The 53,401-nt window shown below is 70.5% G+C and carries 44 protein-coding genes; 18 read left to right on the plus strand and 26 right to left on the minus strand.

The annotated features are described in order from the left end of the window. Positions 1–202: 202 nt before the first annotated feature. Positions 203–1,561 carry an RNA-guided endonuclease IscB gene (gene iscB / locus ABZU75_RS20375; protein WP_355556229.1) on the plus strand — a complete coding sequence of 453 codons (1,359 nt, stop codon included), beginning with the start codon at positions 203–205 and terminating at the stop codon, positions 1,559–1,561. A gap of 85 nt (positions 1,562–1,646) precedes the next feature. Here the strand turns inward: iscB and ABZU75_RS20380 are convergent, their stop codons facing one another. After that, positions 1,647–2,393 carry an SDR family oxidoreductase gene (locus ABZU75_RS20380; RefSeq protein ID WP_355556232.1) on the minus strand — a complete coding sequence of 249 codons (747 nt, stop codon included), beginning with the start codon at positions 2,391–2,393 and terminating at the stop codon, positions 1,647–1,649. Positions 2,394–2,478: 85 nt separating this feature from the next. Between ABZU75_RS20380 and ABZU75_RS20385 the strand changes: the two genes are divergently transcribed. From ABZU75_RS20385 to ABZU75_RS20395, 3 genes are all read left to right on the plus strand, one after another. After that, positions 2,479–3,312 carry an SDR family NAD(P)-dependent oxidoreductase gene (locus ABZU75_RS20385; RefSeq protein ID WP_355556235.1) on the plus strand — a complete coding sequence of 278 codons (834 nt, stop codon included), beginning with the start codon at positions 2,479–2,481 and terminating at the stop codon, positions 3,310–3,312. A 57-nt stretch (positions 3,313–3,369) separates the two neighbouring features. After that, entirely contained in the window at positions 3,370–4,920 is a 1,551-nt protein-coding gene (guaA, locus tag ABZU75_RS20390; protein ID WP_355556238.1) for a glutamine-hydrolyzing GMP synthase, read from the plus strand. Positions 4,921–4,989: 69 nt separating this feature from the next. Then, a complete protein-coding gene (locus tag ABZU75_RS20395; protein ID WP_355556241.1) occupies positions 4,990–6,330 on the plus strand; it encodes an acyltransferase in 1,341 nt (446 codons plus the stop codon). Here the strand turns inward: ABZU75_RS20395 and ABZU75_RS20400 are convergent. Further along, the gene (locus ABZU75_RS20400) at positions 6,234–7,052 is read right to left on the minus strand and encodes a polysaccharide deacetylase family protein (RefSeq protein ID WP_355556244.1); all 819 of its coding nucleotides are present in this window, start codon (positions 7,050–7,052) and stop codon (positions 6,234–6,236) included. The two genes, ABZU75_RS20395 and ABZU75_RS20400, sit on opposite strands and share 97 nt — an antisense overlap. Before the next feature lie 265 nt (positions 7,053–7,317). Between ABZU75_RS20400 and ABZU75_RS20405 the strand changes: the two genes are divergently transcribed. After that, positions 7,318–8,820, plus strand: a complete 1,503-nt coding sequence (locus ABZU75_RS20405; protein ID WP_355556247.1) for a hypothetical protein — start codon at positions 7,318–7,320, stop codon at positions 8,818–8,820. 9 nt (positions 8,821–8,829) lie between these two features. Here ABZU75_RS20405 and ABZU75_RS20410 read toward each other — a convergent pair whose 3' ends face one another. The 3 genes from ABZU75_RS20410 to ABZU75_RS20420 all read right to left on the minus strand — a co-directional run bounded on the left by ABZU75_RS20410 (position 8,830) and on the right by ABZU75_RS20420 (position 14,436). After that, entirely contained in the window at positions 8,830–9,957 is a 1,128-nt protein-coding gene (locus tag ABZU75_RS20410) for a glycosyltransferase (protein WP_355556249.1), read from the minus strand. Next, positions 9,954–12,806, minus strand: a complete 2,853-nt coding sequence (locus ABZU75_RS20415) for a bifunctional glycosyltransferase family 2 protein/CDP-glycerol:glycerophosphate glycerophosphotransferase (RefSeq protein ID WP_355556252.1) — start codon at positions 12,804–12,806, stop codon at positions 9,954–9,956. Before ABZU75_RS20415 ends, ABZU75_RS20410 begins: the two co-directional genes overlap by 4 nt. Positions 12,807–12,957: 151 nt before the next feature. Then, positions 12,958–14,436 carry an NAD(P)/FAD-dependent oxidoreductase gene (locus ABZU75_RS20420; RefSeq protein ID WP_350911511.1) on the minus strand — a complete coding sequence of 493 codons (1,479 nt, stop codon included), beginning with the start codon at positions 14,434–14,436 and terminating at the stop codon, positions 12,958–12,960. 458 nt (positions 14,437–14,894) lie between these two features. Here ABZU75_RS20420 and ABZU75_RS20425 point away from each other — a divergent pair, with 458 nt between their 5' ends. The 4 genes from ABZU75_RS20425 to ABZU75_RS20440 all read left to right on the plus strand — a co-directional run bounded on the left by ABZU75_RS20425 (position 14,895) and on the right by ABZU75_RS20440 (position 21,550). Continuing rightward, positions 14,895–18,305 (plus strand): bifunctional glycosyltransferase family 2 protein/CDP-glycerol:glycerophosphate glycerophosphotransferase, encoded by a 3,411-nt coding sequence (locus ABZU75_RS20425; RefSeq protein ID WP_355556256.1) that lies wholly within the window; start codon positions 14,895–14,897, stop codon positions 18,303–18,305. Between the two features lie 204 nt (positions 18,306–18,509). Then, the gene (locus tag ABZU75_RS20430) at positions 18,510–19,469 is read left to right on the plus strand and encodes a CDP-alcohol phosphatidyltransferase family protein (RefSeq protein ID WP_355556259.1); all 960 of its coding nucleotides are present in this window, start codon (positions 18,510–18,512) and stop codon (positions 19,467–19,469) included. A 25-nt stretch (positions 19,470–19,494) separates the two neighbouring features. Then, positions 19,495–20,505: a sulfotransferase gene (locus tag ABZU75_RS20435; RefSeq protein WP_030912683.1), complete on the plus strand. Its 1,011-nt coding sequence runs from the start codon at positions 19,495–19,497 to the stop codon at positions 20,503–20,505. A 1-nt stretch (position 20,506) separates the two neighbouring features. Further along, positions 20,507–21,550, plus strand: a complete 1,044-nt coding sequence (locus ABZU75_RS20440; RefSeq protein WP_355556262.1) for a sulfotransferase — start codon at positions 20,507–20,509, stop codon at positions 21,548–21,550. Here the strand turns inward: ABZU75_RS20440 and ABZU75_RS20445 are convergent. The 3 genes from ABZU75_RS20445 to ABZU75_RS20455 form a co-directional block, all read right to left on the minus strand. Beyond that, on the minus strand, positions 21,540–22,697 hold the full coding sequence (locus ABZU75_RS20445; protein ID WP_355556265.1) for a glycosyltransferase: 1,158 nt from the start codon (positions 22,695–22,697) through the stop codon (positions 21,540–21,542). The genes ABZU75_RS20440 and ABZU75_RS20445 overlap by 11 nt on opposite strands. Further along, on the minus strand, positions 22,694–25,516 hold the full coding sequence (locus tag ABZU75_RS20450; RefSeq protein WP_355556268.1) for a CDP-glycerol glycerophosphotransferase family protein: 2,823 nt from the start codon (positions 25,514–25,516) through the stop codon (positions 22,694–22,696). Before ABZU75_RS20450 ends, ABZU75_RS20445 begins: the two co-directional genes overlap by 4 nt. A 71-nt stretch (positions 25,517–25,587) precedes the next feature. Further along, positions 25,588–25,812 carry a hypothetical protein gene (locus tag ABZU75_RS20455; RefSeq protein ID WP_355556271.1) on the minus strand — a complete coding sequence of 75 codons (225 nt, stop codon included), beginning with the start codon at positions 25,810–25,812 and terminating at the stop codon, positions 25,588–25,590. Between ABZU75_RS20455 and ABZU75_RS20460 the strand changes: the two genes are divergently transcribed. Beyond that, on the plus strand, positions 25,811–26,350 hold the full coding sequence (locus tag ABZU75_RS20460) for a dihydrofolate reductase family protein (RefSeq protein WP_355556274.1): 540 nt from the start codon (positions 25,811–25,813) through the stop codon (positions 26,348–26,350). The genes ABZU75_RS20455 and ABZU75_RS20460 overlap by 2 nt on opposite strands. 109 nt (positions 26,351–26,459) lie before the next feature. Here ABZU75_RS20460 and aroQ read toward each other — a convergent pair whose 3' ends face one another. The 4 genes from aroQ to ABZU75_RS20480 form a co-directional block, all read right to left on the minus strand. Next, positions 26,460–26,921 carry a type II 3-dehydroquinate dehydratase gene (gene aroQ / locus ABZU75_RS20465; protein WP_355556277.1) on the minus strand — a complete coding sequence of 154 codons (462 nt, stop codon included), beginning with the start codon at positions 26,919–26,921 and terminating at the stop codon, positions 26,460–26,462. 113 nt (positions 26,922–27,034) lie between these two features. Beyond that, positions 27,035–27,796 (minus strand): hypothetical protein, encoded by a 762-nt coding sequence (locus tag ABZU75_RS20470; RefSeq protein ID WP_355556280.1) that lies wholly within the window; start codon positions 27,794–27,796, stop codon positions 27,035–27,037. Further along, positions 27,793–28,170: a PadR family transcriptional regulator gene (locus ABZU75_RS20475; protein ID WP_355556283.1), complete on the minus strand. Its 378-nt coding sequence runs from the start codon at positions 28,168–28,170 to the stop codon at positions 27,793–27,795. The genes ABZU75_RS20470 and ABZU75_RS20475 overlap by 4 nt, the downstream gene beginning before the upstream one ends. A gap of 14 nt (positions 28,171–28,184) precedes the next feature. Beyond that, positions 28,185–28,904: a type II CAAX endopeptidase family protein gene (locus ABZU75_RS20480; protein WP_355556286.1), complete on the minus strand. Its 720-nt coding sequence runs from the start codon at positions 28,902–28,904 to the stop codon at positions 28,185–28,187. Between the two features lie 542 nt (positions 28,905–29,446). Between ABZU75_RS20480 and ABZU75_RS20485 the strand changes: the two genes are divergently transcribed. Beyond that, positions 29,447–30,301 (plus strand): LLM class flavin-dependent oxidoreductase, encoded by an 855-nt coding sequence (locus tag ABZU75_RS20485; protein ID WP_355556289.1) that lies wholly within the window; start codon positions 29,447–29,449, stop codon positions 30,299–30,301. 91 nt (positions 30,302–30,392) lie between these two features. Then, the gene (locus ABZU75_RS20490; RefSeq protein WP_355556292.1) at positions 30,393–32,846 is read left to right on the plus strand and encodes an FdhF/YdeP family oxidoreductase; all 2,454 of its coding nucleotides are present in this window, start codon (positions 30,393–30,395) and stop codon (positions 32,844–32,846) included. Positions 32,847–32,987: 141 nt separating this feature from the next. Here ABZU75_RS20490 and ABZU75_RS20495 read toward each other — a convergent pair whose 3' ends face one another. The 11 genes from ABZU75_RS20495 to ABZU75_RS20545 all read right to left on the minus strand — a co-directional run bounded on the left by ABZU75_RS20495 (position 32,988) and on the right by ABZU75_RS20545 (position 43,257). Further along, the gene (locus ABZU75_RS20495) at positions 32,988–33,110 is read right to left on the minus strand and encodes a hypothetical protein (protein WP_355556295.1); all 123 of its coding nucleotides are present in this window, start codon (positions 33,108–33,110) and stop codon (positions 32,988–32,990) included. A 302-nt stretch (positions 33,111–33,412) separates the two neighbouring features. Beyond that, entirely contained in the window at positions 33,413–34,279 is an 867-nt protein-coding gene (locus tag ABZU75_RS20500; protein WP_355556298.1) for an SRPBCC domain-containing protein, read from the minus strand. 319 nt (positions 34,280–34,598) lie between these two features. Continuing rightward, positions 34,599–35,480: a xanthine dehydrogenase family protein subunit M gene (locus ABZU75_RS20505; RefSeq protein WP_355556301.1), complete on the minus strand. Its 882-nt coding sequence runs from the start codon at positions 35,478–35,480 to the stop codon at positions 34,599–34,601. Further along, positions 35,477–37,891, minus strand: a complete 2,415-nt coding sequence (locus tag ABZU75_RS20510) for a xanthine dehydrogenase family protein molybdopterin-binding subunit (RefSeq protein WP_355556304.1) — start codon at positions 37,889–37,891, stop codon at positions 35,477–35,479. The genes ABZU75_RS20505 and ABZU75_RS20510 overlap by 4 nt, the downstream gene beginning before the upstream one ends. Continuing rightward, on the minus strand, positions 37,888–38,388 hold the full coding sequence (locus ABZU75_RS20515; protein WP_355556307.1) for a (2Fe-2S)-binding protein: 501 nt from the start codon (positions 38,386–38,388) through the stop codon (positions 37,888–37,890). The genes ABZU75_RS20510 and ABZU75_RS20515 overlap by 4 nt, the downstream gene beginning before the upstream one ends. A 93-nt stretch (positions 38,389–38,481) precedes the next feature. Then, positions 38,482–38,904: a nuclear transport factor 2 family protein gene (locus ABZU75_RS20520; protein ID WP_355556310.1), complete on the minus strand. Its 423-nt coding sequence runs from the start codon at positions 38,902–38,904 to the stop codon at positions 38,482–38,484. A gap of 152 nt (positions 38,905–39,056) precedes the next feature. Next, entirely contained in the window at positions 39,057–39,968 is a 912-nt protein-coding gene (locus ABZU75_RS20525; protein ID WP_355556313.1) for a pyridoxamine 5'-phosphate oxidase family protein, read from the minus strand. Between the two features lie 6 nt (positions 39,969–39,974). Continuing rightward, the gene (locus ABZU75_RS20530) at positions 39,975–40,418 is read right to left on the minus strand and encodes a VOC family protein (RefSeq protein WP_355556316.1); all 444 of its coding nucleotides are present in this window, start codon (positions 40,416–40,418) and stop codon (positions 39,975–39,977) included. 312 nt (positions 40,419–40,730) lie between these two features. Next, a complete protein-coding gene (locus ABZU75_RS20535) occupies positions 40,731–41,306 on the minus strand; it encodes an ABATE domain-containing protein (protein WP_355556319.1) in 576 nt (191 codons plus the stop codon). Between the two features lie 60 nt (positions 41,307–41,366). Beyond that, the gene (locus ABZU75_RS20540; RefSeq protein WP_355556321.1) at positions 41,367–41,585 is read right to left on the minus strand and encodes a hypothetical protein; all 219 of its coding nucleotides are present in this window, start codon (positions 41,583–41,585) and stop codon (positions 41,367–41,369) included. Then, positions 41,575–43,257 (minus strand): PspC domain-containing protein, encoded by a 1,683-nt coding sequence (locus tag ABZU75_RS20545; protein ID WP_355556324.1) that lies wholly within the window; start codon positions 43,255–43,257, stop codon positions 41,575–41,577. Before ABZU75_RS20545 ends, ABZU75_RS20540 begins: the two co-directional genes overlap by 11 nt. A 142-nt stretch (positions 43,258–43,399) precedes the next feature. Between ABZU75_RS20545 and ABZU75_RS20550 the strand changes: the two genes are divergently transcribed. From ABZU75_RS20550 to ABZU75_RS20570, 5 genes are all read left to right on the plus strand, one after another. After that, positions 43,400–44,614, plus strand: a complete 1,215-nt coding sequence (locus ABZU75_RS20550) for a PspC domain-containing protein (protein WP_355556327.1) — start codon at positions 43,400–43,402, stop codon at positions 44,612–44,614. Between the two features lie 85 nt (positions 44,615–44,699). After that, the gene (locus ABZU75_RS20555; RefSeq protein WP_350911572.1) at positions 44,700–45,338 is read left to right on the plus strand and encodes a response regulator transcription factor; all 639 of its coding nucleotides are present in this window, start codon (positions 44,700–44,702) and stop codon (positions 45,336–45,338) included. 63 nt (positions 45,339–45,401) lie between these two features. After that, entirely contained in the window at positions 45,402–46,871 is a 1,470-nt protein-coding gene (locus ABZU75_RS20560; protein WP_355556331.1) for a glutamate--cysteine ligase, read from the plus strand. 167 nt (positions 46,872–47,038) lie between these two features. After that, positions 47,039–47,308, plus strand: a complete 270-nt coding sequence (locus tag ABZU75_RS20565; protein ID WP_355556345.1) for a WhiB family transcriptional regulator — start codon at positions 47,039–47,041, stop codon at positions 47,306–47,308. Positions 47,309–47,476: 168 nt separating this feature from the next. Beyond that, complete coding sequence (locus tag ABZU75_RS20570) at positions 47,477–48,214, plus strand: CPBP family intramembrane glutamic endopeptidase (protein ID WP_355556334.1); 738 nt, start codon at positions 47,477–47,479, stop codon at positions 48,212–48,214. A 7-nt stretch (positions 48,215–48,221) separates the two neighbouring features. On the opposite strand, the gene ABZU75_RS20575 is transcribed toward ABZU75_RS20570, so the two are convergent. Further along, on the minus strand, positions 48,222–49,019 hold the full coding sequence (locus ABZU75_RS20575) for an ABC transporter permease (RefSeq protein ID WP_355556337.1): 798 nt from the start codon (positions 49,017–49,019) through the stop codon (positions 48,222–48,224). 32 nt (positions 49,020–49,051) lie between these two features. Beyond that, positions 49,052–49,771: a PIG-L deacetylase family protein gene (locus ABZU75_RS20580; protein ID WP_355556340.1), complete on the minus strand. Its 720-nt coding sequence runs from the start codon at positions 49,769–49,771 to the stop codon at positions 49,052–49,054. A gap of 123 nt (positions 49,772–49,894) precedes the next feature. On the opposite strand from ABZU75_RS20580, the gene pcrA reads away from it, so the two are divergent. Beyond that, positions 49,895–52,150: a DNA helicase PcrA gene (gene pcrA, locus ABZU75_RS20585; RefSeq protein ID WP_350956161.1), complete on the plus strand. Its 2,256-nt coding sequence runs from the start codon at positions 49,895–49,897 to the stop codon at positions 52,148–52,150. Between the two features lie 109 nt (positions 52,151–52,259). Here pcrA and ABZU75_RS20590 read toward each other — a convergent pair whose 3' ends face one another. Further along, entirely contained in the window at positions 52,260–53,177 is a 918-nt protein-coding gene (locus tag ABZU75_RS20590) for a hypothetical protein (protein WP_355556343.1), read from the minus strand. Positions 53,178–53,401: the final 224 nt, after the last annotated feature.

The raw sequence follows: 53,401 nt of genomic DNA on the forward strand, positions 1-53,401 counted from the left end.
GCTTCCTCAGCCTGCCGCTCTGGAATCCGTGGGAGCAGACACGCCCGAGGGTGGGCACGAAACGGCTCACGGACTCCCGGCGACGCCGGGCACTGGCATGGAACCTGGGCGAGGGGAGATCGGTTCGGCCGCACCACCGGATCGGCGTCACCCCGAGGGCGCTTCGGCGCCTGAGGGAGCGAACCGTGAGGTTCACCCGGCCGTGTTCGTCCTCGACCGCCACGGCCACCCGCTTGACCCCTGCCATCCCGCCCGTGCCCGTCGCCTGCTGGCGGCCGGGCGGGCGGTGGTGGTGCGTCACACCCCGTTCGTCATCCGCCTCAAAGACCGGTCGGCTGCCGACTCCGCCGTGGCAGGCGTACAGGTCGGTATCGACCCCGGCTCCAAGCACACCGGCCTGGCCGTGTTCACCGACCGCGACGGGAGCCGGACAGGGAGGTACTCAATCCGGCTCGACCACCGAGGCGGAGCGATCCGTGACAGGCTCGCCTCGCGGGCCGCACTGCGCCGGGGGCGCCGGGGGCGGAACCTGCGCTACCGTGCCCCCCGCTTCCTCAACCGCACCAGGCCGAAGGGGTGGCTGGCACCGTCGCTGCAACACCGCGTCGACACCACCATGTCGCAGGTGGTGCGGCTGGCCCGGTGGGCGCCCGTGGCCGCCGTCCACGTGGAGAAGGTCTCCTTCGACACCCACGCCCTGTCGGCCGGGCGGCCGCTCGAAGGAGTGGAGTACCAGCAGGGCACCCTCGCCGGGTACGAGGTCCGCGAATACCTGCTGGCCAAGTGGGGGCGCACCTGCGCCTACTGCGGCGCGAGCGGCGTACCGCTCAACCTTGACCACATCCACCCCCGCAGCCGGGGCGGCTCCGACCGTGTCAGCAACCTGACCCTGGCCTGCATCGGCTGCAACCAGACCAAGAACGCCACCCCCGTGCAGGAGTTCCTGAAAACCAGGCCCGCCCTCCTCGCGAAGATCCTCAAGCAGGCCAAAGCACCACTGCGCGACGCCGCCGCCGTCAACACCACCCGCTGGGCACTGTGGCAGGCACTGGAGGCCATCGGCCTGCCCGTTCACACCGCCTCCGGCGGGCGCACCAAATGGAACCGCTCCCGCACCGGCGCACCGAAGTCCCACACGTTGGACGCGCTGCACGTCGGCTCGCTCGACACCGTGACCACCTGGCCGTCCACCGTGCTCGTGGTCAAGGCGACCGGGCGCGGCACCTACTGCCGTACCCGCACCGACCGCTACGGCTTCCCCCGCCTGCGGCTGCCCCGGACCAAGCAGGTCAAGGGGTTCGCCACCGGCGACCTGGTCCGCGCGACCGTCCCGACCGGCAAGAAGGCCGGAGTCCACACCGGGCGGGTCGCGGTCCGCACCACCGGAAAATTCAACATCACCACCCGGCACGGCACCGTACAGGGAATCGGCCACCGCCACGTCCGCCTGCTCCAACGAGCCGACGGCTACGGCTACACCACCCACCCGGAAACGCGGCACCGTGTCAGGCTTCCTCCCCCGCCCGAAGGCGGGGGTCTCCACGCTGGAGGCATCGGATGACCTCGGTGCCACGGCCGGTTCCGGCGGGGCCTCGGCGCCGCGCCCGCCGGGCCGAACGGCGGATCGAACCGCGTCACCCGCGGGATCAGTGGTCGACGGCCGTGGCGCCGCCGTCGACGACCAGGTGGGTGCCGGTGATGAAGGACGCCTCGTCGCTCAGCAGGAACCGTACGGCCGCGGCGACCTCCCCGGGGCGGCCGAGGCGGTGGAAGAGGGACTTGCGTTCGAAGGACTCCATGAAGCTCTGGTCGCCGCCGGTGGCTTTGACGAGCATGGGGGTGTCGATGTAGCCGGGGCAGACGGCGTTGATCCGGATCGGCGCCAGTTCGTGGGCCATGGAGCGGGTCAGGCCGAGCATGCCCGCCTTGGAAGAGCAGTAGGCCGGGATGAACGCCTGCCCGACCAGGCCCTCGACCGAGGAGATGCCGACGACCGCGGAGCCCTCCTGCTTGCGCAGGTCCGGAAGCAGGGCCTTGACCAGCAGGGCGTGGGCGCGCAGGTTGACGTTGAGCACCGCGTCCCAGGCCGCCTCGGTCAGCTCGCCGATGCCCAGGGGCGCCGCGATCCCGGCCGCGTGCACGAGGCCGCCGATCGCCCCCAGGGCGTCGCGGCTGGTGGCGGCCGCGGCGGGAAAGGACGAGGCGTCGGTGACGTCGACGGTGACGGAGATCGCCGGGGCGCCGTTCATGGCGACGAAGGAGGCGGTCTCCTTGGCGCCCGTCTCGTCGAGATCCCAGATCGCGACCGGGCGCCCGGCCTCGGCGAGCGCGAGCGCGCAGGCCCTTCCGATCCCTGACGCTCCGCCGGTGACGATGACTCCGGTGCCTGTCATGGCCTGCCTCCTCGACTGGTGGTGAGCTTAACGTTAGTTTTGTGCCCAACTGGTCGCTAGGTAAGGCAGCAGGGGAGGCGGCGCGATGCGTGAACTGTCAGGCAAGATCGCGGTTGTCACGGGGGCGGGCAGCGGGATAGGCCGGGCGCTCGCGCTGGGCCTGGCAGCGGAGGGGATGGCCCTCATGCTCGCCGACGTCGATCCGGGCACTCTCGCGGAGACCGCCTCGCTGGTGGAGGGGGTCAAGGTCCTCACCGAGATCACCGACGTCTCCGACCAGGCGGCCGTGCAGCACCTCGCCGACCGGACCTTCGGCGAGCTGGGCGCGGTTCACGTACTGTGCAACAACGCGGGGGTCTTCCAGGGTGGCCAGATGTGGACCAGGGAGCCCGAGGACTTCGCCTGGCTGCTCGGGGTGAACCTCTGGGGTGTGCTCCACGGCATCCGGTCCTTCGTCCCCCGTATGATCGCCCAGGACACCGAGGGCCACATCCTCAACACCGTATCGGTCTCGGGGCTGTTCGCCGCGCCGTTCTCCGGCGCCTACTCGGTCTCGAAGTACGCCGCGTTCGCCGCCTCGCAGTCCCTCGCCCAGGACCTCGCGATGGCCGGCTCCAAACTCCGGGTGACCGCGCTCTGCCCTGGCGGGGTACGGACCGGCATCAACCGCTCGGAACGGGTCCGGCCGGAGAATCTCGCGGTCGCCAGGCCCACCGAGGACGAGGTGGCCTCCGTCAGGATCATCGACGGCCTGGTGGAACGGGGCATCGACCCCGAACAGGTGGCGCTCGCCGCGGTGGCGGCCATCCGCGAGGAGCGTTTCCTGGTCTTCACCCATCCCGGCTACGCGGCGGGCCTGCGCGAGCAGACCGAGGCCCTGCTCGCGGGGACGCTGCCCCCGTTTCCCATCTACGAGTAGCGCGCTGACAGGCGCCGATAGACTGGCAGCACCGCTCTGTTCCTTTTGGGGGTCTTGGTGTCTGAGTTCGACACGGTCCTGGTCGTCGATTTCGGCGCGCAGTACGCGCAGCTGATCGCGCGAAGGGTGCGTGAATGCCACGTCTACTCCGAGATCGTCCCGTCGACGATGCCGGTGGAGGAGATGATGGCCAAGAAGCCCAAGGCCATCATCCTGTCCGGCGGTCCCTCGTCGGTGTACGCCGAGGGCGCCCCGGCCGCGCCCGAGGGCCTGTTCGACACCGGTGTGCCGACCTTCGGCATCTGCTACGGCTTCCAGGTCATGGCCCAGGAGCTGGGCGGAGAGGTGGCCAGGACCGGCACCGCCGAGTACGGCGGCACCCACCTGGAGGTGAGCGACCAGGGCGTGCTCTTCGCGGGGCTGCCCGCGAAGCAGTCGGTCTGGATGTCCCACGGGGACAGCGTCTCCGCCGCCCCCGAGGGCTTCACGGTCACCGCCGCGACCGCCGAGACGCCCGTCGCCGCCTTCGAGAACCCCGAACTGGGCCTGTACGGCGTCCAGTTCCACCCCGAGGTCCTGCACTCCGAGCACGGCCAGGCGGTGCTGAAGCACTTCCTGGACGCCGCGGGCTGCCGCCCCTCCTGGACGATGCTCAACATCGTCGAGGACGCGGTCGAGGCGATCCGCGCCCAGATCGGCCCCGAGGGCCGCGCCATCTGCGGGCTTTCCGGCGGCGTCGACTCCGCGGTGGCCGCCGCCATGGTCCAGCGGGCCATCGGCGACCGCCTGACCTGCGTCTTCGTCGACCACGGGCTGCTGCGCAAGGGCGAGGCCGAGCAGGTCGAGCGCGACTTCGTGGCCGTCACCGGGGTTAAGCTCCGGGTGGCCGACGCCCAGGAGCGCTTCCTGAAGGCGCTCGAAGGGGTCACCGACCCCGAGGAGAAGCGCAAGATCATCGGGCGCGAGTTCATCAGGGTCTTCGAGGACGAGCAGCGCGCCATCATCGCCGACGGCCCCGTCGACTTCCTCGTCCAGGGCACTCTCTACCCCGACGTGGTCGAGTCGGGCGGCGGCACCGGCACCGCCAACATCAAGTCCCACCACAACGTCGGAGGTCTCCCCGACGATCTTCAGTTCTCGCTGGTGGAGCCGCTCCGCGCGCTGTTCAAGGACGAGGTCCGCCGGGCCGGCGAGGAGCTGGGCCTGCCCGCCACCATGGTCTGGCGCCAGCCGTTCCCCGGCCCGGGGCTGGGCATCCGCATCGTCGGCGCGGTCAGCCGCGAGCGCCTGGAGATCCTCCGCGAGGCGGACGCCATCGCCCGCGAGGAGCTCTCCCGCGCAGGTCTCGACCGGGAGATCTGGCAGTGCCCGGTCGTGCTGCTCGCCGACGTCCGCTCGGTGGGCGTCCAGGGCGACGGCCGCACCTACGGCCACCCGATCGTGCTGCGCCCGGTCTCCAGCGAGGACGCCATGACCGCCGACTGGTCCCGCGTCCCCTACGACGTGCTCGCCCGCATCTCCACCCGCATCACCAACGAGGTCCGCGAGGTCAACAGGGTGGTGCTGGACGTGACCAGCAAGCCCCCGGGCACCATCGAGTGGGAGTAGGCGCCCGGCGGGGGACAGTTGCCGCCGATGGCGGGGTTTCCCGGGGGGCCGAGGGGTAGGTTGGGGCGGGTGTCCTCTCCAATGATCGGCGCGAGCTCCGCCAAGACCCCCGTCCCCCGCCTGGCGTGGCTCGACGCGCTGCGTGGGATCGGCGCGGTCGCCGTGTTGCTGGAGCACATGCTGCCCTGGTTCATGCCCGCCCTGCGGCCGTACTGGTTCAACCTCGGGATGTACGGCGTCCTGGTGTTCTTCCTGGTCAGCGGGTACATCATCCCGGTTTCGCTGGAGCGGCGCGGTGATGTGCGGGCCTTCTGGATCAGCCGCGTGTTCCGGCTCTACCCGATCTACCTGCTGGTCGCGGTGGGAGTCCTGGTCATGGCGATCTGGATGCCCGTCCGCGAGCAGGTGCCCAGGGACCTGGCCTCGGTGTCCGCGCACGCCACGATGCTGCTGGACGTGGTGCACCTGGGCGGCCTGGCCGACACCATGTGGACGCTCTCGTACGAGATGGTCTTCTATCTGATCGTCACCGCGCTGTTCGTCGGCGGGGTGCACCGCGCGAGCGGTGCCTTCGCCATCGGCTTCGGGGCGGTCGCGGTCGTGGCGGGGCTGGTGTTGACGGGGCCGCCGCTGAAGGGCTCCGGGCCCGCGTACGTGTCCGGCGTGCTGTTCTTCGCGGGCCTGGCCTGCCTGATCGGCGGACGGTTCACGAAGATCGCCGCGTATGTCCTCGGTGCGATGGCCGTGGTGCTGCTGATCTTCTCCGGCTTCGTCCCGTGGCTGGGGGCGGCGATTCTCGCGGTGATGTTCGCCGGGACCGCGATCCGCCGCTGGGAGCACGGGGAGGGAGCCCTCTGGCCGGTGGCGGCCGCGACGGTGCTCGTGGCGCTGGCCCCGGTCTGGTCGGAGCAGGCCGGCTGGTGGTGGGTGCGGCCGGGGCCGTGGTTCGTCACCATGGCGCTGGCCGGGGTGTCGTTCGCGGGCGCGATGGCCCTGCGCGAGCGCCGGCTGCCCAGGTTCCTCGTCTGGCTGGGGCTGGTCAGCTACTCGGTCTACCTGCTGCACCACCCGCTGCTGCGGATCGCGCACGCCGTTGTCGGGGACGTGCGGGCCGCGGGGCCGGTGGTGCAGCTCTCCCTGTCCGCGGCGTTCGTGCTGGTGGTGCTCGGCCTGAGCCTGCTCACCCACCGCTACGTGGAGCTTCCCATGCAGCGGCTGGGCAGGCGGCTGGCTCGGCGGCGGTCCGCGGACGAGATCACCGAGAGGACGCCCTCAGCTGAGATGGCCAAGAGGGCGTCCTCGGGTGAGGCGGCTCAGCTGCCGTCCGCGGGTGACTCCGCCCAGTCGCCCGGGTCGCCGGTGGGCGACTCGGAGGTCAGGTCCTCGTCCTTCTCGGAGCCGACGGGGTAGACCTCTCCGGCCTTCGTGGCCTTGGCGCCGCGCAGCGAGGAGACCGCCACCATGTGGTAGCCCTGCTTCTGCAGCGCGGTCAGCAGCTTCGGCATCACCTTGACCGTCTGCTCGACCCAGTCGTGCATGAGGATGACCCCGTCACGCTTGGCGTTCTTGAGCACCTCGTCGTAGATGGCCTTCTCGTTCTTGGTCGCCCAGTCGCGGGAGCCGCCGTTCCACAGGACGATCGGCATGCCCATCTCGGTGGCGATCGCCGCGACCCGCTGGTCGAACTCGCCGTAGGGCGGCCGGATCGTCGTCGGGTACTTCCCGGTGGACTTCTTGACGATGTCCTGGGTCTTGGTCAGCTCCTCGCGGATCTTGTCCTCGGACAGCTCCCGCAGGTGCGGGTGGCTGTAGCTGTGGTTGCCGATGTCGTGGCCCTCGGCGACCATCCGCTTGGCGAACGCGGGGCGGGACTTCACGTACTGACCCTCAAGGAAGAACGTCGCCTTGGAGTTGTACTTCTTGAAGGTGTCGAGCAGCTTGTCGGCGTACTTGCCGGGGCCGTCGTCGAAGGTCAGCGCGATGCACTTGACCTTCGCGCAGTCCACCGGCACGGGCTTGGGGGCGGGCTTGGCCTTGTCCGCCGACTTGGCCGTTGTTCTGGGTTGTTCCGCACTCCACGCGGCGGTCGGGGTGGCGATCATGGCCAGCGCACAGGATGTGGCCAGCAACATTCGGACAGGAGACTTCATGAGGGGATCTCCGGGTCAAATCGACGTCGGTCGAGTGGGCATCCTATCGAGGTGCCTGATGCCTCCCGGGGCTGAAGCGTCACAATGTCCTGTGAAAGCCCATGTGCTCCGGTGACCGCGCCGCGGTGCGCGCCCTACCGCAAACTTGACGTTTCCCCAGGTCATGGCTGTGTATAGCGGCGTGGGCGCGCCCCGCTGCTGCCCGATGATGGGCAACGGCCCCCTGCCGGAAAACGCTGGGGAGAGCATGACGATCGCTACGGTGGGGCCGCCCTCGGTCGAGAGGGAGCGGGGCGATGTTCGCGACACCCGCGACCGGCGGTTCACGCTCGCCTGCTACGCGACCGGCCAGCTCGTGCTGCTCGGCTGGTGGCTCGCCTTCCACCCCGGGCTGATGAGCCCGGACTCCGTCACCTACGTCGCGCACGTCACGACGGGCCCCTGGGTGGCCGGCCAGTCGGTCGCCTACGACGCCCTGCTCGGCCTCTCGCTGAGGGCGACCGGCGACCTGTCCCCGGTCACCCTCGCGCAGACGGCGGCGATGGCCGCCGCGCTGGCCCACCTCGCGGGCGCGCTCAGGTCGCTGGGCGTGCGCGGGCGCGGGCTGCTCGTGGCGCTGGGATGCGCGGTGCTGTCACCGCCGCTCGGCGCCTTCACGGTGACGATGTGGAAGGACGTGCCGTTCACGGTGTGCGCGGTGCTGGCCGCGGGCACCGCCGTACGGCTCGCGACCGGGCCCGCCGCGGTACGGCGCGCGGCCGGGAGCGGGACGCGGGGCACGCTCAGGAACAGGGTGCTCAAGGGCGGGTGGACCTGGGATCCGCGGCTGGCCGCCCTCGGTGCCGAACTCGCCGGGCTGGGGTTGTTCAGGAACAACGGCTTCCTCGTCGCGCTGATCGCCGCGATCCTGCTGCTCCCGTTGCTGCCCGCGGCCCGCCGCCCGCTGGCGGCGGTGGCCGCGGCAGCGGTGGCGGCGCCGCTGCTGTTGCTGGGCGCCGGCTACCCGGCGATGGGCATCGCGCCGCCGTCCCGCTCGTTCGCCTACCAGACGGTGTTCGGCGATCTCGCCGTGGCGTACGGGGAGCGCCCCCGGCTCTTCGACCGCGAGCAGCGGGCGCTCCTCGCCACGATCGCCCCGCTGCACGCCTGGCGGCGGGGTGCGACCTGCCAGACCATGGCGCGCGTCTTCTTCGACCCCGCCTTCAGCCACTCGCGGGCCGAGCAGCGGATCTCCGACGTGCTGGAACTCTGGCGCGGGCTGCTGGTCCGCGCGCCCGGTGTGATGCTGAGCGCCCGGATCTGCCGCGCCGCGCTCGCCTGGCAGGTCGGTTCGACCTCGGGCGAGCCCGGCGGCGAGCTCTATCGCTTCTCGCTGCGCGATCCCCGGCTCCCCGACGGCTGGGCGGGCACCCCGGCGGCCTCGGCGATGCGGCAGCGGCCGTTCTCCGCCGGTCTGCGGGCCGCCGGGCTGTCCGCGCTGGACGCGAGCACGGTCAGGCAGCTGGAGTGGCTGCTCTGGCGGGCGCCCTTCTGGTGCTACCTCGGCTACGCGGCGGCCGCGCTCGCGTGGCGGCGGACCGGGAGCGGGGCGGCGCTCGCGGGGGCGGCCGTGGTCGCGGGGCAGCAGCTCGGCGTGATCCTCACCAACACCGCGCCGGACTTCCGGTTCATGGTGGCGCCGATCTTCGTCGGTGTCCTGTTCGTGCCGCTGCTGCTGCGGGAGGTACGAACCCTGCCGCCCCGGCGATGAGCGCCCGCGTCAGCGGTCGATCTCGTCGAACAGCGCCTCCCAGCGGTCCAGGACGCGGGGCAGCCGGTAGGCCCTCATCCGTTCCCTGCCCCTGGCCCCCATCCGCCGGCGCAACTCGGCGTCGGACATGAGGCGCTCCAGGGCGGCGGCGAAGCTCCCCGCGTTCCCCGGTTCGGCCAGCACGCCGTTGTCACCGTCCGAGACCAGGGTCCTGACCCCGGCCGAGGCGTCGCAGGCCACGGCGGGCAGCCCGCAGGCCGCGCCCTCGGCGAGGACCAGCCCCCACCCCTCGAAGTCGCTGCTCAGGGTGACGATGGAGGCGTCGAGGTACTCGGCCTCGACGTTCTCGACCTGCCCGCGGAAGACGATCCGGCCGCCGAGTCCGGTCTCGGCGGCCTGCGCCTCCAGCGCCGCCCTGAGCGGCCCGTCGCCGATGATGTGCAGCTCCCACGGTTCGGCGACGGCGGGGGCCGCGGCGGCGAAGGCGTCGATCAGCAGGTCGATCCGCTTCACCCTGACCAGCCGTCCCGCCGAGACGATCCGCGGGTTGCGCAGCTCGGCGGCCTGCTCGGGAAAGACGCTGACCGGGTTCAGCATGGTCCCGCAGTTGGCGAGCCGGTGGTTGGTGAAGGACGTGGCGTAGTCGTCGCAGAGGAAGAGCGCCTTGTCGAGGGGCGCGTAGTGCTTCTTGATCAACCGAAGGTTCGGGGAGTCCACGGCCTCGGCGTACGACTGGTGGTACTGGCCGATCTTGGCGATGTGCGGCATGGGCAGGTCGGCGATCCAGTGGGCAGCCCAGGGCGAGGCGATGACCAGGTAGCCGCCGTCGATCCGGTCCGTCAGCCGGAGCAGCCGCTGCCTGGCGGTGGCGATCTCCTCCGGGGTCCGCCGCGCCTTCGCCCTGCGCCACGGGAGCGAGCGGGGGGCGGCCTCGGGGGCGGGTGTGTCGTACAGCGTGGCGTGCCGGTAGACCGGGTCGGCGAAGTAGGTCTGCGGCTGCCTGGAGGGGTTGATGCTGACCAGGGTCACCCGGTGCCCGCGGGTGGCGAGGCCCTGGGCCAGGGTGTGGATGACCCGCTGGGAACCGCCCATCGAGTCGCCGTCGGTGCTGAGGAAGATGACGTTTCGCGCTCTCATCGCACGACCTCCGGGAAGAAGGCGTCCACGACCTTGCCGCTCGCCTGTCCGTCGTCGAGGCCGCACCAGCGGTCGCGGAACTCCGCGTAGCGCCGCCCGTACCGCTCGGTGATCTCACCGAGCTCCTCCAGCGCGGCGGCGAGCTCGCCCGGGTCGCGCAGCAGCGGGCCGGGGGCGACCTCGGCCAGGTCGAAGCAGACCCCCCGCTGGGCGGAGGCGTAGCGCTCGTGGTCGTCGACGTAGTAGAGGATCGGCCGGCCGAGGCAGGCATAGTCGAACATGATCGAGGAGTAGTCCGTCACCAGCACGTCGGAGGCCAGCATCAGGTCGTTGACCTCGGGATACGCCGAGGCGTCCCGGGCCAGCCAGCCGAGCGGGTCGGGCACCGTGAAGCGGTCGTAGGGGTGGGCGCGGACGAGGACCACCCAGTCCGGGCGGAGCGTGGCGGCGAGGGCCGGCAGGTCGATCCGGAGTGATTCGCCGCTGAAACGTCCGTTGTCGCGGTACGTGGGCGCGTAGAGGACCACCCGTTTTCCGGCCGGGATCTCGAAGAACTCCCTGACCCGCCGCGCCCGCTCGCGCTGCGCCGGTTCGGCGTGCCGCACCAGCACGTCGGTACGCGGGTAGCCGGCGTGCAACAGTTCGCCCTTGAAGCCGCTGGCCTCGGCGAAGTCCCGGCGGAAGTCGCGGCCCGGGGTGAGCAGCATGTCCCAGCGCGCCACCGCCTCGGTGTACTTCCTGGCCAGGGCGGGCTGCGTCCGGTGGCGAGGCTCGTCCAGCCCCATCTTCTTGAACACCTGGCCGTGCCAGGTCTGCAGGTAGCGGGTGCCCTTGCGCTTGCGGTAGCAGTAGGGGAGGTTGTGGCTGTCCACCCAGTAGCCGGCGCGCGCCAGGGTCCAGGCGTAGCGGAAGGTGTCGCGCTGGACGAGGTCGACGTCCTCGGGAAAGCGCTCGGGGACGCCCGCGTGGGACCAGACCGCGCGCAGGCCGCCCGCGCGCCGCTGCAGCTCCTCGTAGACGTAGCGCGGGTTGCCGGTGTAGCCGCTCCCCTCGGCGGACTCGAAGAGCACCAGGCGGCGGTTGACCGGCACCGTCGCGCTGACCAGCCGGTAGAAGCGACCCAGGTTGCGGGGGGTGGCCAGGTCGGACAGCAGGTGCCGGCAGAGCTCCGCCATGCTCGGCAGGCGTCGCGCGGGCACGTGGCCGAGCCTGCGCGCCACGAGCCGGAACGGGATGTCGGCGGACGCCTCCAGGACCAGGCGGCCCGTGCCCACCGTGCCCACGGAGGTGAACGACAGGCCGGGGGACGCCAGCAGGGGCCTGGCGTTGCGGCGCTCACCCTCGTGGAGCGAGATCGTGACCGCCTGCGGCCTGACGGCGTTGTCCGGCCAGTCCAGCTCGGGCAGGGAGATCGACACCGTCGCCTCCAGGATGCCCGTCCCCTCGGGGATCTGGGTGCCCTCCGCCTCCTCCGGGTCCCACTGCCCTTCCAGCCCCCGCCGCTCCCGCGCTCCCTCCGGCGGCTCGGTCACGACGGGTGCCGGCTCGAAGGGGATCGAGGCGATCGTCTTCTTCCTGCCGCCGATGTGCAGCCAGGCGGTCAGCGAGCGGCCGTCGAGCACCCGGCCGGGGTCGTAGGTCCGCAGGCGCAACCGGACCTCGTCCCTCGACGCCTGCAGGTCGACGAGCTCGTGCCGGAGCAGCGCGCCGGCCAGTGGTTGCTCCGCCAGGTGCAGCTCGGTCACGTCCAGCTCGCTCCTGCCCTGCTCGCTCAGCGGGAGCGTCGCCCCCCAGAACATCCGCCCGCCTTCCGCGGTGACCGCCCGGGGCGGCACCGAGTGCCTGGCCCCCAGTTCGACGGCGGCGAGCGCCGCCTCGGCGCCGCGCCGCTCGCGGACGAGCTGGAGGCAGACCCGCTCGGCCCTGCTCAGCCGCTCGATCGCCGCGGGTTCGAGCGTGTCCACGTACGGGATGACGAGGTCGGCGAACTCGGCGATCCACCCCGGGTCACGCTGGGGCAGGTCGCCCAGGTAGAGGCGGAGGTCGTGGGAGAGGAAGCGGAAGTCCTTGTCCTCCTTGAGATCGAGGGAGTGGGTGGCGGCCAGCACGCGGTCGCTCAGCACGGCGGCCGTGACGCGCTGGCGCACGTTCTCCAGCTCGTGCCGCCGCGACGAGATCGACCTGGTCGCGGGCGTGGCGGCGAGCAGCCAGCGGTAGACGGGCCACGGTACGACGGCGAACAGCTTGCTGCGGCAGAACAGCTCCGTCGACCAGACGATGTCCTCGTGGTGGATGTCCTCGTGGAACCGGATGCCGGTGCCGTCCAGGAAGGTCCGCCGGTACAGCTTGTTGGTGGCCAGGCAGTTGAAGAGGAGTTCGGGTTCGGCGCGGATGTCGTCCACGATCCGGCGCTCCGCGAACAGCCGGGGGTACCAGAGGGTGACGGCGCCACTCGCCTCGTCGACGCGTTCCACGGTGCCCATGACGAAGTCGGCACCGGTCGCCTCCGCCTCCAGCAGCAGGCTCTTGCAGGCGTGCCTGGGCAGCTCGTCGTCACTGTCGAGGAACATCAGGAAGGGTGCGCGGGCGGCGTCCATGCCCGCGTTGCGGGGGGCGCCGCAGCCGCCGCTGTTGGCGGGCAGCCGCACGTAGCGGACCCGGTCGTCCTCCTCGGCGAGCGCCTTGGCCACCGCGGGGGTGTCGTCGCCCGAGCAGTCGTCCACGACGATCACTTCGAGGTTCTTGAGCGTCTGGCCGAGTACGGAGCGCACGGCCCGGGGTAACCGGGGTGCGTCGTTGTAGGTGATGACGATCACGCTGACGTCCGGGACCGTGTAATGCTGTGTCATGATGCGCAACTCCAGGGCGGCTGGGAGGAGAGCCTTGACCCGCAACGGCCGGCAGCGGCCGGGCAAGGCGTCATGGGATTGCCGGTTTCGGTGTTCCGCCGGTGTCTGTCGGCGTCCGTCGGTGACGGGTGGTGGATGAGCGGCCGTCAGGTCAGGGAGCCGTCGGGCCGAGGAGGACGGGGGCGTCGCGGCCGGTGCCCCTCGCGGTCCGGTGGCCCGCGCGCTCCTCGTGGTACTCCGCGTCGACGTTGACCTCCCAGACGTCGTGCCTGGCGCCGTCGACGAGGTTCTCCACGGTCAGCATCGCGGTGAGCATGGAGTGGTCCTGGTTGTTGTACCGATGCATGCCGTTGCGGCCGACCGGGTGGATCCGCGGCCACTCCACGTCGAGATACTTCCTGAGCACCTCCACGTTGTGGACGTAGCCGGCGTCGTAGACCGGGTAGGCCTTCGGCATCCGCACCACGTAGCCCCGCTGGACCTCACCGGGGGTGACCAGGCCCAGGTGCTCCAGCTCCCGGGTGCCGAACGCGACGAGGTCGTCGTCGGGCATCCGCCACAGGTCGTCGCCCTCGTTGACGAAGTACTCCAGGCCGAGGCAGGTCCGTCCGGCCCGGACCAGGTACGGCGACCAGGAACCGTAGTTCTGCACCCGGCCGAGCCGCACCTCGGGGGAGTGGATGTAGATCCAGTTGTCGGGGAAGGAGAACCGCTCGGGGACGACCAGCGCGACGGTGAGGAAGTCGCGGTACCTCAGCCCCGCGGCCGCCTCGGCGACGATGTCCGGCACGTCGGGCCCGAACGCGTGGATCAGGGTGCTGAGCGGCATCGAGGAGATGAGGTTGTCGCAGTACACCTCGCGGGTGGTGCCCTCGCCCTCGCCCGTGCGGACGGTGAGGGCCAGCCGGCCCCGGTGGCGGCGGACGCGCTCGACCCGGGTGCCGAGGCGCACCGTGGAACCCAGCTCGCGGACCCGGTCGGCGCAGGCCTCCCACATCATGCCCGGCCCCAGCTTGGGGTAGCGGAACTCCTCGATGAGGCTGGTGACCTCCTTGCTGTTCCTTCCGGGCAGCAGCGCGCCGGCGATCGCCCTGCCCAGGGAGAGGTTCCTGATCCGCTGCGCGGCCCAGTCGGCCTGGATGCTCTCCGCGGGGACGCCCCACACCTTCTCGGTGTAGGTCTTGAAGAAGATCCCGTAGAGCCGGCTGCCGAACCTGGCCGTGACCCAGCCCTCGAAGGTGGACTGGTCCGCGGGCGGCCTGATCCGGGCCCAGGCGTAGGAGCCGACACATCGTGCGGATTCCAGGACACCGAGATTGCGCAGGGCGTTGGAGGCCCTGAGCGGGTAGTCGTAGAAACGGCCGCCGTAGTGGATGCGGCTCATCCTCGGGCGGAGCAGGAAGTCCTCCTCGTCGAGGATCTCGTTCCAGAAGTCCGTCACCCGCGACACCTTCGTGAAGAAGCGGTGTCCGCCGATGTCGAAGCGCCAGCCGTCGCGTTCCTCGGTCCGGCTGATCCCGCCGACCACCCGGTCGGCTTCGAAGACCTCGCACGGGTGTCCTCGCCGGGCCAGCTCGTAGGCCGCGGTGAGCCCGGCGGGCCCCGCCCCCACGACGACTGTTGAGTCCATGCGCTTCCCCCCGCGAATGCCGTTTCCTGCGATCTCGCCCGTCTCGGTCACCCGATCGTGTCGGACGGTCCGGGGGGACCGAAGGGTCATTACGACTTACTAGGACGTGTGCATTCCCAGCCTTGACCAGGACATGGTGAAGGCGTTGCCGCACCGCGGGCCGGAGGCGGGGCCGGCCGGGTGCGAGAGATGGTCAAGTCTCGGTCTGCTCAGTCCATCGCGGTCATATTTTGGGCGCGCCCCATCGGCCGCGAAGCCATGCTGCTGACGTGACGTCCACCTCGCGCGCATGGCCGCCGGGTCGTGCCGGCGGGCACCCGGGTCTTTCGCCGAGCCCCGCCACGCGCCCGGGACGTCCTCCACGATGAGTGGATCTTCACCTGCGTGGCGTGTCCGGTGTTCGCGCGGACGGACCGGACTGTGAGCTTTCGACTACCGGAGGACCGATCGTGGCCCCAGTGAGCATCATCGTGCCCATCTACGACGTGGAACCGTACCTTGAGGCGTGTCTGGAGTCGTTGGTCGCGCAGACCTGGAGTGACATCGAGGTCGTCATGGTGGACGACGGTTCTCCCGACTCCAGCGCGGAGATCGCCGAGGCGTTCGCCGCGCGCGACGCGCGGTTCCGGCTGATCCGGCAGGAGAACGCGGGCCTGGGCACCGCGCGCAACACCGGCATAAGACACGCCACCGGCGAGTTCCTCGCCTTTGTCGACAGCGACGACATGCTCCCGCTGACGGCGATCGAGACGATGGCGTGCAGCCTTCAGGAGAGCGGTTCCGATTTCGCCACCGGCAACGTGCTGCGTTTCAGCGGGCAGGGGGTGCGCCAGTCGGCGATGCACAAGACGATCTTCGCCAACTCCGCCCGGCGAACCCACGTGACCCGTGACGAGATCCTGCTCAAGGACCGGCTGGTCACGAACAAGCTCTGGCGCCGCTCCTTCTGGGACGAGCACGGGCTGAACTTCCCCGAGGGGGTGCTCTGGGAGGACATCGCGGTCTCGCTGCCCGCCCACTTCCTGGCCGGGGCGGTGGACGTGCTCTCCACCCCGGTCTACCTGTGGCGGGAGCGGGAGGGGGAGAGCGTCTCGATCACCCAGAACCGGGGGCACGTCAAGGGGATCGAGGACCGGTTCGCCGCCGTCAACTCCGTGCGCCGCTTCCTGACCGACACCGGCAGGGCCGAGCACCTGCCCGCGTGGGACCGGATGGTCCTTGACAGCGACCTGCCGAACTTCCTGCAGGTGCTCGACCAGGCGGGCGAGGAGTTCCAGCAGCGCTTCCTCGACCTGGCCTGTGCCTACCTCGACCAGGCGGGGCCGAAGGTCCTCTCGCGCATCCCCGCGCAGCGCCGGGCGAAGTGGGCGCTGGTACGACAGCGCCGGATGGACGACCTGGTCCAGCTGCTGGAGTGGGACAGGACGGTCAAGCCGACGGTCCGGGTCGGCGGCGGCGGCATCCGCGGGTACCACCTCAACAGTCCGGTACCCGTCGAGCGGTCCGCCATCCGGATGCGCGAGGAGCTTGACCTGCGGCAGCGGGTGGACGGCCTGAACTGGAAGGACGACAGGCTGATCGTCGAGGGCAGGGTCTCGCTGCGCTACCTGCGGCCCCGCCGGCGGATCCAGCAGCACGTCTTCGCCTGGCTGGTCCCCGAGGGGGCCGGGCGCAGGATCCGGCTCCCGGTCACGGTCAAACGTGGTCTGTCGCTGGTGGACACGGGCCCGCGCAGGCGCAAGGACTGGTGCGGGTTCCGGCTGGCCGTCGACCCGGCCGGGCTTCCGGCCGGCTCGTCCTGGCATGTCGACCTGTGCGTACTGTCCCGGGGCCTGCTGCGGAGAGGCAGGCTGGCCCAGCCGAGTCCGGCCGCGCGGCGGCTGGAGCTCACCGATGACGAGTCGGGGAGCGTGGCGTGGACGGAGTGGACGCCGGCCGAGGAGTTCAGGCTCAGGGTGGAGCGGCCCGGCGGCCGGGTCACCGGTCACCGGGTGGCCGAGGGCAGGCTGCGGATCACCGGCCGGTGCGGCGACGACCTCGGCGCCGCACCGGTGCTGCGGCTGACCCGGCCACAGGGCGGCCGCGACCGGCGCTACCCGATGGCCACCTCGGACGGCACCTTCGAAGCGGTGATCGACCTCGACGAGGTGCTGTCCGAGCGCTGGCCCGGCCTGGACCCGGCGAGCCTGGAGATGAGCGCGCTCAGCCCCGGGGCAGAATGGCACTTCGAGGTCGTCCCGGAGCAGGGCGACGCCCGGCCGCTGATCGTCGAGCGTGACGTGGAGCGCGGCCTGCACCGGCTCCGCGGCCGGGACGTGGTGCTCGACAGGTCGCGGACGGGTGGGCTGGTGCTGCGCGAGCAGCGGCCGACGTTCTACGTGGAGCGGGTGGAGTGGACCGAGCGGGGGCACCTGGCGCTGACCGGGGCCGCGATGCGCCCCATCGACGGCCAGGCGTGGCTGGTCCTCACCTCGCGCAACCGGTTCAACGAGCGGCTCTTCCCGATCGTCGGCGGCAGCGCCACGGTGACGCCCGAGGGGACCGCCACGCTCGGCGGGTGGCTACCGCTGCCGGCGGGCACGCACGGTTTCGCGATCCGTACCGACGCGGGCGACATGCGGGTGGAGTTCCGGCTGTCCGCGCCGCTGGAGCACGTCTCCGCCACCCGTACGTTCACCTTCGACACCGACCTGACCTCCGAGGCCGTCTTCACGGTGAGTGACGACCTGCGCGCCTCGGGCAGGCCGAAGCAGCAGCGACTGCTGCGCGAGGACTTCTATCCGGCCAAGCGCCAGGAGGCGCTGCGGCCCGCCGTCCTCTTCGACAGCTACGCCGGCAGGCAGTTCTCCGACAGCCCGAAGGCGATCTACGAGGAGCTGGTGCGGCGGGGCGCCGACCTGGAGTTCATGTGGGTGGTCAGGGACGGGCAGGTGGAGCTGCCCGAGGGGGTGGCGCCGATCCGGCGGTACGGGCGGGAGTTCTACGACGCGCTGGCCCGCTGCCGGTACATCGTCACCAACAGCCACCTGCCCTCCTGGTTCGAGCGCAGGCCGGACCAGATGGTGCTGCAGACCTGGCGCGGCACCCCGCTGAAGCGCGTCGGCTTCGACATCGAGAAGGTGCTGTTCGCCAGGCCCGACCATCACGAGCGGCTGGCCAGGACCGTCGCCAGGTGGAGCCATCTGATCTCGCCGAGCCCCTGGTGCACCTCGGTCCTGGACAGCGCCCTGCGGTTCGAGGGGGAGATCCTGGAGATCGGCTCTCCCCGAGCCGACCTGCTCCGCCGCGACGGAGCCGCGGAGATCCGGGAGCGGCTCGGCCTGCCCGAGGGCAGGAAGGTGATTCTGTACGCCCCGACGTGGCGTGACGACAAGTTCTACAGCAGGGGGCGCTACCGGCTCGACCTGCGTCTGGACCTGCAGCGGATGTCCGAGGAACTCGGTGACGACCATGTGCTCATGATCCGCAAGCACCCGAGCGTCACCGACAGGGTGCCCCGGATCGGCAGGGACTTCGTCCTCGATGTCTCGATATATCCGGATATCCAGGAGCTTTACCTGGTCGCGGACATGCTGATCACGGACTACTCGTCGGCGATGTTCGACTTCGCGGTGACCGGCAAGCCGATGCTGTTCTACACCTATGACCTGGAGCGCTACCGCGACGAGGTGCGCGGCTTCAACTTCGACTTCGAGGCCGAGGCCCCGGGCCCGCTGCTGCGCACGACCGAGGAGGTGGTGGAAGCCGTACGGGACGTCGACGAGGTGCGCACCAAGTACCTGAGGCTGTACGACGCCTTCACCGCCAGGTTCTGCCCGCTGGAGGACGGCGGCGCGGCGGCGCGGGCGGTGGACCGGATCTTCCGGTAGCCGCGCCCGCCTCGCGAGAACGGCGGGCCCGGAGTGAAGGCGGCCGGTGGTTCCGGAGAAAGGCCGGGGAACCCCTCCCCGGCCTTTCATGTCTCCAAAGCAGCCGATCACTGTGGCGCGGGTCGGTCAAGAAGTGGCATGGAGATCTTCTAGTAGTTACAGAGCGTAGATGACAGGAGACGCAGCGTGGCCATGCTGGGACGCATGAGGGCCTATTCGTTGGACGACGTCCACGCGACCCGGAAACGAAAAGACTCCTGGTGGACCGTTTTCCTGGTTGACCCGGTGGCGTGCAGGCTCACCCTGCTCGTCGCCAACCACACGTCCATCACCCCCAACGGGCTCACTCGCTTCTCCCTGATTCTCGGGATGTGTTCGGCGATCTGCTTCGCGGCCGGACGGCTGGTGCCGGGGGCACTGCTGTTCTACCTGAGCTTCATGGTCGACTGCATGGACGGGAAGATCGCCCGGCTCAAGGGGACGGGCACCGCGTTCGGACTCTGGCTCGACTACGTGGGCGACCGGATCAGGGTGGTCTGCTGCGCCGCGGGGGTGGCGTCCGGGCAGTACGCGGTGACGGGGGACATCGCCTACATCCTGCTCGGCGCGGGGGTGGCGGTGCTCGACCTGTTCCGTTACGTGAACGCGCCGCAGATGAAGCGCGTGCGCGAGGTGGTCAAGGAGAACCGGCTCGGCCGCCTGGCGGCCGTCGAGTCCGTGGTGGCCCCGGGACACGTCAGGCCCGCGGAGGCCGTGGTGGCCGCCGGACACGCCGGACACGCCGGACACGCCGGGCACGTCAGGCCCGTCGAGGTCGTCATGCCCCGCGAGGCCATCACGCCCCGCGAGCCGATGCGGGTCGTCCCCTTCGAGGGCCGGCGGCCGGGGCCGCGGGGCGGCAAGCGACAGAAGCTGCCCCGCAGGTTCGGCCGCCTGCTGGCCCGCCACCGGGTGCGGAGCCATCTGATCAGCGGCATCGAGTTCCACGCCGCGGTGTTCGTGGTCGCCCCGCTGGTCGGGAGGGTCGCCCTGGTGCCCCTCGCGGTCGCCTCCGGGGCGCTGCTTCTGCTGAACGAGGTCTTCCTGATCTATCGAATGTGGCTCTTCTCCCGGGTGGTGCCCGCCGCGCCGCTGGTGGAGAAGGTGCCGCGCGTATCTGTTTGACCAAGCTTTACGGGGGTTCGTTGTCATGCAGTCCGACCGCCCGATCTTCGTGATCGGTTGTCCACGTTCAGGCACCACCATGTTGCAGCTGATGCTGCACTCGCATCCACGTATCGCGGTGCCTCCGGAGACACGGTTCGTGGTGCCCGGCTACTACCGCAGGTTCTCCTTCGGGGACCTGCGCGAGGAACGGAACCGGCGCAGGGTCGGCCGGTGGATCGTGAGCGACAAGGACACCAAGTTCAAGGAGCTCAAGCTCGACGGGGACAGGCTGATCGACGACATCGTCGCGGGGCCGCCGACGCTGGGCTCGGCGATGGGCATCACCTTCCGCTCGTACGCCGAGCAGTACGGCAAGAGCCGCTGGGGTGACAAGCGGCCCAGCTACTACCACCACGTGGACCTGTTGACCAGGCTCTTCCCCGACGCCCAGTTCGTGCACCTGATCAGGGACGGCCGCGACTGCGTGGCGTCGCTGAAGGAGATGCCCTGGTACACCAAGGACGTCTTCCACGCGGTGGTCAACTGGAGTGAGGCGATCGACTACGGCCGCCACCACGCCAAGAAGCTCCCCGCCGACAGCTACTACGAGCTGCGTTACGAGGACCTGACCGCCTACCCGGAGACCGAGCTGAGCAAGCTCTGCGAGTTCCTCGGCGAGGACTACGACCCGGCGATGTCCGAGCCGTACCACGTCGCCAGGGTGGCGATCCCGCAGCACAAGGTCTGGCACAGCAACACCCACGGCGATGTCACGACCGCCAGGGCGGGTTCGTGGAAGGCCAGGCTGGAGCCCTGGGAGATCTCGGTCTGCGAGACGGTCCTGGCCGAGCGGCTGACCGCCAACGGCTACGAGCTGAGCGGCGCGCCCAAGGCGGGCAAGGCCCACATCCAGGCGTGCGAGAAGGCCGCTGCCAAACGACGCTGGGCGCGCAGGCGCAAGGAGTTCCGCGACCGCGTCAACCGGTTCCGCGAGCCGAGCCCGGTGGCCGCGAGGCTCACCAGCCGGCAGCTCGGCGAGCTGGCGAAGGTCTGACGTGAAGCCCGACCGCCCGATCTTCATCCTGGGATGTCCCCGTTCGGGGACGACGATGCTGCAACTGATGCTGCACGCCCACCCGCGCGTCGCCATCCCGCCGGAGACCCGGTTCATGGTCTCCACCTACCAGCGGCGGCTCCAGTTCGGTGACCTCAACGACGCGGAGCACCGGCGCGAGCTGGCCGAGTGGGTGGTCGACCGGCGCCAGACGCGCTTCCACGAGCTGAACCTGGACCGCGACGAGGTGCTCGGACAGATCGTCGACGGGCCGCCGACGCTCGGCTCCGCGCTGGGCATCGTGCTGCGCGCCTACGCGACCAGGCACGGCAAGGCGCGCTGGGGTGACAAGCGGCCCTCGTACTTCCAGTACACCGACGTGCTGCTCCGGCTCTTTCCCGATGCCCAGTTCGTGCACCTGGTCAGGGACGGCCGCGACTGCGTGGCGTCGCTGAAGGAGATGCCCTGGTACAACGGGAGCGTCTACAGCGCGGTCTCCGCCTGGGCCGAGGCGATCGACTTCGCCAGGCACGGCGCGCCGAGGCTTCCCGAGGGCAGCTACCACGAGCTGCGCTACGAGGACCTGACCGCCGAGCCGGAGGCTCACCTGCGCAGGCTGTGCGAGTTCCTCGGCGAGGACTTCCACCCGGCCATGTGCGACCCGGCCGCGGTGGCCGGCATCGCCGTACCCGTCAGAAAGACCTGGCACGCGCGCACCTACGGCGAGGTGACCACCACGCGGACCGGCTCCTGGCGCGAGCGGCTCGACCCCGGCGAGGTCTCGCTCTGCGAGAGCGTGCTCGGCGACCGCCTGGAGACCTACGGGTACGAGCTCAGCGGGGCGCCGAGGATCGAGACCTCTCGGCTGGTCTCCTACGAGCGGACCGCGGCCAAGCGGAAGCTGGCCCGGGTCAAGCGGGTCACCTTCGACCGGCTGATGCGGCTCCGCGAGCCGAACCCGCTGGGGGCGCGGCTCACCTCCGCCCAGATCGTGCTGGCGGGAGTGCCGATGCCACGCAACGAGCCGGTGGCGGTCACCGGGTGACCTGCTCGAACAGGGCCTCCCACCGATCCAGCACGCGATCGGGCCGGAACGCCTCGACGTGAGCGCGGGCGGCGGCTCCCAACCGCCGCCGCTCCTCGGCCGAGGCCATCAGCTCGGCCAGCGCGGCGGCGAGCGCGGTCACGTCGGCCGGGGGCACCAGCACCCCGGTCTCCCCGTCCAGTACGAGTGACCTGAGCCCCCCCGACACGTCGAACGCGACCGAGGGCACCCCGTAGGACGCCGCCTCACCGATCACCAGCGGCAGTCCCTCGTGCTCGCTGGCCAGCGCCAGCACCGACCCGCCCAGATACTCCTCGCCCATCAGGGGCGCGGGCACCGTGCCACGGAAGACCACCCGGTCGCTCACCTCGCATTCCGCGGCGTGCGAGGTGAGCCGCTGCCGCTCGGCCCCCTCACCGATCAGGTGCAGCTCCCAGCCCTCGCCCGCCTCGCGACGGGCCTCGGCGAGGTCCGCCCGCAACTCGGGCTCGCCGGGGGCGGAACGGCCACAGGCCTGGGCGAAGGCCGAGATCAGCCGGTCGAACCGCTTCACGCCCTCCAGCCTGCCGATCCCGAGCACCCGGCGGGCGGTCAGCTCGGCGGTCCCCGACGGCCAGGCGAACAGCGGGTTCGGGATGGACCAGGTGTTGGGCAGCAGCGCGTGCTCGGCGAAGAGCCACGCGTCCTGCTCGCTGAGGAAGACCGCCTTCTCCAGGGTGCCGTAGTGGTCGCGGACCGAGTCGAGGTGCCAGGAGCCCCGCGCGTGCTCGTACGACCCGTGGTACTGCCCGATCGGCAGCAGCCGTTCGGGCAGCAGGGCCCTGATCCGGGCGACCACGCTGGGCGAGGAGAGCACGGCGAACCCCGGCCCCACCTCGCGCAGCAGCCTGCCGAGCTCCCGGTGCTCACGGCGCCGGCCCAGCGGTGACAGCCTGCTCACCGGAGTGCGGTGGATCACGTGGCTGGTGTAACGCGGCCGCTCCACGTAGCGGAACGGGCTCCTGGCGCGGTGCAGTCCGATCACGTGCACCTCGCGGCCCCGTTCGGCGAGCCCCTGGGCCACGGTGTGGGTGACCCGCTGGACGCCGCCCAGGGTGTCGGCGTCCACGCAGGCGAACACGACCGCCCCCGCGCGCCCGCCGCTCACCCTGACCACCTGGGCAGTTGGATCGGCCGCCGCACCCCCGGCAGATGCCCCAGCCCGCCAGGGGGGCGCCGCTCCCGCCCGCCGGGCGCCCGGGGAGCCTGCGCGGGCACCTGGACCGAGGGGAGATCGAAGAAGGCGTCCACCACCTTCGCCGAGGCGTGGCCCTTCTCCTCCGCGCACCACATCCTGCGGAACGCGATGTACCTGGCGGCGAAGGAGACGGTCACGCCGTCGAGGTCGCGCAGCGCCTCGATCAGTTCCTCGGTGGTGGTCAGGCAGGGGCCGGGAGCGATCGCGGGCAGGTCGTGGTAGACCCCGCGTTCCACCCGGCGGTACTCGTCCCAGTCGTCGATCAGGAACAGCATCGGCCGCCCGGTGATCGCGTAGTCGCACATCAGCGACGAGTAGTCGGTCAGCAGCGCGTCCGAGAGCAGTATCAGGTCGTTGACCTCGGGGTACGACCCGGCCTCACGGACGAAGTGGCGCAGCTGCTCGGGCACCTCGAACCGCTCGACCGGGTGGGTGCGCAGGACCACCGTCCAGTCGCCGGCCAGGGCCTCGGCCATCGCGGACAGGTCGGCCCTGACCGACTCGCCGGACCCCTTGGCCCGGTCGCGATAGGTGGGGGCGTACAGCAGCACCCTGGACCAGTGCGGGATCTCCAGCCGCTCCCTCGCCCGCCTGGCCGCCTCCCGGTCACCGTGCACGAGCACGTCGCAGCGGGGCGAGCCGTGGCGCAGCAGCCGCCCCCGGTAGCCGTTGGAGGGCACGAACACCCGCTCGAACTCGGCGCTGGGCGAGACCAGCGCGTCCCAGCGCTCCACCGCGGCCCGCCAGGTCGCCCTCGGCCCGTCGAAGTCGGCGCGCAGGTCGGGCGCGTCGAAGCCGACCGACTTGATGCCCTGACCGTGCCAGGTCTGCAGGTAGCGCGTGCGTGGCGGCTTGGGATAGGCCAGCGGCATGCCGTGGCTGTCGACCCAGTAACCCGCCCTGGCCATGGTCCAGATGTGCCGCCAGCTCATCCGCCGTACCAGCCTGGCGTCGGGAGGAAAGCCGTGCGCGGTCCCGGCCGCCGACCAGACCACCCGCAACGGCGTGCCCCGCCGCCTGAGCTCCTCGTAGATGTAGCGCGGGTTCCCGGTGTATCCGGCGCCGACGTCGGACTCGAACAGGGCCAGATCCCGGCGGGGCGGCAGTACGGAGATCAGCCCTTTGTAGACGCGAAGCTTCACCTCGGGGCCGTCCATCCTGCGCAGCAGCTTCAGGCCGACCCGCCCCACCCGGGCCAGTTGCCTGAGCGCTCCCCGGCGGCGCCAGCGCAACCGCAGGAACGCGGCGATCCCCTCCGCGCCGACGGTGACCTCGTGCCACGGAACGACGACGACGAACGGCGGGCTGGACGAATCGACCAGCAGCTGGTCGGAGGTGATCCTCCCGTCGGGGTTGACGATCTCGACCACCGGCTCGTGGCGGCCGTCGCAGCCCAGGCGGCCGGGGCTGAGCGCGGCGAGGTCGATCGTCGCCTCGCTCAGCAGACCGCCGTCGTCCCGCTCGCGCGGCGCCAGCCGTATCCGGTGCTTCCCGGCGCGCAGGAACGCGGTCCAGCCGGGGGTGGCGGCGAGCACCCCGAATGGGTCGTAGGTCCTGATCACCAGCCTGAGCACGGTGCCCTCGCCGGTGACGACCGCCTCGTGGCGCAACCTGGAGGCGCTGTAGGGCAGCTCGGCCATCCGGAGCGAGGTGATCTCCCGCATCTCGTCGGGGACCGTACCCCAGTAGGTGCGTCCCTCCTCGCGCAGGGCGACCCGCGGCGGTGCCTTCGGCCCGTTCAGCGAAGCGGCGGCCACCAGGAGCTCGTCAGGCCGGTCGGCGAGGATGAAACTACAGCAGACCCTGATGAGCGGGTCGATCGTCTCGAACACCACCGGGTCGAGCTCGGACAGGTAGGGGCGGATCACCGAGACGAACTCCTCGACCCACGCGAGGTCCCGCGCGGGCAGCGGGTTGAGGTAGACCCGCAGGTCCTGGCGGAGGAACCGGCGCTGCCGCTCGTGCACCAGGTCACCGAGGCCGTTGTCGCGCAGGATGTCGTCGCTCAGCCGGGCCGCCCTGATCCTGGAGCGGACGTTGGACATGTCGGTCAGGCTCAGTGAGATCGACAGCCGCGCGTCGCTCTCCGCCGAGGCCCGGTGCCAGAGGTAGACCACCCACGGAACCACGGCGAACCGCCGCGCCGCGCAGTACAGGGCGGTGCTGAAGACGTGGTCCTCGTAGTGCATGTCCTCGGGAAACGGCAACCGCCGCAGCAACTCGGCCCGGTAGAGCTTGTTGGTGCTGAAGGAGTCGAGGAACATCTCCGGCTCCTCGGCGATCCCCTCGACGGTCCTGCGTCTGGCGAACAGGGCCGGGTAGTAGCGCGCGGTCTTCCCGCTCTTCTCGTACAACCGGGTGATCTGCCCGGTGACGAAGTCGGCACCGGTCCGCTCGATCTCCAGCAGCATGCTCTTGCAGGCGTGCCGGGTCAGCTCGTCGTCGCTGTCCAGGAACATCACGTACGGCGCCCGCGCCGCCGACACGCCCCTGTTCCGCGGGGTCCCGCACCCCCCGCTGTTGACCTCCCCGCGCAGGTAGCGGACCCGCGCGTCCTTCCGCTGCAGCTCCCGGGCGACCTGCTCGGTCTCGTCGGTGCTGGCGTCGTCGGCGATGATCACCTCGATGTTGCGCAGCGACTGCCGGAGCACGGACCGCACGGCCCTGGGCAGCCGCGCGGCATCGTTGTAGGTAATCACCACAACACTGCACTCCGGGACATTGATCACACCCCGAGGTATCCCCGAGAAAAAGTAACCGGTTGTCCTACTTGTCCACTGATAACACTCTTTTTGACGCTCTATGAGACAGGCAGTCCCACTTCGACCGGGGCGGAGCCGCCGTGTTCACCACTACTGGGTGGGCGGCGTTCATCGGAGGCGTCAGGAACCACGAGTTCGACGCTCGCTGAAGAGGTATGAGCCTGTGTGCGGGGGCGGCATTGTCGCAGGTGGTCTTTACGATCGACGGCGATGGTGAAGCAGCGATCGGTGGAGGCTTTGGTGAGAAAGATCTTCTCGTTCATGATGACCACCCTTGACGGGTATTTCGAGGGGCGGAACCAGGATCTCGGCTGGCACAACGTCGACGAGGAGTTCGGCGAGTTCGCGGCGCGCCAGCTCGACGAGAGCGGCACGCTCGTGTTCGGGCGGGTCACCTACCAGCTGATGGCGGGCTTCTGGCCGACGCCCGAGGGGGAGGAGGCCGATCCGGCGGTCGCGGCGAGGATGAACGGCACGGACAAGATCGTCGTCTCACGAACGCTGGACAGGGCCGAGTGGGCCGGCACCCGGCTGATCAAGCAGGATCTCGTCGAGGAGTTCACCAGGCTCAAGCGGGAACCCGGCAAGGACATCGCCATCCTGGGCAGTTCCGACCTGACCGTGAGTCTTCTCCGGCGGGGACTCGTCGACGAGCTGCGGATCATGGTGAACCCGGTCGTCCTCGGCGAGGGCATCCCGCTCTTCGGGACCGCGAAGGCCAGGATCGACCTGAAGCTGCTGAAGACACGGCCTTTCAACTCCGGCAACGTCCTGCACTTCTACCGGCCCGCCACCGCCTGACACCGGCCAGGATCAAGGCGCAGCGAGGACGGGTCGGGGGCCGCTCACTGGTACAGGTCTGTGCGGGGTGGAAGGTCAGGAGTGGCGTACCCGAGGAGCCTGTGGTCCCCTACGTCAGGGACATCCTGTGCAGGGCGTCGATGGCGAGGCGGTAGCCGTCCACGCCGAGGCCGACGATGGTGCCGCGCGCGACGGGGGAGATGTACGAGTGGTGGCGGAAGGACTCGCGGCGGTGCACGTTGGAGATGTGCACCTCGACGAGCGGTAGCTCGGTGCCCTCGATGGCATCGTGCAGGGCGATCGAGGTATGGGTGTAGGCCCCGGGGTTGAAGACCGCGCCGATGACCTCACCGGCCTTGACCCGCGCCCCGGCCTCGTGGATCCAGTCGATCAGCTGGCCCTCGTGGTTGGACTGACGGAAGACCAGGTCCAGGCCGAGCCGAGTGGCCTCCTCGCGGCACAGTTCCTCGACGTCCGGCAGCGTCATGGTGCCGTAGACCTCGGGTCTGCGGGTGCCGAGCAGGTTCAGGTTCGGGCCGTTGAGCACGTGTACGCCGGTCACGGGGATCATTCTCGCTCATCCGCGGGACCGGCGCTGCCAGGGGGTGCCTGCGGTGTGCGGGTCGGGAAGCGGGGGATGGGGCCGAGACACTCCCCGTCGTACGCCGTACCTGATCGGGGGGCTCAGCGACCCCTGCCGTGCCGTCGAGCGGCCAGCCACAGCGCGGTCATCACGGCCAGTGCGCTCACGGCCATTCCGGTGAGCAGACCCAGGATGGTGTCGAGGCTGCCGTCGAAGGTGTCGAGCCCCGCTTCGGCGACCTGCAGCAGTAGCACCAGGGCCACCGCGGTCAGCACCAGCAGGCCGGCGATCAAGGCGTAGAACTTCGGGCTGAGGAAGATGTTGCGCCTCGGCGTTCGCGGCGGGGCGGTCAGCTCCGCGGCGGGCCCCAGGCTGGCGGCCTTGGGCCGCTTGAAGTATTCGAAGCACACCCACCTGCCGCACGGCTCCCAGCCGTCGGGGGTGAGCAGGTCGAGCACGCTCTGGCGCCGGCCGGGCGAGACCAGCTCTCTCCGGTACTCCCACTGCTGAGGGTTCTCGGGGTCCCGGACGCTGATGAACAGGCCCTTCCCATCGACCCCGTCGACCTCCCAGCCCTGGGCGCCGTACTCGTTGAGCGTCTTGACGTCGTGGAACAGGTCGGCGGTCCAGCGCCAGGTACGGGCGTCCGCGGCGGGCGGGGCCGAGGTGACGGCCAGCTCACGGGCCAGCTCGGCCGCCGGGCCGAACTCCTCCTCGGGGTCGCCGCCACCACTCTCGGCGAGGTAGCCGGCGAGGTCGTCCAGCATGGCCCTGACCCGGTCGGCGGGCATGCCCGCCTCGGCCAGAACCACGGCGAGCTCGTCGAAGTAACCACCGGTGGTCTCGTCGACGTGGCCGCTCATCGAACTCTCCCTTCAGGTGAACCCGTTGGCTGAGGCGCCTCGGTGTGGCCCTTGGCCAGCACGGCGCGTACCGACTCGTCGAAGTTCAGCCAGAGCCCGCCCTGCTCGGCGAGTGTCTGCCTGCCCTGGTCGGTGAGCCGGTAGTAGCGACGGCCGGGCCCGCGCTCGGTCACCCGGAACTCGGCGGTGAGCAGCCCCGCCTCCTCCAGCCGGTTGAGCACCGGGTAGAGCGTGCCGCCCTTGATCTGACCGAGACCGGACTCGGCGAGGTCTTTGGCGATCTCGTAGCCGTAGTTCTCGCCGGCCGTCAGGCTGGCGAGAACCAGCAGGTCGAGCACGCCCTTGAGCCAGCTCGCACGTCGATCGCTCGTCATGGTAGCGATCCTACTTAGCCTGTGTACCCGACTGGCTCACGTCGCGGCTGCGGGGTGAGCACCAGGCCGCGAAGGTCGATCAGCGCGTGCAACAGGATCGGCATGAGCAGGCTGCCGGTCCTCAGGTAGAGCAAGGTCAGGCCGAAGCCGACCAGGGTGACCGCGAGCATGCCGCGCCAGCCCTGGTAGAGGTGGCCGGCGACGAACACCGCCAACGCGCAGCAGGCCGCGACCTCCTTGCTCAGGCCGAGCGCGCCCGTGCCGACCGCGATGAGCAGGCCTCGGTAGACGATCTCCTCGGTGATGCCGGCGGTCACCGACAGGCCCGCGGCGTACCAGCGCTCGACCGCGGTGCGCGGCAGCAGGTGGCTGAAGGCCTGCTGGCCAGGGACGGGCTTACCCTTGGCGGCCAGCCACTTGAAGACGAGCATGCCGGCCGCGGCGGCGACCAGGAAGCCGACGATCGTGCCGAGGGTGTCGTCCAGTGGCTCCGTGATCACCAGGCCGATGTCCGCGGCGTCGAGGTTCGGCTCCACGGCGACGATGAGCAGTGCCACGGCGGCCAGTGTCCACAGCTCGGCGCTCCAGAGCGTGAACATCCGGCGGTAGGCCATGGGGTCCTGGTCACGAGTGCGGGCCAGCCTGTCGTAGGTGTGCTTGCCGAGCAGGGGGCTGGCGACGGCCAGGTAGCCGACGAGGACGACTGCCAGGACAAGCGTCAAGGGGGATGACAAGGGAGACCTCCAAAGGTGCTCTGCTATCTAGATCGTAGAGCAAGCTAGTTAGATATACAACCTATGTTGCGGTGAAGGAGTGCAAGGGGGCGGACTCGGCGAGGGCACCCCGCTCTTCGGGACCCGGCGGGCAGGATCGACCTGAAGCTGCTGTCCGGTGAGGACCGGGTGATCCGAGCCGTCACTTTCCGCCGGGGTGAGCGTCCCCGCTGTGGCGGGCTCTGGGGCGCTGCCCTTACCGCGGCGCGGTCCAGGTGGCGGTCATGTCCGCCGTGACGTCGCGCAGGACGTCAGGCTGCGCGTCCGTGCGGACCTCGCCGGTGGCGCCCAGGGGGTCGGCCACAAACGTCGACCGATCCCTGTCCGGGTGACACGCATCGCCATACGACTGTTCGTGCGTGCGCGGCCCTCATGCCTGCGCGCACGCTTTACGCATATAACCATCTGACCAGGTCTTTTATCGAACAGTGAGTCTGTACGGTGGGTGATGATTGTCCGGAATCAAGGGATCACACAACGCTGGTCCTGGAGGGGGCGATCCCATGAAAATAGGTTTCGGCCTGCCGGTGAGCGACCCCGTGTGCCTGCTCGGCTGGGCCCGGCGCGCCGACGTCGGCCCCTTTTCGACCCTCGGTCTGCTCGACCGCATCGTGTACGACAACCCGGAAGCGATGGTCACTCTGGCGGCCATCGCAGGGGCCACCTCACGGATCCGCGTACAGACCGAAGTGCTGATCCCGCCCTTGCGCGCGACCGCCCTGCTCGCCAAGCAGACCGCGACCCTGGATCGGATTTCCGGTGGTCGCTTCACCCTCGGTGTGGGGGTCGGGGCACGCGAGGACGACTACCGGGCCGTGGACGTCCAGGTCCGTGGCCGGGGGAGTCACCTGGATGAGCAGATGGCAGCTCTCCGGCGCGTCTGGGAGGGCGAGCCGTACGCCCAGGGCATCGGACCGATCGGCCCCGCCCCGGCCCGCCGGGGCGGACCTGAAGTGCTGTTCGGAGGCTTCGTTCCCGCCACCGTCGAGCGCATCGCTCGCTGGGGCGACGGATTCCTCGGTGCTCATCTCACGCCGGAACAGATGGGGCAGTTCTACCGAGCCGTCGAGGCATCGTGGCAGGCCGCCGGGCGTGCCGGTCGTCCTCGGCTGGTGGCCCAGTCCAACGCCGCCCTCGGCCCCGAATCAGTCGTGGACGAGGCGAAACGTGCCCTCGGTGACTATTACCGCTTCATGGGGGACGGCGCGAAGGAGGTGGTCGACGAGATGCTCACCACACCGGAAGCGATCCGGCAGGCCGTCACCGCGTACGGCGAGATCGGCGCCGACGAGGTCATGCTCTACTGCTGGTCCTCCGACGTGGACCAGATCGACCGTGTCGCCGACACCGTCACCTGACGGGGTCCTTGGCGGTCCAAGCTTGGGGAAGGCCGGGGGGTTGTTTGGGGCTGGGGTGGGGGCGGGGGCGGTAGACCGGGAATATCGCGGCATGTGCACGCATGTCGGGCTCGACTGCGCCACCCCGGGGGGACCGCTCATGGCCGACGACATTCTTGCCTCAGGAGAGAACTTCGGACAGGGGATGCCGGGGGTTCCGGCGCGGGGGCGCGGGCCCAACACCGGCGCGCCCTTCTCCAGGCGTGACTACCGGCACCCGGCGGCGGGCTGGGGTGCGGCGCTCAGCGTCGGGAAGGTGCTGGCCAGGACGAGGGAGCCGATCGAGGGGACACGGGCGATCTTCCGGATGAACCACGAGAACCACGGTTTCGACTGCCCGGGATGCGCGTGGCCGGACGATAGGAAGGGCCTGCGCCTGGACATCTGCGAGAACGGCATCAAGCACGTCACCTGGGAGATGACCCCCAAGCGCGTCGGGCGCCGGTTCTTCGACGAGCACACCGTCACCGAGCTGTCCGGCTGGAGCGACTTCGCGCTGGAGGACCAGGGCAGGCTGACCGAGCCGATGGTCTACGACCCGGACTCCGACAAGTACCGGCCGATCTCCTGGCCGGACGCGTTCGAGCTGGTCGGCTCGACGCTCAGGAGACTGAGCAGCCCGGACCAGGCGTCGTTCTACACCTCCGGGCGGCTGAGCAACGAGGCCACGTTCCTCTACCAGCTCTGGGCCCGCGAGTTCGGCACCAACAACCTGCCGGACTGCTCGAACATGTGCCACGAGGCGAGCGGCCTGGCGCTGACCGCCTCGCTGGGCACCGGCAAGGGCACCGTCGACCTGGACGACTGGGGCAAGGCCGACACGCTCTTCCTCCTCGGCTCCAACGCGGCCTCCAACGCGCCGCGCATGCTGACCGCGCTGGTCGAGGCGTACCAGCGTGGCGCTCAGATCGTGCACATCAACCCGCTGATCGAGGCGGCGGCCGGAAAGACGATCGTGCCCCACGACCTCCTCTCGATGGGCACCTTCCACGCCACCAGGACCGGCACGCTCAACGTGCAACCGAGGATCGGCGGCGACCTGGCGCTGTTGCGCGGGGTCGCGAAGGCCGTGTTCGAGGAGGCGAAGATCGACCCGAAGGCCATCGACCACGAGTTCATCGACAACCACACACACGGCTTCGAGGACTACCGGCGGGCGTGCGCCGAGGCCGGCTGGCCGCAACTGGAGCGCCAGTCGGGCGTGGCCGAGGCGAGGATCCGCGAGCTCGCCGACGTCTACCTGCGTTCCAGGCGCACCATCATCAGCTGGTGTCTGGGCATCACCCAGCAGGAACACGGTGTCGACACCGTGCGAGAGATCGTCAACCTGCTGCTGCTCCGGGGCTACGTGGGCCGGGAGGGCGCGGGTCCGTGCCCCATTCGCGGGCACAGCAACGTCCAGGGCAACCGCACCTGCGGGGTCGACTCCCAACCGAGCGAGCGGCTGCTCTCCCGGCTGGCCGAGGTGTGCGGCATCGACCCGCCGCGGGCCTGGGGCCTGGACACCGTCGGCACCGTCGAGGCGATGCGCCGCGGCGACGTCAAGGTGTTCGTGAGCATGGGCGGCAACTTCGCGCTGGCCACGCCCGACACCCCGCGCACCTTCCGGGCACTGCGCAACTGCGAGCTGACCGTGCAGGTCAGCACCAAGCTCAACCGCAGCCACCTGGTGCACGGCGAGAAGGCGCTGATCCTGCCCTGCCTCGGCCGTACCGAGAAGGACTGGCAGCGCCGCAGGCTGCAGGGGGTCACGGTCGAGGACTCGATGAGCATGGTGCACCTGTCGATCGGCATGCGGAACCCGGCCTCCCGGCAACTGCTCTCCGAACCGGCGATCATCGCGGGGATGGCGCGGGCGACCCTGCCGGACAGCGCCACGCCCTGGCAGGAGTACGTCGACGACTACGACCGCATCCGCGACACCATGGCCCGGGTCCTCGACGGGTTCGAGGACTTCAACCGCCGGGTTCGGATGCCGCTGGGCTTCCGGATCCACCAGCCGGCCCGCGAACTGGTCTTTCTCACCGGGTCAGGGCGCGCCGAGTTCTCCGCCGCCCCGGTTCCGAACGTCATACCGGAGGCGGGCCGCCTGACGCTGGGCACGGTGCGCTCCCACGACCAGTGGAACACCACCGTCTACTCCGACGACGACCGCTACCGGGGCGTCGAGAACCTGCGCACCCTGGTGCTGATGAACCGCGACGACATGCGGGACCGGGGCCTCGCCGAGGCCGACCTCGTCGACATCACCAGCATCGCCAAGGACGGCAGCAGGCGGAGCGTCTACGGCTACCGGGCCTTCGGCTACGACATTCCGCGCGGCAGCGCGATCGGCTACATGCCCGAGCTGAACGTGCTCTGCGCACTCGTCGACTTCAGCCCCCAGAGCGGGCAGCCGCTGGCCAAACACCTCACCGTCGAGATCACCCCGATGGCGGGACGCGTGGTGGACGAGGCCCGGCGCGAGGCGGAGCGGGAGCGGGTGGCCGGACGGGGCGGCCGCTGAGCGGGCATCGGCGTGGTGGGTTCGGCGCCGCCAGGGAGCGGTCTACGGCATCGCCGCCCATCTGATCTTGGCAACTTCGCTGTCCGGTCCGGTGCTGGTGATCCTCCAGATGTGGGGTGAGCCCGTGCCGGTGGATGATTTTTAGAGCCGTCCGGTTTTCACGGCCCCCAGGAAGGCCGCGAACACGGCGCTCTCGAACAGTCGAGAGCGTTCGTCCAGGGCGCGGATCCAGTCGTGGATCTCGTTGGTGACGCGGATCTCCACTCCTGCATGCCCAGAAGTGTAGAAAATCCTTTACTCCGACTCATCGACGAGGTGATGCCGGATGCGCCGCTCGCCGATCCCACGAGAACGGCGGAGATCAGAGCCAGAGTGCTGAGCGGCGGCCGGCGGCTCCGGCGGAGGTCCACGGCACGCTTCGGAGTGCGGCTCGGGTGGGTGATCGCGGCGGTGGCCACGGCGGCGGTCGTCGTGACGGTGACGGTGTTGCGACGACCACTAGAACGGAAGCTCGACGGGAGGGTGAGGGCGACGTGCGCTTCCCGCCGAACGATCAAACCGGATACTCAGCGGCGGCGTAGGGCGCGGCTGACCAGCCAGGCGATCAGGGTGACGGCCGCCAGTGCGGCGACCAGTGGGGCGGCGCGTTTGAGCAGCGGCAGGCCCGCCACCTCCAGGAGGTTCATGGCCTCCTCGTCAGGGCTGAGCGAGGTGCGTGAGGTGCCCGCCGGATGGCTCTGGCGGGACCCGGACTTCTCGTCGACGACGAGGCCGGGCGGTGTCGGCACCGCGCTGAGATGCCGCCCGGATGCGCCCGCTCCCGCCCCGCTCAGCTCCTCCCAGCCGGCCGGGGTCGCGGGGCCGGGGCCCGAGGCCGCCGAGACCACCGGAACCTCGTCGTCCGGGCCGGGCTGGGAGGGAGCACTCCAGCCGCCCATGCCCGGCGTCTCGGCAGGCGTCTCGGCGGCGGTTTCCACGCCGGGGCTCTCGCCCAGCAGCAGGGAGAGGTTGGCCGCGAACCTGTCGATCAGCTTCTCGCCGACCTCGGACATCACCCCTCGGCCGAACTGGGCCGGGCGGCCGGTCACGTTGAAGGAGGTGTCGACGGTGACCCTGGTGTTCCGCCCCTCGGGGTACAGACGCGCGACGACCGTGGCACCGGCGGTGCCCGAGCCCCTGGCCTCCTTGCCGGAGGCCTTGATGGTCATGGAGTGGGTGTCCTCGTCCACCTTCTCGAAGGAGGCCCGGCCCCGGTAGGTCACCGTGATCGGCCCGACCTTGACCTTCATCCTGCCGGTGAAGGAGTCCTCTTCGACCTGGTCCACGGTGGCACCGGGCAGGCAGGGGCCGACCCGCTCGACGTCGAGCAGCACCGGCCACGCCTGCTCGACCGGCACGGGAACCGTGAACTCGTGCTCGAACCGCATCGCCATCGATCCGCTCCTTGTCGGTCGGTCGCTGTTGCGACATTACGACTACACGGGGGCGTATTACCAGTATGCCGCCACGGGGCCGGTTGACCGCCACACGTCGGTACGTGTCGGTCGGCGTCCATTCCTCCCTGCCCCTCCGGGCGGGGATGATGCCTCCGCCCTCCCACGAGGTGCTCCGGCCCGAGGGACGGGGCGGCGCTCTCGGGCTCCAGTGTGAGGGGGGCTCATCTGCCGCCCTCCCCGCCGTTCATGGCGAGGACACTCGCAGGCCCGTCGGGGGGTGAGAGCCCGCCGGGTTCTCACCCCGTCACGGCGGGACTCAGCCGCTCGCGGCCCTGACCGCCCTGCGGGTCAGCACCCGGGCCAGATGCCGGCGGTAGTCGGGTCCGGCGTGCAGGTCCGCGGGGGGCGAGGTGCCGTCGTCGGCCTCGGCGCACGCCTCCCCGACGGGGTCGGTGCCGGTGGAGCCCACGGGCGCGAGATCCACCCCGCGCAGCGCCGTCTCCACCGCACTCGCCCGCACCGGGGTGGGGCCCATGTTGGTCAGCGCGATCCTGGCCTCCTCGACGGCCCCGCCACTCCGCCGTACGGCCGCCGCGACGCCGACGATCGCCCACGCCTGCGCCGTCCGGTGGAACTTCTCGTAGTGGAAACCCCACCCGGGGCCGAGTACCGGCACCCGGGCGCCGATCAGCACCTCATCGGGTTCGAGCGCGGGCTCCAGGTAGTCGACGAAGAAGTCCGCGGCGGGGATCTCCCGCTCGCCGTCGACGGAGCGGGCGACGAAGACGCAGTCGAGCGCCAGGGCCACGGCCGGCAGATCCCCCGCCGGATCGGCGTGGGCCATGGAACCGCCGAACGTGCCACGGTGCCGTACCGCGGGGTCGGCCACCGTGGCCGTGGCCAGCGCGAGCAGCGGGACGCGCTCCCTGATCACCCCGGAGCGCAGCACCTCGTCGTGGGTGGTGAGCGCGCCGATGAACACGTGGTCGCCACGGTCGGAGATGCCGCGCAGGCCGGGCAGGCGCCCGAGGTCCACCAGCGCCGACGGGTAGGCCAGCCGCAGCCGCAGCAGCGGTAGCAGCGACTGGCCGCCGGCCAGTACCTTGACGTCGTCGCCGGAGGCCGCGGCCTCACCGAGCACCTGGCACGCCTCCTCCACCGAGGAGGGCCTGACGTAGTCGAACGACGCGGGGATCATCGGTCTCCTCCCTCGGCGGCCGGTCCCGGCCGACGTGTGGCGTCCGCCTCGGTGACGATCCGCCAGATCCGCTCCGGGGTGCAGGGCATCCGCACGTCGTTCACCCCGTACGGGCGCAGCGCGTCGACGATCGCGTTGACCACGGCGGGGGTGGAGGCGATGGTCCCGGCCTCGCCGACGCCCTTGACGCCCAGCGGGTTGGTCGTCGCCGGGGTCTCGGTGCGGTCGGTGACGAAGTCGGGCAGGTCGGCCGCCGAAGGGATGAGGTAGTCGGCCATCGTGGTGGTGAGCAGGTTGCCCTCGGTGTCGTAGACCGCCTCCTCGAACAGGGCCTGGGCGATGCCCTGGGCGATGCCGCCGTGCACCTGGCCCTCGACGATCAGCGGGTTCACCACCGAGCCCACGTCGTCGACCGCCACGTAGGTCCGGATCTTCGAGGCGCCGGTCTCGGTGTCCACCTCGATCGCGCACAGGTGGGTGCCGTGCGGGAAGGAGAAGTTGTCCGGGTCGAAGGTCGCGTCGGCGTCCAGCGCGGGTTCGAAGCCGTCGGGCAGGTCGTGCGCGGCGAAGGTGGCCAGCGCCAGTTCCTGGATGGTCCTGCCCGCCTCGGTGCCCCGGACCTTGAACGTGCCGTCGGCGAACTCGATGTCGTCGGCGGAGGCCTCAAGCAGGTGCGCGGTGAGCTGTTTGGCACGGTCCTTCACCTTCTCGCAGGCGGCCAGCACGGCGACGCCGCCCACCACCAGGGAGCGGGAGCCGTAGGTGTCCATGCCCCTGTGCGAGACGGACGTGTCGCCGTGCAGCACGGAGACGTCCTCGAACGGCACGCCCAGCGCGTCGGCGACGATCTGGCTCCAGGCCGTCTCGTGTCCCTGGCCGTGCGGCGAGGAGCCGGTGACGACCTCGACCTTGCCGGTGGGCAGCATCCTGACCGAGGCGTGCTCCCAGCCGCCCGCGCCGTAGCTGAGGCTGCCGAGCACCCGCGAGGGCGCCAGCCCGCACATCTCGGTGAACGTCGAGACACCGATGCCGAGCTGGACCGGGTCGCGCCGGTCGCGCCGGTCCGCCTGCTCGGCCCTGAGCTTGTCGTAGCCGAGCAGGGCCAGGGCCCGCTCGGTCGCCGCCTCGTAGTTGCCCGAGTCGTAGGTCAGCCCGCAGATCGTGGTGTACGGGAACTCCGCGTGGGTGATCCAGTTGCGGCGCCGCAGCTCGACGGGGTCCATGCCCAGCTCGTGGGCGAGCTCGTCCATGGCGCGTTCGATCGCGAACGTCGCCTCGGGGCGGCCCGCGCCCCGGTAGGCGTCGGTCGGCATCTTGGTGGTGAAGACGCCGGTGCACTTGAAGTCGTAGGCGTCCATCTTGTAGATGCCGTTGTACATGAACGCGCCGAGCAGTGGCACGCCCGGCGTGACCAGCATCAGGTAGGCGCCCATGTCGGCGAGCAGGTCCACCTTGACGCCCCGCACCCGCCCGTCCCGGTCGGCGGCGACGGAGATCCGCTGGAGCTGGTCGCGGCCGTGGTGCACCGTCAGGTTGCCCTCGGAGCGGGACTCGGTCCACTTCACCGGCCTGCCCAGCCTGCGGGTCAGCAGCAGCGCGAGCACCTCCTCGGCGGTGACCTGGAGCTTGGAACCGAAGCCGCCGCCCACGTCGGGGGCGATCACCCGCAGCTTGTGCTCGGGGATGCCCGTCGTCAGCGCGAGCATGACGCGCAGGATGTGCGGGATCTGGGTGGACGAGTAGAGCGTGAAGGTGTCGCCGTCGGTGGTGGCCACGACCGCGCGAGGCTCCATGGCGGTCGGGATGAGCCGCTGCTGCACGTAGGTGCGCTCGATCACCACGGGGGCGTCGCGGAACGCCTCCTCGATGTCGCCCCCGGCGAACTTCCAGGTGAACGCCTGGTTTCCGGCCTCGTGGACCTTGGGGCTCCCCTCGGCGAGCGCCTCGGTCATGTCGAGCACCGCGTCCAGCGGCTCGTAGTCGATCTCGATCGCCTCCAGGGCGTCGGCCGCCCGGTAGCGGTCGGTGGCGACCACGCAGGCCACCGCCTCGCCGACGTAGCGGACCTCGTCCACCGCCATGGGCGGGTGGTCGGGGATGACGATGTCCTCGCTGACCGGCCAGGCGCAGGGCAGGCTGCCCTGCTCGCCGGCGAAGTCGCGCCCGCTGTAGACGGCGACCACGCCCGGCTGGCCGCTCGCGGCCGAGGTGTCGACGCGGGTGATCCTGGCGTGGGCCATCGGGCTGCGCAGGAAGGCCACGTACATCATGCCGGGGAGCTGGATGTTGTCGGTCCAGGTGGTCCTGCCGGTGACCAGCCGGGCGTCCTCCTTGCGCCTGCGCGCCCTGCCGACCTCGTGGGCGGCGGACGGGTCGTTCAGCCGGTCGCTCTCGATGAGCTGCTCGGTCATGGCGCCGGCACCTCCTGCCCGGATGTGCTCCGCCGGGACATCTCCGCCGCGCCGCGCCGCACCGCCCTGACGATGTTGCAGTACCCCGTGCAGCGGCACAGGTTGCCCTCCAACCCCTCGCGGACCGCCTCCTCCGACGGGTCGGGGTCGTCCCTGAGCAGGTCGATCGCCGCCATGATCATGCCGGGGGTGCAGTACCCGCACTGCAGGGCGTGCTCTTCGTGAAAGGCCTGCTGCATGGGATGCCACTCGCCTCCCTGGGCCAGGCCCTCAACCGTGACGACATCGCTCCCGTCGGCCTGCACGGCAAGCACGGAACAACTCTTCGCGCTCCTGCCGTCGAGCATCACGGTGCAGGCGCCGCAGTTGCCGGTGTCGCAGCCGATGGGCGTGCCGGTCTTGCCCAGCCGATCTCGTAGCAGATGCACGAGGAGAAGGCGCGGCTCGACCTCCTCCTCGTATGCGATTCCATCGACGTTGACGGTGATTCGGGGCATACGTCCTCCAAAAGCAACCACAGGGGCATAGGAGAAGTGAGAACCGATAAATGAGAACTTACGCCCCAGTTCTCCCCGGTCAACCCTTTGGTCTCAGGCCAACGGAAGTTCCTCGGGGTCGCGGTCGCCGAGAATACGGCGGTCCGTTTCGTCGATTCCGAGGTCGTTGATGCTCGCCTCGCGGCGCCGCATCAGCCCGTCGTCGGCGAACTCCCACAGCTCGTTTCCGTAGCTGCGCCACCACTGGCCGTCCGCGTCGTGCCACTCGTACTGGAACCGCACGGCGATGCGGTTGCCACCGAACGTCCACAGCTCCTTGCGGAGCCGGTAGTCCTGCTCCCTGGCCCACTTGCGGCTCAGGAACTCCCTGATCTCCGCGCGCCCGGTGAGGAACTCGTCCCGGTTGCGCCAGCGGGAGTCGGGCGTGTAGGCGAGCGAGACCCGCTCGGGGTCGCGCGTGTTCCACGCGTCCTCGGCGGCCTGGACCTTGGCCCTGGCCGTCTCCTCGGTGAACATCACACTTCCTCCATGGGTTCCGCGGCCTCCTCGACCGCGTCGATCAGCGGGTCGTCGGGTCCGGCGACGTACGTCAACCGATCATCGTCCAGGTCGGACGGCGCGGGCGTGACGAACACGCCGCCCGGTCCACGATGATCCCGATGACCCCGTCAAGGGTTTCCCCGCGCCCCGTTCGCGGCGCGGGCGGCGTGCGCCGGCGGGTTGTGGCGGGAGTACTCCCCGAGCCGCCAGCGGAGCGGGCTGGCTCCCCGGACCCGGACGATCCGGTCCACCTCGAACCCGACCAGCCGCTGTGCCCCCGGCACGTCGCCCGGCTCCCAGTCGACGCGGGCCCGCCCGGTCAGGTGCAGCGCGTCGCCGTTCTCCCAGTCGAGGAAGAGCAGGCCGCAGTGTTCGTCCAGTTCCAGGTTGCCGAGCGTCATGTACATCAGGTTGCCGGCGTAGTCCGGCCAGACCAGCCGTCGCTCGTCCAGCACCCGGACGAACCCCGGGTTGCCGCCCCGGTGCGACAGATCCGCGCCCAGGCCGGGGGCCGAGGTGGCGACGAAGAACGTGTCGGCGCCCTCGATCCACGCCCGGTCGCCGTCGCCGAAAACCGTCGCCGAGGAGGAGCCGGTGGCCGGCCCGGTGACCTCCGCGACGATGTCCCGTGTCTGGATGTACTTGGGACAGTTGGCGTACGCCTGCTCGGTGTGGACGACCAGTCGCCCGCCGTCCCGCCGGACCGTGCCGTTGACCCGCATCCTGCGCCTGGTCAGGGGCTCGATCGCGAGCATCCCGATCTCGCCCCCGTCCAGTCCGGCCAGCGGATCGTGCTCACCCGGCAGCGTGTCGATCACCACGGTCCGTTCGTCCGCGGCCCTGGCGAACCCCTCGGGCCCGGTCAGGACCGTCGCCCACGGGAGCCCGTCCCGCCCCGCGGCTCCGATCAGCAGCATCCGCTGCCGCCTGAGGAACTCGGCCGCCACCGCCGGGATCTCCGGCCGGGTCCTGGCCGAGCCCAGTGCCACCGCGCGGACCCCGGTCCTGCGCTGTACCGCGATTTCTCCCCCGTGCTCCATGGTCGTCTAGAAGAAGCCGCAGGTGGGGGCGCCGGTGGTCGGCGCGGGTCGCTCATCGGCGCCGCTGGGCGCGAAGATCTCCAGCCGGATGCCGTCCGGGTCCTCGAAGAACACGCCCCCCGAGGACGCCCCCTCGCCGTGCGGGACCACGCCGTCGTGGTGGAGCGTGGCCCCGAGTCCCCGGATCACGGTCTCGGCTCGGCGGACCGCCTCGATGTCCGGCACCTGGAAGGACAGGTGGTGCAGGCCCGGCAGCCCGGTGGCGAAGCTGCCCTCGCTCTGCTGCCAGAGGGTGAGCACCAGCTTCCCGTCGAGACCGAGGAAGGCGTAGCGCCGGTCCGGCTGGTCCGACTCGCCGAAGATCTCGAAGCCGAAGACCTTCAGGTAGAAGTCCTTGGACCTGTCGAGGTCGGAGACGTTGAGGCCGACGTGGTCGGTCTGGAAGGTCATTTGATCTCTCCTCCACGTTTTCTAACGGCTCGATCCGTTAGCTCTACTGCCCGCAATCTAACGCAAAATCAGCATTTGTCACGTTAGAAAAATATGGCGTAAATCACTCTTGGTGCGCGGGGTGGGTCCGGATGAGGAGAGCAGCCGGGGGGGAGAGCCCGCCGAATGGACGCGCGACAGGTGGGAGCGGGTAACCACTGGAGGCGACGTCACCTTGGTGTGCGGTCAGGAAAGCGCGACGTTGCCAGGCGTACGGGCAGACGCCACCGGATGCGGCGACATGAGAGGTGGGCCGCCTGGCGCCGGGGTGGGTCAGCCGTTCCGGTGCTGGCGGTAATGGCGGGCGGCTCGGGCCCGGTTGCCGCAGCCGAGCGAGCACCACTCCTGCCGGGCGTGCTCCTTGATGAAATAGAGCACGCAGCGGGGGGCGGGGCAGACGCGGATCTGCTCGCGCCGGGGGCCGGCCAGCAGCTCGATCGCCGACGTCGCGAGGGTGGCCCGGATCCGTTCGGACTCCGTGGCCCCGACGCCCGGGACCGTCCGCGCCCGGGGCGCCTCTCCGGCGGGCCACTCCAGCCGCGGGGCCGAAGGCACGGCCAGTGCCGCGGCGTTGACCAGGTCGAGCGACTCGGCGAAGTCCGGGAGCCGGTGCGCGTCCGCGTCGCTCGCGGCGCCCGGCGCCACGGCCCTGGCGAAGAGCGCCCGTACGGCCTGCCGCAGTTCGACCACTTCGCTCCGCAGTTCCTCAGAGGCGGTGAAATCCGGGGCGATCCCCAGTTCGGCGGCGTGCGCCCGGCCCCACGCGGTCATGCCCTGCACGTCGGAGAGCAGGTCCGTCAGACCGGTCCGCGTCGCGCGAACGGTGCTGACGAACTCCAGGGCTGACATGCTCCGAGCCTAATGCCCGATATGACCTGTTGCTCTGACGTCCGGGCAGCCCCGATCTCCCTAGCTCCGGGTGACCTTGGCCAGGATGGCTACCAGGCCCGCCAAGCCCAGGCCGCTCACCAGGACCGTGAGCATGACCAGCGGCTGGACGGCTGGTCTGCTGATGAAGACGACCCCGATCGCGATGAACAGCATGCCGCTGAGCAGGGCCATCCAGTCGGTGCGGTGTACGCCCCGGGACACGGGCCGCTGTTCGGGCCGGTCGTGCTCAGGCAGCACGGCGCACCTCCACATCCCCGATGCCGGCCTTGATGTTCAGCACGATGGTCGCCACGTCGCCCTTGGGGGGCACCTCGGGCTCCAGGATTCTGTCGTGCCGGATGTCGGCACCCCCCTCCACCGTGTGGTCGATTTTGACATCGCCGAACCTGGTATGGCCCCGCACCTCGACCCTGGCGGTCGCCGGCAGGATCACGCTGATCTCACCGACCGAGAGCGAGACGTCCACGGCGGTCCGCGAACCCGGCGGCAGGGCCACCTCGCTCAGGTCCAGCACCCCGTCGCCCACCCCCACCGAGTAGCTGCGGGCCATCTCGGACAGGCTGGTGGGCTGCCAGTGATAGCTGCCGAACTTCTTCGGCATGCCGCCCAGCATGGGTCCCGCGACCAGGGCGATCGACAGGATGGTGCCGGTCGCGACCAGCCCGGCTCCCCGGCCGAACCAGGCGGCGGCCAGCAGGCCGGCGCCGATGACGACGAGTGCCGCGCCGCCCGCGACCGTCATGTTGACCGGTCCTGAAGCGGACTGGATCGCCACGATGATCCCTCCAACGATCATGGCCAGGAAGATGGTGACGCCCCCGACGAACGATCTGGGCCGCCGCGGCCTGGGCGGCGCTGTCACCGTCGCGCCGTACCCGGACGGCGGGTAAGGGGCGTAGGGGGAGTACGGTTGCTGCCGCTTCCGGGGGTCCAGCGGCTGGTAGGGGCCGTACGGCGAGAAAGGCGCACCGGAGGAGTCGAACGACGGCCTGGCGGGGTGGTACGGCTCCGGTGGGACGTCTCCGCGGGGCGGGGCGGGACGGGGAGGTGCACCCGGAGCAGGCCCGGCGAAGGTCTCGGCGACGGGGTCGGGGACGGGGTCGGGTATGGAGGGCCTGTCCGGGGCGGGCTCGGTGCGGGTCTCCGAGACGGGGGCCGGGGGCGGCCGCTCCGCCGTGGACGCCGGTCCGGCCTCCGTCTCAGTCTCCGTCTCAGTCCCCGTCTCGACCCTCGTCTCAGCTCCCGAGGCGGGCGCGTACCGCTCCGTGACCGTCTCGCCGCCCGGGCGGGCGGCGTACGCCGCGGGGCCCGAGGCCGGCGGCGCGGCGGTGCGGGCGGCCGGATCCTGCTCCCCGACGGGACGCCGGCCGTCGGCGCCGCCCGGCCCGTAGGCGAACGGGTTCGGCCACTGATCGGCCGGGTACGGCGCCCGGCGCCCGCGCAGCCGGTCGGGCAGTGACCTGGCGGCGGCCAGCAGGTCCACCCCGCGGGAGTGGGCGGTGAGCAGGGCGATGGCGAACACCGTGCCGACCACGACCGTGGCGGTGCCGACGCCGTCCGAAGAGATGTTGACGATGAGCCCGAGGGCGAACAGGCCTGCCAGCAGGGTCAGGACCGTCTCGCTGTCGAAGTCGCGCCGGCTCCACTGCTCCACGTAGCCGGGGCCGCCGTTGGCCTCACGCATCAGCAGGAACGCCGCGACGTAGAGCATGATGCCGATCCCCGAGCCGAGCACGAGCACCGCGAAACCCACCCGCAACAGCACTGGGTCAACCCCGGCGTACCGCCCCAGGCCCGCGCAGACGCCGGTCAGCATGCGGCCCTCGTCGCTGCGCCGCAGACCGCGATCCTCTGTGGGGAAGCCGGGCCGCGAGCCGGACGTGGCGCTCGCCGGATCGGTATCGTTCATGTACTTATCGTGGCCTTTCCTCGGCCCGTGCCGCATCCGGGACACCCCTGAGTCGTCCCGGAGGGGAAACGCCTCTCTCAGGGTCGCTTCAGGGGAACGCCTGATGCGCTGGCATGGTGGTTCGTGTGACGATGCTGACGATATGGCTGACCGAACGACAATTCATGACACGGCGCCCGTGACCTCCGAAGACGCGCCTCTCCCTCGGCTGATGAGGCCGGTGGAGGGGCGGCTGGTGGCCGGGGTGGCCCAGGGGGCCGCCGCCCAGCTCCGGCTCGACCCGGTCGTGCTGCGGCTGGCCTTCGTGCTGCTCACCGTCCTGGACGGGTTCGGAGCCGTGGCGTACGCCGCCCTGTGGATGTTCACCCCGCGCGAGCCGTACGAGGGCAGGGAACCCGCCAGGGACTGGAGCCAGCTCGCCGCGTACACCGCGATCGGGCTGGCGCTGCTGGCCCTGGGCTGGCTCACCGGAACCTCGGGGGGCGGGATCGGGGCCTGGCCGATCGCGGTGGGCGGCATCGGCTCGCTGATCCTGTGGCAGCAGGCGGATCCGGACCGGCGGCAGCGCTGGATGACCACCACCGTCGGACAGGTCCGCCAGAACCGGGTCCGCACCGTCGCCGGGCTGGTGCTCGTCATGGTCGGCGCGATCGGTTTCCTGGTGGCCAACGACGAGCTGGTCGAGGCCCGTTCCGGCATCATGTTCACGCTGGTGGTCGTGGGCGGTGTCGCGCTGATCGCGGCCCCCTGGCTGGCGGCCCTGTGGAAGGAGTTGCAGCGCGAGCGCCGCGAGCGCATCCGGCAGGAGGAGCGCGCCGAGGTGGCCGCCCACGTCCACGACTCGGTGCTGCACACGCTGACCCTCATCCAGCGCAACGCCTCCGATTCGCGCGAGGTGATGAGGCTCGCCCGCTCCCAGGAGCGGGAACTGCGCAACTGGCTCTACCAGCCCCAGCAGGACGCCGACGCGTCGGTGGCCGCGGCCGTGCGGCGGGTGGCGGCCGAGGAGGAGGACGCGCACGGGGTGCCGATCGAGGTCGTCTGCGTGGGCGACTGCCCGCTGACCCCCGAGCTGTCCGCGATGGTGCAGGCCGCGAGGCAGGCCATGGTCAACGCCGCGAAATACTCGGGGTCCGAGGTCATCTCCGTCTACGCCGAGGCCGAGCCGGAGGAGATCACCATCTTCGTCAGGGATCGAGGGGTCGGGTTCGACATGGAGGACGTGCCCGAGGATCGTATGGGTATCCGCCAGTCGATCGTCGGCAGGATGGAGCGCCACGGGGGCAGCGCCCGGGTGCGGACCGAGCCCGGCGAGGGTACGGAAGTGATGTTGACCATGAAGCTGGAGAAGGTGTGAGCAGCGAGCGAGCCACGACAGAGCGAGCCCTCGGCCGGGCCGCGCGGTGTGACGGCGGACGGACGCGACCGGCGGGAGGGGCCCGATGAGCGCGGTGAAGGTCCTGATCGTCGACGACCACCGGTTGTTCCGCTCCGGCGTCCGGGCCGAGCTGGGCGACTCCATCGAGGTGCTCGGGGAGGCCGAGGACGTGGAGTCCGCGGTCAGGGCGATCGCCGAACTGGGGCCCGACGTGGTCCTCCTCGACGTGCACATGCCCGGTGGCGGTGGCCAGGAGGTGCTGCGCCGGGTCCTCGGCGCGGGCTCCACGGTCCGCTTCCTCGCCCTGTCGGTCTCCGACGCCGCCGAGGACGTCATCGGTGTGATCCGGGGCGGTGCCCGGGGCTATGTGACCAAGAACATCAGCGGGCGCGAGCTCACCGACGCCATCCGCAGGGTGGCCGACGGGGACGCGGTCTTCTCCCCGAGGCTGGCCGGGTTCGTGCTGGACGCGTTCGCCTCCAGTGAGGCCCCGCCGATCGACCCCGAGCTCGACTCGCTGACCCAGCGCGAGCGCGAGGTGCTGCGGTTGATCGCCAGGGGGTACGCCTACAAGGAGATCGCCAAGGAGCTGTTCATCTCGGTGAAGACCGTGGAGACCCATGTCTCGTCGGTGCTGCGCAAGCTCCAGCTCTCCAACCGTCACGAGCTCTCCCGCTGGGCCACGGCGCGGCGCCTGGTCTGACCGGCCGGCCGGTGAACCGGCCACTCCTGTACGAGCAGTGACTTATGTGCGACTCTGCGAAGTATGGGACGCGACGTACCTGCGATGGTGTTCAGTCGCGAGGACCGGCGGCGCTACCGGGACAAGGTCCGCCGGTGCCTTGACGTCTTCGCGCAGATGCTCCACGAGTCCAGGTTCGAGTTCGACCGGCCCAGGGCCGGGCTGGAGATCGAGCTCAACCTCGTGGACGACCGGGGCGAGGTCGCCATGAAGAACGCCGAGGTGCTGGCGGCCATCGCCCAGCCCGACTGGGCCACCGAGCTCGGCCAGTTCAACGTGGAGATCAACGTCCTGCCCGAGTCCCTGGAGCAGGAGGGCGCGGTCCGGCTGGAGAAGGTGATCAGGGACCGCCTCAACCACGCCGAGGCGCGGGCCCGTACCGTCGGCGGGCACATGATGATGGTCGGCATCCTGCCCACGCTGCGGGAGAGCGACGTCCACGAGGGCACCCTGTCGGCCAACCCCCGCTACAAACTGCTCAACGAGCAGATCTTCGCGGCCAGGGGCGAGGACATGCACCTGTCGATCGAGGGGGAGGATCTCCTCGAGACCTACGCCGACAGCATCACCCCCGAGGCCGCCTGCACGAGCCTCCAGCTCCATCTCCAGGTCAGCCCGGAGACGTTCGCCGCCAACTGGAACGCCGCCCAGGCCATCGCGGGCCCGCAGGTGGCGATGGCGGCCAACTCGCCGTTCCTGTTCGGCCGCAGGCTCTGGCAGGAGACCAGGATCCCGCTGTTCGAGCAGGCCACCGACACCCGCCCGGTGGAGCTGAAGGTCCAGGGGGTGCGGCCCAGGGTGTGGTTCGGCGAACGGTGGATCACCTCGGTCTTCGATCTCTTCGAGGAGAACACCCGCTACTTCCCCGCGCTGCTGCCCCTGTGCGACGAGGCCGACCCGCGCGAGGAGCTGACGCGCGGGATCACCCCCCAGCTCGGCGAGCTGACCCTGCACAACGGCACCGTCTACCGGTGGAACCGGCCGGTCTACGCGGTGGTGGACGGCATCCCGCACCTGCGGGTGGAGAACCGGGTGCTGCCCGCGGGCCCCTCGGTGGCCGACATCGTCGCCAACGCGGTGTTCTACTACGGGCTCATGGGCGTCCTGCCCTACGCCGAACGCCCGGTGTGGACGCGCATGTCGTTCGCCGCGGCCAGGGACAACCTGCACGCCGCCGCCCGGTACGGCCTGGACGCCAGGCTCTTCTGGCCGGGACTCGGCGAGGTGACCGCCTCGGAGCTGATCCTGCGCCGCCTGCTGCCGCTCGCCCACGAGGGGCTCGATCTGTGGGGCGTGGCCCCCGCCGTCAGGGACCGGCTGCTGGGGATCGTCGAGCGGCGCTGCCTGACGGGCAGGAACGGGGCGAGCTGGCAGATCGACGCGGTGAACGCGCTCGGCGACCTCGAAAGACACGAGGCACTGCGCCGGATGACCCTGCGGTACATGGCGAACATGCACACCAACGAGCCGGTCCACGGCTGGCCGACCCTCTGATCGCACCGCCCCCGAGGGCGTGGCGAGCCTCGGTGAGAAGGCAGGTGGAGCGTTCTCCCCGATCCGTCGAGATGAGTACGCGTGAATCCGCCGAGAGGTTGATGTCCCGACGCCGCGATCCACCTAGTCTGAGGGCCGAGCCATCAGGGGGTGATGACGTGCGGGCAATGGTTGAGGAGATCGGCTGGGCCGTGCGAGGTGCCTGCCGCACCAGCGATCCCGAGCTGTTCTTTCCGCTGACCCAGTCGGCCGAGCAGGAGGCGCGGGCGAAGGCGGTCTGCGAGCGGTGCCCGGTCCTCAAGGAGTGCCGGGCGTACGCGGTCCGGGCGGCCGAGCCCGAGGGGATCTGGGGCGGCCTGACCGTGAAGGAACGCCGCGGCCTGCGCTTCCCGGCCGGCTGGCGCCAGGCCGTCACGGATCCGGCCCCGGTCGCGTAGCCTCGAACCGGATTCGAACGGGATCTCCACGGGCTCGGGCGGAAGGACACCGTCCCAGGGGTCGCGGTCCCCGGCACGCGGGGTGTGGAACCGAGGTCCGAGGGGGCTGAAGGGGTGGAGCGGAGGCCGACGCGGGACACCGGTGCCGGGCTTCCACCGGGGGCGTCGGTGGGAGCGGTGACAGGGGCGGTGGCGGTGCTGGTGGGGGCCAACGTGCTCAACAACCGCCTGGCGCCGAGGCTGGCACCGCTGACCTCGGCCGTGGCCACCGGTGCGCTGCTCGTGCTGGCCCGCCGTGCCGGGATCTCCTGGTCCGAGCTGGGGTTCCACCAGCGCTCGCGGGGCCTGCGGATCGGTGGCGCGCTCGCCGCCGCCGTGGCGGGGGCCTACGCCGCGGGCGTGGCGGTCCCGGCCACCCGTCGCCTTTTCCGCGACGAGCGCGCCCTGTCGCTCTCCCGCGCCCGCGCGCTGGAGGAGGCACTGATCCAGGTGCCGGTCGGCACCGTACTGCTGGAGGAGGTCGGCTTCCGCGGGGTGGTGCACGCCCTCGTCGCCCGCTCCCACGGCCACGGCGCGGCGACCGCCGTCTCCTCGATCCTTTTCGGCCTCTGGCACGTTCTCCCCGCTGTGGACATGACGGCCGCCAACCCCGCCCTGAGCCGTCTGGCCTCCGGGGAGGCCGCCGGCGGCGGCTCCGGCGCGCCCGGATGGCAGGCGACGCGCGTCGCGGCCGGTTCCGTGGTCGCGACGGGCCTCGCCGGGGTGCTCTTCACCGAGCTGCGCAGGCGGGGCGGCCTGGCCGCGCCCGCGATGTTCCACGTCGCGACCAACTCCCTGGGCTACTTGTTCGCCCGCCTGGCCCCGCCGGACCCCGCGTCCCGGGAGGCTCCCGCCCCGAACCGCTGACCCGCTCCTACTTCCTTCGCCTGCCCGGTCTCCACACCGGTTCACGGGTGCGCGAGCCGGGCGACGGCTCGTGGGCGCCGAAGCGGCCGCGGGCGGCGAGTTCGATCGTGACGACCACGGCCACCGCCTCCGCGGCCAGCAGCGCGACCAGCACGACGAGCTGTACCACTCCGGCCTGGAGCGGATTGGCCCCGCCCAGGAGCATCCCCACGAAGGCGCCGGGCAGTGTGACCAGGCCCACGGTTCTCGTCTGGTCCAGCGCGGGCACCAGGGCCTGCGCCGCGGGCGGCCGGCAGATCTCCAGTGCCGCGTCCCGGTCCGAGAAGCCCAGGGAGAGCGCCGCCTCCACCTCGCCCCGCCGGTGGGCGAGCTCGTCCAGGGCCCGCCGTCCCGCGAGTGCCGTGGCCGTCAGGCACCCGCCGAGCAGGATGCCCGCGATCGGGATCAGTGTGATGCCCCGCGGCGGGACGATGCCGCCGCCGAACAGCAGCGCCAGCACCGGCAGGGTCCCGGCCGCGATGGGCACCGCGGCCCACCCGGCGGCGCGGCCCGAGGTGATCCTGCGTCCCGCGGTCAGGCTCGCCACCCCGTACATGATCAGCACGAAGACCGCCACCACGGGCACCCGTTCGACCGCCCACACGATGACGAGCGAGACCGCGACGAGTTGGACGGCGGCGCGCAGGGAGGCCATGAGTATCCCGGGTGCGTGCCCGAGGTGGCCGAACCAGGCGACGGCGGCGGCTCCGACGGCCAGCAGGACGATGACGGCGGCGGTGGCGAACGACAGGTCGATGGTGTTCAAGGGGCGCGGTGTCCTTGTGGCCTCATGCGAGGTCAGGCGGTGGGGACCCGCTGGAAGGACTCGACGTAGCGGCCCTCGCCGAAGCCCGCCTCGACGGCTCGCTGGGAGAAGCGGTCCCGCAGGAAGCTCTCGAAGTCCTCCAGGTGGCCGACCTGGCTGACGTGGGCGCGCAGCGCGGCCAGCTTGCGGTCGAAGGCGTCGGTGATGTCCACGTGGTGGTCGGCTACCGGGCCGCCGTTCAACCAGACCTCGCGGACGGTCCACGCCTCAAGGCCCTCGTCGAGCAGGAGCGAGGGGAAGGTGTAGGGGTTGCGCGCGTCGGGGTAGACGGCGTCGATGGCGCAGCCGCCGACCGCGCGGTGGTCGGGGTGGCTGGGGGCGATGAACCGGTGGTTGCGCTCGGGGCTGTGGGTGATCACCAGATCGGGCTTGACCTGGCGGATGACCCGGGTGATGTCACGCCGCAACTCCAGGCTCTGCACCACCGTCCCGTCGTGGTAGCCGAGGTAGCGCACATCGGTCACGCCGACGGCCTTGGCGGCGTTGGACTGCTCGGCGCGGCGGAGCTCGGCCATGCCGCCGTTGTCCAGCTCGCGGTCGAAGCCACCCGCGTCGCCGTCGGTGACCACGCAGTACGTCACCTCGACGCCCCGGTCGGTGAATCGCGCGATCGAGCCCGCGGCGGCGAAGTCGACGTCGTCGGGATGTGCGGTGACCGCGAGTACGCGGCTGATCTCGCCTTCGGACAGCATGGGAACCCTTCCGTCTTCTCCGCGTACGTTCGATCGTCACAACCGCAGCGGGGTCCGCCCACATTCCTTTACGACCGTTGGACCCGGTTGTCGGCCAGTCGTTCTAACCTAGGGGACGTGTCGATCCCAGCCTCCTCTCTGACCCACCCGTTGCTCGACGGGCTCAACCCTCAGCAGCGCGAGGCCGTCGTGCACCACGGCAGCCCCCTGCTCATCGTCGCGGGCGCGGGTTCCGGCAAGACCCGGGTGCTGACCCACCGCATCGCCTATCTGCTGGGCGAGCGGGGTGTGCAGCCGCAGGAGATCCTGGCGATCACCTTCACCAACAAGGCCGCACGGGAGATGAAGGACCGGGTCGACAAGCTCATCGGCCCGCGTTCGGCGGCGATGTGGGTGATGACCTTCCACAGCGCGTGCGTGCGGATCCTGCGCCGTGAGGCCAAGCGCCTGGGCTTCCCCTCGGGCTTCTCCATCTACGACCAGGCCGACTCGCAACGCCTGATGGCGATGGTCTGCCGCGAGATGGACCTCGATCCCAAGCGTTACCCGCCGAGGTCCTTCTCCGCCCAGGTCAGCAACTTCAAGAACGAGCTGATCGACTACGAGACGGCGGCCGCCCAGGCCTCCACACACCTGGAGCGCAAGCTCGCCGAGGCGTACCGCAACTACCAGCAGAAGCTCACCGAGGCCGGAGCGATGGACTTCGACGACCTCATCATGCTGACGGTGACGCTGTTCCAGATCTTCCCCGACGTGGCCGAGCACTACCGGCTCCGCTGGCGCCACATCATGGTCGACGAGTACCAGGACACCAACCACGCGCAGTACACCCTGATCCGCGAGCTCGCGGGCCGTCCCGAGCTGCGCACCGCCGACGGAGACCTGGTCAGGGAGGGGGGTGTCGCCCCGGCCGAGCTGTGCGTGGTGGGTGACGCCGACCAGTCGATCTATGCCTTCCGCGGCGCGACGATCCGCAACATCCTGGAGTTCGAGCGCGACTACCCGGAGGCCAGGACGATCCTGCTGGAGCAGAACTACCGCTCCACCCAGACGATCCTGTCCGCCGCCAACGCGGTGATCTCGCGCAACGAGAGCCGCAAACCCAAGAACCTCTGGTCCGACCAGGGGGCCGGGGCGAAGATCATCGGCTATGTCGCCGACAACGAGCACGACGAGGCGATGTTCGTCGCCCAGGAGGTCGACAGGCTCACCGACCACGAGGACGTGGTACCCGGCCAGGTCGCCGTGTTCTACCGGACCAACGCCGCCTCCCGGGTGTTCGAGGAGATCTTCATCAGGACCGGCCTGCCGTACAAGGTGGTGGGCGGGGTGCGCTTCTACGAGCGCAAGGAGGTCCGCGACCTGCTGGCCTACCTGCGCTTCCTGTCCAACCCGAACGACGTGGTGTCGCTGCGCCGCATCCTCAACGTGCCCAAGCGCGGCATCGGCGAGCGGGCCGAGGCGATGGTCGAGGCGTTCGCGAGCAGGGAGCGGATCCCCTACTGGGAGGCGCTCCGCCGGGCGGACGACGCGCCGGGCATGGCCACCCGTTCGCTCAAGGCCATCGCCGAGTTCGTCGATCTGATGGACGAGCTGATGGTGAAGGCCGACGACCTGTCGCCCTCACAGCTGGCCCAGGAGGTGCTGGGGAGCACCGGATACCGTCTGGAGCTCACCGCCTCCAACGACCCGCAGGACGAGAGCCGCCTGGAGAACCTGGACGAGATGATCTCGGTCGCCTCCGAGTTCGAGGAGGCCAACCCCGAGGGCACGCTGGTGGAGTTCCTGGAGCAGATCTCCCTGGTCGCCGATGCCGACCAGATCCCGGCGGCCGACGGGGGCCAGGGCGTGGTGACGCTGATGACGCTGCACACCGCCAAGGGACTTGAGTTCCCCGTGGTGTTCCTCACCGGAATGGAGGACGGGGTCTTCCCGCACATGCGCTCGCTCGGCGAGCCGAAGGAGCTGGAGGAGGAGCGCCGCCTGGCCTACGTCGGCATCACCCGCGCCGAGCAGCGCCTCTATGTCTCCCGGGCCGCCGTCCGCAGTTCCTGGGGTTCGCCCGCGTTCAACCCGGCCTCCCGGTTCGTCGCGGAGATCCCGGCCGATCTGGTCGAGTGGCGCGGCAACCCGGAGAAGAGCGCCTGGAGCGCCGCCACCCGCCGCGACTCCCGCCCCGCCCCGGTCAGGAAGTCCGAGGGCAGGCAGATCCCCAACCTGGCCCCCGGCGACCGGGTCACCCACGACAAGTTCGGCCTGGGCACCGTGGTGTCCGTGGACGGCGTCGCCGAGAAGACCAAGGCCAAGATCGACTTCGGTGGCGGAGTGGGGGAGAAGGTCCTGCTGCTGGCGTACGCGAAACAACTGGAGAAACTCTGAGATCTCCGGAGCGTCCGGTGGCCCCCTGCCGCCGGTTCCGGACTCGGGGGAAGGGGAAGGGCACGGCGGCCGCCGCTCGCCGTGCCCTTCCCGCGCTCCGATTCCCGGATCAGTTCGTGAGGAGTTCCCTGATGGGGTCCTCGGGCTGGTCGGCGCCGACGGTGAGCTCGTCGAAGTCGGCCACCTGGTCGGCGGGCGGTGCCTTGACGGTGACCTTGGTGCCCCAGCCGGTGTAGCGGGTGTCGTTGACGTAGGTCAGCTCGGTGCTGTTGAGGCCCCGGGTGGACTCGGTGTACGACGACACGATCCGGCGGACCAGCTGGTCGGAGCCGATGTAGATCTTCCAGGTCACCGGGAGGGTGGCGGACCTGCCGGTGGGCTTCGTGCCCAGCATCGCGCGTACCGAGGGGGAGACCTTGAAGAGCTCGCCCAGCGTGATCGTGCCCGAGTGGACGGTGGTCCGGGTGCCGTCCCAGGTCCCGCCGGGGCGCCTGGCGCCGGTGTGGGCCAGGGTCGCCTTCAGCGTTCCCGGCTCGACGGTGCTGATGATCTGCTGGACGGGGCTGACCAGGACCAGCCCTCCGCCGGGGACGCGCAGCCACTTCTTGCCCTCGGGCATGGAGTCGGCGAAGAAACCGCCCGAGGTGTAGGAGACGTTCTTCAGCGAGATCGTCCGCGATGGGGTGAACAGGCCCTTGAACTCGCCGTCCTGGGTGGGCAGGTTGAACTTGGTGGTCAGATCCGAGGCGACCAGACCCGACTTGCCGAACTCCAGCACGCCGTTACGCCTGGTGAAGATCGTCCGCTGCTTCTTGCCCGCACCGACGATCTTCGTGTTCTCGGTGAGCTTCACGCCCCTGTGGGTTCTGAACTGGCGCTTCAGCGCCGAGACCGGGTCGGACTTCGCGGCCTGGGCGGTCTTCGTGGTCTGAGCGGTCTGGGCGCTCGCCGGGGCGACGGTCACCAGCGTGGGAACCATCAGGGCCGCCACGGTGGCGCCGGTCAGGGCGGCGATCGTTCGCCTCATTGGGGTCCTTCCGTATGTGTCCTCGCGTCGTCGCGGAGGGGGAAGAAGATTCTTCCCTATATGCCGAAATATTGGATCAAGAATCACCGGGCCCCGCACGGCTGAGGGAAACCGGCGCCCGGTGGGCGAAGCGCGGCCGTGCCCGGCAGGTTGCACCTGCCCGGGCCCGCGGGGCCGGGGGGGGGGGGGTGAGGGGGGGAAGAAAAAAATAAAGTAAAAAAAAC

Source organism: Streptosporangium sp. NPDC005286, assembly GCF_040607515.1.
Taxonomy (GTDB): domain Bacteria; phylum Actinomycetota; class Actinomycetes; order Streptosporangiales; family Streptosporangiaceae; genus Streptosporangium.

Coding starts and splice junctions, on each gene's coding strand:
- ABZU75_RS20475 (WP_355556283.1), bottom strand. CDS start 28,170: ATGACGAGCGATCGACGTGCGAGCTGGCTCAAGGGCGTGCTCGACCTG.
- ABZU75_RS20525 (WP_355556313.1), bottom strand. CDS start 39,968: ATGGAGCACGGGGGAGAAATCGCGGTACAGCGCAGGACCGGGGTCCGC.
- ABZU75_RS20590 (WP_355556343.1), bottom strand. CDS start 53,177: ATGAGGCGAACGATCGCCGCCCTGACCGGCGCCACCGTGGCGGCCCTG.
- ABZU75_RS20410 (WP_355556249.1), bottom strand. CDS start 9,957: ATGAGAGCGCGAAACGTCATCTTCCTCAGCACCGACGGCGACTCGATG.
- ABZU75_RS20435 (WP_030912683.1), top strand. CDS start 19,495: ATGCAGTCCGACCGCCCGATCTTCGTGATCGGTTGTCCACGTTCAGGC.
- ABZU75_RS20385 (WP_355556235.1), top strand. CDS start 2,479: ATGCGTGAACTGTCAGGCAAGATCGCGGTTGTCACGGGGGCGGGCAGC.
- ABZU75_RS20470 (WP_355556280.1), bottom strand. CDS start 27,796: ATGAGCGGCCACGTCGACGAGACCACCGGTGGTTACTTCGACGAGCTC.
- ABZU75_RS20455 (WP_355556271.1), bottom strand. CDS start 25,812: ATGAACGAGAAGATCTTTCTCACCAAAGCCTCCACCGATCGCTGCTTC.
- ABZU75_RS20500 (WP_355556298.1), bottom strand. CDS start 34,279: ATGGCGATGCGGTTCGAGCACGAGTTCACGGTTCCCGTGCCGGTCGAG.
- ABZU75_RS20460 (WP_355556274.1), top strand. CDS start 25,811: ATGATGACCACCCTTGACGGGTATTTCGAGGGGCGGAACCAGGATCTC.
- ABZU75_RS20485 (WP_355556289.1), top strand. CDS start 29,447: ATGAAAATAGGTTTCGGCCTGCCGGTGAGCGACCCCGTGTGCCTGCTC.
- ABZU75_RS20515 (WP_355556307.1), bottom strand. CDS start 38,388: ATGCCCCGAATCACCGTCAACGTCGATGGAATCGCATACGAGGAGGAG.
- ABZU75_RS20545 (WP_355556324.1), bottom strand. CDS start 43,257: ATGAACGATACCGATCCGGCGAGCGCCACGTCCGGCTCGCGGCCCGGC.
- ABZU75_RS20415 (WP_355556252.1), bottom strand. CDS start 12,806: ATGACACAGCATTACACGGTCCCGGACGTCAGCGTGATCGTCATCACC.
- ABZU75_RS20565 (WP_355556345.1), top strand. CDS start 47,039: ATGGTTGAGGAGATCGGCTGGGCCGTGCGAGGTGCCTGCCGCACCAGC.
- aroQ (WP_355556277.1), bottom strand. CDS start 26,921: ATGATCCCCGTGACCGGCGTACACGTGCTCAACGGCCCGAACCTGAAC.
- ABZU75_RS20420 (WP_350911511.1), bottom strand. CDS start 14,436: ATGGACTCAACAGTCGTCGTGGGGGCGGGGCCCGCCGGGCTCACCGCG.
- ABZU75_RS20530 (WP_355556316.1), bottom strand. CDS start 40,418: ATGACCTTCCAGACCGACCACGTCGGCCTCAACGTCTCCGACCTCGAC.
- ABZU75_RS20550 (WP_355556327.1), top strand. CDS start 43,400: ATGGCTGACCGAACGACAATTCATGACACGGCGCCCGTGACCTCCGAA.
- ABZU75_RS20490 (WP_355556292.1), top strand. CDS start 30,393: ATGTGCACGCATGTCGGGCTCGACTGCGCCACCCCGGGGGGACCGCTC.
- ABZU75_RS20405 (WP_355556247.1), top strand. CDS start 7,318: ATGACGATCGCTACGGTGGGGCCGCCCTCGGTCGAGAGGGAGCGGGGC.
- ABZU75_RS20510 (WP_355556304.1), bottom strand. CDS start 37,891: ATGACCGAGCAGCTCATCGAGAGCGACCGGCTGAACGACCCGTCCGCC.
- ABZU75_RS20535 (WP_355556319.1), bottom strand. CDS start 41,306: ATGTCAGCCCTGGAGTTCGTCAGCACCGTTCGCGCGACGCGGACCGGT.
- ABZU75_RS20520 (WP_355556310.1), bottom strand. CDS start 38,904: ATGTTCACCGAGGAGACGGCCAGGGCCAAGGTCCAGGCCGCCGAGGAC.
- ABZU75_RS20505 (WP_355556301.1), bottom strand. CDS start 35,480: ATGATCCCCGCGTCGTTCGACTACGTCAGGCCCTCCTCGGTGGAGGAG.
- ABZU75_RS20430 (WP_355556259.1), top strand. CDS start 18,510: ATGAGGGCCTATTCGTTGGACGACGTCCACGCGACCCGGAAACGAAAA.
- ABZU75_RS20380 (WP_355556232.1), bottom strand. CDS start 2,393: ATGACAGGCACCGGAGTCATCGTCACCGGCGGAGCGTCAGGGATCGGA.
- ABZU75_RS20580 (WP_355556340.1), bottom strand. CDS start 49,771: ATGCTGTCCGAAGGCGAGATCAGCCGCGTACTCGCGGTCACCGCACAT.
- ABZU75_RS20400 (WP_355556244.1), bottom strand. CDS start 7,052: ATGTTGCTGGCCACATCCTGTGCGCTGGCCATGATCGCCACCCCGACC.
- ABZU75_RS20555 (WP_350911572.1), top strand. CDS start 44,700: ATGAGCGCGGTGAAGGTCCTGATCGTCGACGACCACCGGTTGTTCCGC.
- ABZU75_RS20560 (WP_355556331.1), top strand. CDS start 45,402: ATGGGACGCGACGTACCTGCGATGGTGTTCAGTCGCGAGGACCGGCGG.